44 protein-coding genes, 3 rRNA genes, 2 pseudogenes and 1 other annotated feature (2 of these 50 running past the window's edge) are annotated in these 57,671 nt (G+C 45.2%); of the genes and pseudogenes, 10 read left to right on the forward strand and 39 right to left on the reverse strand.

The genetic code is table 11. From position 1 onward, the window contains the following. The 4 genes from rfbD to BMW45_RS03880 all read right to left on the reverse strand — a co-directional run. Positions 1 to 732, reverse strand: partial view of a dTDP-4-dehydrorhamnose reductase gene (gene rfbD, locus BMW45_RS03865; protein ID WP_092240685.1) — the 5' portion only. Its footprint begins 117 nt before the window's first position; only the first 732 of its 849 coding nucleotides appear in the window; the start codon lies at positions 730 to 732; the stop codon falls past the left edge of the window. Between the two features lie 66 nt (positions 733 to 798). Continuing rightward, entirely contained in the window at positions 799 to 1,821 is a 1,023-nt protein-coding gene (rfbB, locus tag BMW45_RS03870; RefSeq protein WP_092240687.1) for a dTDP-glucose 4,6-dehydratase, read from the reverse strand. A gap of 66 nt (positions 1,822 to 1,887) precedes the next feature. Next, on the reverse strand, positions 1,888 to 2,778 hold the full coding sequence (gene rfbA / locus BMW45_RS03875) for a glucose-1-phosphate thymidylyltransferase RfbA (protein ID WP_092240689.1): 891 nt from the start codon (positions 2,776 to 2,778) through the stop codon (positions 1,888 to 1,890). A gap of 84 nt (positions 2,779 to 2,862) precedes the next feature. Continuing rightward, positions 2,863 to 4,050, reverse strand: coding sequence for a MerR family transcriptional regulator (locus BMW45_RS03880; RefSeq protein ID WP_092240691.1), 1,188 nt, complete (start codon positions 4,048 to 4,050; stop codon positions 2,863 to 2,865). 506 nt (positions 4,051 to 4,556) lie between these two features. Here BMW45_RS03880 and BMW45_RS29055 point away from each other — a divergent pair. Both BMW45_RS29055 and BMW45_RS03885 read left to right on the forward strand, forming a co-directional pair. Continuing rightward, positions 4,557 to 4,607: pseudogene (locus BMW45_RS29055) on the forward strand (helix-turn-helix domain-containing protein); the annotation flags it as partial. Next, positions 4,608 to 4,820: an XRE family transcriptional regulator gene (locus tag BMW45_RS03885; RefSeq protein WP_242882892.1), complete on the forward strand. Its 213-nt coding sequence runs from the start codon at positions 4,608 to 4,610 to the stop codon at positions 4,818 to 4,820. Between the two features lie 48 nt (positions 4,821 to 4,868). Here BMW45_RS03885 and BMW45_RS28815 read toward each other — a convergent pair. The 6 genes and pseudogenes from BMW45_RS28815 to BMW45_RS03915 all read right to left on the reverse strand — a co-directional run. After that, positions 4,869 to 6,010, reverse strand: a pseudogene (locus BMW45_RS28815) (IS256 family transposase); the annotation flags it as partial. A gap of 109 nt (positions 6,011 to 6,119) precedes the next feature. Further along, positions 6,120 to 6,611 (reverse strand): GNAT family N-acetyltransferase, encoded by a 492-nt coding sequence (locus BMW45_RS03895; protein ID WP_092240693.1) that lies wholly within the window; start codon positions 6,609 to 6,611, stop codon positions 6,120 to 6,122. A 51-nt stretch (positions 6,612 to 6,662) separates the two neighbouring features. Further along, positions 6,663 to 7,373 carry a ComF family protein gene (locus BMW45_RS03900; protein ID WP_092240695.1) on the reverse strand — a complete coding sequence of 237 codons (711 nt, stop codon included), beginning with the start codon at positions 7,371 to 7,373 and terminating at the stop codon, positions 6,663 to 6,665. A 376-nt stretch (positions 7,374 to 7,749) separates the two neighbouring features. Then, positions 7,750 to 9,975: an SF1B family DNA helicase RecD2 gene (recD2, locus tag BMW45_RS03905; RefSeq protein ID WP_092240697.1), complete on the reverse strand. Its 2,226-nt coding sequence runs from the start codon at positions 9,973 to 9,975 to the stop codon at positions 7,750 to 7,752. Between the two features lie 228 nt (positions 9,976 to 10,203). Further along, the gene (gene mreB / locus BMW45_RS03910) at positions 10,204 to 11,214 is read right to left on the reverse strand and encodes a rod shape-determining protein (protein ID WP_092240699.1); all 1,011 of its coding nucleotides are present in this window, start codon (positions 11,212 to 11,214) and stop codon (positions 10,204 to 10,206) included. Positions 11,215 to 11,874: 660 nt separating this feature from the next. Next, entirely contained in the window at positions 11,875 to 13,431 is a 1,557-nt protein-coding gene (locus BMW45_RS03915) for an ABC-F family ATP-binding cassette domain-containing protein (RefSeq protein WP_092240701.1), read from the reverse strand. Between the two features lie 177 nt (positions 13,432 to 13,608). Here BMW45_RS03915 and BMW45_RS03920 point away from each other — a divergent pair, with 177 nt between their 5' ends. Then, positions 13,609 to 14,496 carry a putative ABC transporter permease gene (locus BMW45_RS03920; protein ID WP_092240703.1) on the forward strand — a complete coding sequence of 296 codons (888 nt, stop codon included), beginning with the start codon at positions 13,609 to 13,611 and terminating at the stop codon, positions 14,494 to 14,496. A gap of 66 nt (positions 14,497 to 14,562) precedes the next feature. Here BMW45_RS03920 and BMW45_RS03925 read toward each other — a convergent pair whose 3' ends face one another. The 7 genes from BMW45_RS03925 to BMW45_RS03955 form a co-directional block, all read right to left on the reverse strand. Further along, positions 14,563 to 16,299, reverse strand: coding sequence for a phospho-sugar mutase (locus BMW45_RS03925; protein ID WP_092240705.1), 1,737 nt, complete (start codon positions 16,297 to 16,299; stop codon positions 14,563 to 14,565). Between the two features lie 115 nt (positions 16,300 to 16,414). Then, entirely contained in the window at positions 16,415 to 17,395 is a 981-nt protein-coding gene (locus tag BMW45_RS03930; RefSeq protein ID WP_092240707.1) for a protein kinase family protein, read from the reverse strand. 93 nt (positions 17,396 to 17,488) lie between these two features. Continuing rightward, on the reverse strand, positions 17,489 to 18,706 hold the full coding sequence (locus tag BMW45_RS03935; RefSeq protein WP_092246146.1) for a CCA tRNA nucleotidyltransferase: 1,218 nt from the start codon (positions 18,704 to 18,706) through the stop codon (positions 17,489 to 17,491). Positions 18,707 to 18,744: 38 nt separating this feature from the next. Beyond that, on the reverse strand, positions 18,745 to 20,178 hold the full coding sequence (gene proS / locus BMW45_RS03940) for a proline--tRNA ligase (protein WP_092240709.1): 1,434 nt from the start codon (positions 20,176 to 20,178) through the stop codon (positions 18,745 to 18,747). 53 nt (positions 20,179 to 20,231) lie between these two features. Then, positions 20,232 to 20,440: a binding site (T-box leader), on the reverse strand. A gap of 92 nt (positions 20,441 to 20,532) precedes the next feature. After that, positions 20,533 to 21,636 (reverse strand): AI-2E family transporter, encoded by a 1,104-nt coding sequence (locus BMW45_RS03945; RefSeq protein WP_092240711.1) that lies wholly within the window; start codon positions 21,634 to 21,636, stop codon positions 20,533 to 20,535. A gap of 100 nt (positions 21,637 to 21,736) precedes the next feature. Then, complete coding sequence (locus tag BMW45_RS03950) at positions 21,737 to 22,438, reverse strand: RluA family pseudouridine synthase (protein WP_092240713.1); 702 nt, start codon at positions 22,436 to 22,438, stop codon at positions 21,737 to 21,739. A 9-nt stretch (positions 22,439 to 22,447) separates the two neighbouring features. Beyond that, on the reverse strand, positions 22,448 to 23,185 hold the full coding sequence (locus BMW45_RS03955; RefSeq protein WP_092240715.1) for a nitroreductase family protein: 738 nt from the start codon (positions 23,183 to 23,185) through the stop codon (positions 22,448 to 22,450). Positions 23,186 to 23,389: 204 nt separating this feature from the next. Here BMW45_RS03955 and trhA point away from each other — a divergent pair, with 204 nt between their 5' ends. Next, complete coding sequence (gene trhA, locus BMW45_RS03960) at positions 23,390 to 24,037, forward strand: PAQR family membrane homeostasis protein TrhA (RefSeq protein ID WP_025231129.1); 648 nt, start codon at positions 23,390 to 23,392, stop codon at positions 24,035 to 24,037. A 49-nt stretch (positions 24,038 to 24,086) separates the two neighbouring features. On the opposite strand, the gene BMW45_RS03965 is transcribed toward trhA, so the two are convergent. The 14 genes from BMW45_RS03965 to BMW45_RS04030 form a co-directional block, all read right to left on the reverse strand. Next, positions 24,087 to 24,332, reverse strand: a complete 246-nt coding sequence (locus BMW45_RS03965; RefSeq protein WP_025231128.1) for a GIY-YIG nuclease family protein — start codon at positions 24,330 to 24,332, stop codon at positions 24,087 to 24,089. Positions 24,333 to 24,625: 293 nt separating this feature from the next. Continuing rightward, a complete protein-coding gene (locus BMW45_RS03970; RefSeq protein WP_029701426.1) occupies positions 24,626 to 26,197 on the reverse strand; it encodes a DUF3794 and LysM peptidoglycan-binding domain-containing protein in 1,572 nt (523 codons plus the stop codon). Positions 26,198 to 26,318: 121 nt separating this feature from the next. Then, positions 26,319 to 27,017, reverse strand: coding sequence for a serine O-acetyltransferase (cysE, locus tag BMW45_RS03975; RefSeq protein ID WP_092240717.1), 699 nt, complete (start codon positions 27,015 to 27,017; stop codon positions 26,319 to 26,321). A gap of 149 nt (positions 27,018 to 27,166) precedes the next feature. Next, positions 27,167 to 27,550 (reverse strand): protease complex subunit PrcB family protein, encoded by a 384-nt coding sequence (locus BMW45_RS03980; protein WP_242883089.1) that lies wholly within the window; start codon positions 27,548 to 27,550, stop codon positions 27,167 to 27,169. 114 nt (positions 27,551 to 27,664) lie between these two features. Then, positions 27,665 to 28,525 (reverse strand): AraC family transcriptional regulator, encoded by an 861-nt coding sequence (locus BMW45_RS03985; RefSeq protein WP_166433270.1) that lies wholly within the window; start codon positions 28,523 to 28,525, stop codon positions 27,665 to 27,667. Between the two features lie 86 nt (positions 28,526 to 28,611). Next, positions 28,612 to 29,493 carry an N-carbamoylputrescine amidase gene (gene aguB / locus BMW45_RS03990; RefSeq protein ID WP_092240725.1) on the reverse strand — a complete coding sequence of 294 codons (882 nt, stop codon included), beginning with the start codon at positions 29,491 to 29,493 and terminating at the stop codon, positions 28,612 to 28,614. Between the two features lie 95 nt (positions 29,494 to 29,588). Further along, positions 29,589 to 30,683, reverse strand: a complete 1,095-nt coding sequence (gene aguA, locus BMW45_RS03995; RefSeq protein WP_092240727.1) for an agmatine deiminase — start codon at positions 30,681 to 30,683, stop codon at positions 29,589 to 29,591. A 41-nt stretch (positions 30,684 to 30,724) separates the two neighbouring features. Next, on the reverse strand, positions 30,725 to 31,846 hold the full coding sequence (nspC, locus tag BMW45_RS04000) for a carboxynorspermidine decarboxylase (protein WP_092240730.1): 1,122 nt from the start codon (positions 31,844 to 31,846) through the stop codon (positions 30,725 to 30,727). A gap of 6 nt (positions 31,847 to 31,852) precedes the next feature. Then, positions 31,853 to 33,121: a saccharopine dehydrogenase family protein gene (locus tag BMW45_RS04005; RefSeq protein ID WP_092240732.1), complete on the reverse strand. Its 1,269-nt coding sequence runs from the start codon at positions 33,119 to 33,121 to the stop codon at positions 31,853 to 31,855. Continuing rightward, positions 33,118 to 33,975, reverse strand: a complete 858-nt coding sequence (speE, locus tag BMW45_RS04010) for a polyamine aminopropyltransferase (protein ID WP_025231119.1) — start codon at positions 33,973 to 33,975, stop codon at positions 33,118 to 33,120. The genes BMW45_RS04005 and speE overlap by 4 nt, the downstream gene beginning before the upstream one ends. A gap of 6 nt (positions 33,976 to 33,981) precedes the next feature. Beyond that, positions 33,982 to 35,454, reverse strand: a complete 1,473-nt coding sequence (locus BMW45_RS04015) for an aminotransferase class I/II-fold pyridoxal phosphate-dependent enzyme (protein ID WP_092240734.1) — start codon at positions 35,452 to 35,454, stop codon at positions 33,982 to 33,984. Positions 35,455 to 35,987: 533 nt separating this feature from the next. Continuing rightward, positions 35,988 to 36,260, reverse strand: a complete 273-nt coding sequence (gene spoIIID / locus BMW45_RS04020; RefSeq protein ID WP_013271108.1) for a sporulation transcriptional regulator SpoIIID — start codon at positions 36,258 to 36,260, stop codon at positions 35,988 to 35,990. A 375-nt stretch (positions 36,261 to 36,635) separates the two neighbouring features. After that, positions 36,636 to 38,795, reverse strand: coding sequence for a glycoside hydrolase family 3 C-terminal domain-containing protein (locus BMW45_RS04025; protein WP_092240736.1), 2,160 nt, complete (start codon positions 38,793 to 38,795; stop codon positions 36,636 to 36,638). Positions 38,796 to 39,007: 212 nt separating this feature from the next. Continuing rightward, a complete protein-coding gene (locus BMW45_RS04030) occupies positions 39,008 to 39,889 on the reverse strand; it encodes an AraC family transcriptional regulator (protein ID WP_025231116.1) in 882 nt (293 codons plus the stop codon). A 295-nt stretch (positions 39,890 to 40,184) separates the two neighbouring features. Between BMW45_RS04030 and BMW45_RS04035 the strand changes: the two genes are divergently transcribed. Continuing rightward, positions 40,185 to 41,222, forward strand: a complete 1,038-nt coding sequence (locus BMW45_RS04035) for an HD-GYP domain-containing protein (protein WP_166433271.1) — start codon at positions 40,185 to 40,187, stop codon at positions 41,220 to 41,222. Positions 41,223 to 41,285: 63 nt separating this feature from the next. On the opposite strand, the gene BMW45_RS04040 is transcribed toward BMW45_RS04035, so the two are convergent. The 6 genes from BMW45_RS04040 to BMW45_RS04065 all read right to left on the reverse strand — a co-directional run bounded on the left by BMW45_RS04040 (position 41,286) and on the right by BMW45_RS04065 (position 50,373). After that, positions 41,286 to 42,356: a Gfo/Idh/MocA family protein gene (locus BMW45_RS04040; RefSeq protein WP_092240740.1), complete on the reverse strand. Its 1,071-nt coding sequence runs from the start codon at positions 42,354 to 42,356 to the stop codon at positions 41,286 to 41,288. Between the two features lie 16 nt (positions 42,357 to 42,372). Beyond that, positions 42,373 to 42,870 carry a low molecular weight protein-tyrosine-phosphatase gene (locus BMW45_RS04045; RefSeq protein ID WP_092240742.1) on the reverse strand — a complete coding sequence of 166 codons (498 nt, stop codon included), beginning with the start codon at positions 42,868 to 42,870 and terminating at the stop codon, positions 42,373 to 42,375. Positions 42,871 to 43,234: 364 nt separating this feature from the next. Continuing rightward, positions 43,235 to 46,127: ribosomal RNA gene (locus BMW45_RS04050) — 23S ribosomal RNA — on the reverse strand. Positions 46,128 to 46,585: 458 nt separating this feature from the next. Continuing rightward, positions 46,586 to 46,703: ribosomal RNA gene (rrf, locus tag BMW45_RS04055) — 5S ribosomal RNA — on the reverse strand. Between the two features lie 96 nt (positions 46,704 to 46,799). Next, a 16S ribosomal RNA gene (locus BMW45_RS04060) occupies positions 46,800 to 48,331 on the reverse strand. The 16S, 23S and 5S rRNA genes sit together here, the layout of an rRNA operon. A 473-nt stretch (positions 48,332 to 48,804) precedes the next feature. After that, positions 48,805 to 50,373: a plasmid pRiA4b ORF-3 family protein gene (locus BMW45_RS04065; protein ID WP_092240744.1), complete on the reverse strand. Its 1,569-nt coding sequence runs from the start codon at positions 50,371 to 50,373 to the stop codon at positions 48,805 to 48,807. Between the two features lie 386 nt (positions 50,374 to 50,759). On the opposite strand from BMW45_RS04065, the gene BMW45_RS04075 reads away from it, so the two are divergent. The 5 genes from BMW45_RS04075 (at position 50,760) to phoU (ending at position 55,073) form a co-directional block, all read left to right on the forward strand. Continuing rightward, complete coding sequence (locus tag BMW45_RS04075) at positions 50,760 to 51,680, forward strand: phosphate ABC transporter substrate-binding protein (protein WP_054791657.1); 921 nt, start codon at positions 50,760 to 50,762, stop codon at positions 51,678 to 51,680. A 97-nt stretch (positions 51,681 to 51,777) separates the two neighbouring features. Continuing rightward, the gene (pstC, locus tag BMW45_RS04080; RefSeq protein ID WP_092240747.1) at positions 51,778 to 52,716 is read left to right on the forward strand and encodes a phosphate ABC transporter permease subunit PstC; all 939 of its coding nucleotides are present in this window, start codon (positions 51,778 to 51,780) and stop codon (positions 52,714 to 52,716) included. After that, the gene (gene pstA, locus BMW45_RS04085; RefSeq protein WP_092240749.1) at positions 52,706 to 53,614 is read left to right on the forward strand and encodes a phosphate ABC transporter permease PstA; all 909 of its coding nucleotides are present in this window, start codon (positions 52,706 to 52,708) and stop codon (positions 53,612 to 53,614) included. The genes pstC and pstA overlap by 11 nt, the downstream gene beginning before the upstream one ends. Beyond that, positions 53,611 to 54,375, forward strand: a complete 765-nt coding sequence (gene pstB, locus BMW45_RS04090) for a phosphate ABC transporter ATP-binding protein PstB (RefSeq protein WP_092240751.1) — start codon at positions 53,611 to 53,613, stop codon at positions 54,373 to 54,375. Before pstA ends, pstB begins: the two co-directional genes overlap by 4 nt. Positions 54,376 to 54,410: 35 nt before the next feature. Continuing rightward, positions 54,411 to 55,073: a phosphate signaling complex protein PhoU gene (phoU, locus tag BMW45_RS04095; RefSeq protein ID WP_092240753.1), complete on the forward strand. Its 663-nt coding sequence runs from the start codon at positions 54,411 to 54,413 to the stop codon at positions 55,071 to 55,073. A 192-nt stretch (positions 55,074 to 55,265) separates the two neighbouring features. On the opposite strand, the gene nagA is transcribed toward phoU, so the two are convergent. Next, positions 55,266 to 56,405, reverse strand: a complete 1,140-nt coding sequence (gene nagA, locus BMW45_RS04100; RefSeq protein ID WP_092246150.1) for an N-acetylglucosamine-6-phosphate deacetylase — start codon at positions 56,403 to 56,405, stop codon at positions 55,266 to 55,268. A gap of 154 nt (positions 56,406 to 56,559) precedes the next feature. Then, positions 56,560 to 57,671: the end of a sensor histidine kinase gene (locus BMW45_RS04105; RefSeq protein WP_092240755.1), read on the reverse strand. Its footprint extends 1,153 nt past the window's final position; only the last 1,112 of its 2,265 coding nucleotides appear in the window; its start codon lies beyond the right edge, outside the window; the stop codon is at positions 56,560 to 56,562.

Consider the following 57,671-nt stretch of genomic DNA (forward strand, 5'->3'; position numbering starts at 1 on the left):
TGCCTTTGCCGGATACTGATCCGAGCCGACAGGCTCCACTTTTACATCCATACCTGCCTGTCTAAAGATTTCACAGGCAAACTCATACCATGTGCACTCTCCTTCGTTGGTAGCATGATAACGGCCGTATTTCTCCGTTTCTATCATGTCTACCAAAAGGCGGGCCAGATCATAAGTATAGGTAGGAGAACCTGTCTGGTCAGCTACCACCGTTAATTTATCATGAGTCTTTCCCAGGTTCAGCATGGTCTTAATAAAATTCTTTCCATTCACTCCAAATACCCAGGCAATTCTTACGATAAAATATTTAGCGAGGTTTTCTTCTACTGCCAGTTCTCCTTCATATTTCGTCTTGCCGTAAACATTTAGCGGCGCCCTCTCGTCATCAGGCTCCCAGGGACGGGTTCCCTGGCCATTAAACACATAATCCGTGCTGATATACATCATCTTAATATCCAGTTCCCGGCACACCCCGGCAATGTACTCCGTTCCCTTTGCATTAACATTCCGGCACAACTCCTCATTATCTTCCGCCGCATCCACAGCCGTATAGGCGGCACAGTGGATGACCGCATCAGGAGCGGCTGCCTTAATAACCCGGTTTACGCTGTCCTTATCCGTGATGTCCATCTCATCGATGTCCACACCGACCGCCTCATGCCCCCGTTTATTCAGTTCATTTACTACATCAAATCCAAGCTGGCCCTTTACGCCAGTAACAAATACTTTCATAGATGCCTCTTTTCTAAACGGAAATTTGGTTTACCTGACGGCTCCCAATGGATAGATTTCCGGAAATTATAAACGCTTACCGTACATATTATCAAAATAATTCTGATATTCTCCATTGATGATATGCTTCCACCAGTCCTCATTGTCTAAGTACCACTGGATGGTCTGACGGATTCCGGTATCAAAGTTATATTTAGGCTTCCAGCCAAGCTCGGTTTCCAGCTTCTTCGGGTCAATGGCATAACGTCTGTCATGGCCAGGACGGTCTGTTACGAACTTGATTAAGCTCTCCGGTTTATCAAGAGCCTTAAGAATGGTCTTAACCACTTCTAAGTTGGTGCGCTCGTTGTGTCCGCCTACATTGTAGACCTCGCCTGCTTTTCCCTTGTGAATGATCAGATCAATGGCTTCGCAGTGATCGGAAACATGGAGCCAGTCTCTTACATTTTCCCCTGTTCCATATACCGGAAGCTCTTCGTCTGCCAGGGCACGACTGATAATAAGAGGAATCAGCTTTTCCGGGAAATGATACGGTCCATAGTTATTGGAGCATCTGGAAATAGTCACCGGAAGACCGAACGTCCTCTGGTATGCCTGAACAAAAAGGTCTGCGCTGGCTTTTGAGGAGGAATAAGGGCTTGAGGTATGAAGCGGTGTTTCCTCTGTGAAGAATAAGTCCGGGCGGTCAAGAGGCAGATCACCGTATACTTCATCAGTAGAAACCTGATGATAACGCTTGATTCCATAAGTGCGGCAGGCATCAAGAAGGGTCGTGGTTCCCATTACATTCGTTCTTACAAATGCCTCCGGGTCTGTAATGGAACGGTCCACATGGCTCTCTGCCGCAAAGTTTACCACTACATCAGGTTTTTCCTTCTCAAAGAGGTCAAAAACAAAACTTCTGTCTGCTATATCCCCTTTTACAAATTTATAATTTGGCTTATCCTCAACAGACTTCAATGTCTCTAAATTTCCTGCATAGGTCAAAAGGTCCAGATTGATGATCTGATAATCCGGGTACTTATTCACCATGTGATGTACAAAATTTCCACCGATAAAACCGGCTCCTCCGGTAACGATAATTTTCATTTATATGCTCCTCCTTTTTAATGGCACAGCGCAGCCTAAAGCCGTCGCCAGGTAAATCAAATTTCCTTAACCGTGTAACTTGTCAATGTATTTACCGGCAAGGACATCCATCAGATATTGTCCGTACTGGTTCTTTTTCAAAGGCTCAATGTTCTCCAACAGCTGATCCTTTGTGATCCAATGATTTAAATAAGCGATTTCCTCCAGACATGCGATCTTCCTGTGCTGGTGTGTCTCCATGGTGCGTACAAAATCCGTGGCATCTGCCAGAGATTCATGAGTCCCTGTATCAAGCCAGGTAAAGCCCTGGCCTAAAAGCTCCACATCAAGCTTTCCTTCTTCCAGGTAAATGCGGTTTAAATCAGTGATTTCCAGTTCACCCCTGGCCGATGGCTTCAAATTCTTTGCATATTCCACAACCTTATTATCATAGAAATAAAGTCCGGTCACACAGTAATTGCTCTTTGGCTTTGCAGGCTTTTCTTCAATGGATATTGCCTTTCCGTCAGAATCGAATTCCACGATTCCAAATCGCTCCGGATCATCTACATAATAGCCGAATACAGTAGCTCCATCCTTTTTGTTAGCCGCATTTAACAGGCGTTTGTTAAGTCCGTGTCCTGCGAAAATATTATCCCCAAGGATCATGGCCACGCTGTCGTCTCCAATGAATTTCTCTCCAATGATAAATGCCTGTGCAAGACCATCTGGGGAAGGCTGGACCGCATAAGATAAGCGGATGCCAAATTGTCCTCCATCTCCTAAAAGTGCTTCAAAACGCGGCGTGTCATCAGGCGTTGAGATGATCAGGATATCCCTGATACCTGCGTTCATTAGAACAGACAGGGGATAATATATCATCGGCTTGTCATAAATAGGCAGTAACTGTTTGGAAGTTACCATGGTCAGCGGGTAAAGTCTGGTGCCGGAGCCTCCGGCAAGTATAATTCCCTTCATTTCTTTCTCCTCCGTATCTATTTGTGATACCATCATACAGGGTGACGTAAGGTTACTGTCAAGTCCTTTTCCATTAATATTTCTTTACTTTCTGCAGATAAATGCCCCGGCCCGTTTTGTAATATGGATAAAACCCTTTTTTTCCATCTTTTTCTTCAAAAATTCCCGGAATTCCTCATAACGGTCACTTAAATATTCTTGTTGGTTTCCATGACAGGAAAGTATATACTCCATAAGAGCGCCTGGGTCACTGACTTCCAGATAATCCATATACTCCCTCTTTTCCACAGAATGAAAATTACCTTTCAAGATCTCTTCCCCATTCTCAAGCCCAAAGACATCATACAGATTCACTTCGGATAGAGTAATTCTGGAATCGAATTCTTTAACCAACTGGCTGATCTCCTTCATATGATCCGAGCCGTAAGTGCTGCAGTAAAAAACGCCCTCAGGTTTTAGGACTCTCTGCACCTGATCCAATGCCCCCTCTAAATTCGTTAAGTAAAACAGTACATGATTGGCGGTCACAATATGATAGCTACTATCAGGCTTTGGTATCTGACGGCAGTCAAACACTTCAAAGGAGAAGGAGCCGGGAACGTTTTTTAAACTTTCTTCCACATCCCGGATCATCCCTTCTGAAAGGTCAGACAGGCAGATCTTCGTATCCGCTGGCAGCCTGTTCCAGTTTGCACGCCACAATTCCCCATTGCCGCACCCCAGCTCCAGAACACTTTTTCCATCCAAAGGTTCCATTAGATCATACAGCCACTGAAACCACCCAGTAGGATTCTTAGTATACTTTTTGTGAAGCCCGATCCGAATGTTTATGTTTGCCGCATCCTTATACTGCTCCACAAGGGACCGTTCCATATTGGTAATATGGATTAAGTGAAGAATTTTATTCCAGTCCACAGACTGATTATCCGTCACCAGTTTTGACGTTTCCGTTATGGTCTGCTCCACAAGCCTTAAGTGTTCGATCCTCTTTCTGATCAGATTTAATTGAAGCCGAAGAGAACCTTCCACATAATCATTGTCATTGTCATTGATGGTAATGGAGCGGATTTCATCTAAGGAAAAGCCCAGGTACTTTAAGGAAAGAATTTTTTGAAGCTTAGCAAAATCAGAATCCGTATAGAGCCGGTATCCTCCCTCACTCATTCCGGAAGGTTTTAATAGTCCCTGCTTATCGTAATACCGGACGGTGCGAATGGAAACATTGGCCTTTTTGGCGAACTGGCCTGAGGTATAATATGGGTTCACCGGCATGCCACCTCCTTTTTCCTGAATTATCATATATGTATTATATAGGGTGACGTATGGTCATGGTCAAGGGGATTTTTAAAGATCGTGTAAAAATACTCAAAACCTGTCCAATTCTTACTGCTGCAGTTGATTACAAATAACTAAAAAATGTGTGCAAGTCTTATGCTTTGACCTTCACAAGTTCTTTCCTAATTCCAGCCATTAGGATTCTCCATAGTTTCCGTAATAAGCGTCATGCTCCATATCTTCCTTATTTAATAATACCCCAAAATACGGCATTCATTTTTTCCAGCTGCTCCTAAACTCTTTGCAGCATTTAATAACTTATCACAGTGCTTTCCACGACAATGATCGCACCATCCACATATTTTACAATCAAAGCCGAATCGATTTGGCTCCCAAGAGGTGGAGCATCGACAATTATGTAGTCATAATTATCCCGCTGTAGGTCAAAGAATACGAATCGGCGAATTCTAATCGGTTGGACTAAAGAAGAACTTGCAGAAAAAATTGGTCGTGCTTATAAATATTGTCAGGATATTGAGCGAGGAACGTGCGGGATGTCTGTTGAGACTATGTTAAGCATCGCATCAAGTTTGAGTGTTTCTTTAGATTATCTGATTTACGGAACAACGGAATCAGAAAAAGAAACCGACGCACTTATGGGCGAACAGCAGGCCGTTATTAGCCTCCTTGGGCAATGTAGTGATCAGAAACGACGTTATGCGCTGGATTTGTTAAAATTATTTATGAAAGCCAGTGATAATAGATAAAGATAAAAAGGAACATATTGCAGTCCCCGCTTTTACAGGTGAAGTGCAAATGTCCATAATTGCCAGATACAACAGCTTGAATATGGCATCGTCTGTTGGAAATATCGTTTTTGATTTTGTTACCTTTCTCAGCTGACGATTGAAGTTTTCTATCGAGTTTGTAGTATAGATAATTCGACGTATCTCTGGGGGATACTTGAAATAGGTGGATATCTCGAGCCAGTTGTTTCTCCAAGATGCAATTGAACTAGGATATTTATTCCCCCACTTTTCTTCTAAAATGTCTAATTTCTGAAGTGCGATTTCCTCTGTTGATGCTTGATATACTTCTTTTAAGTCTGCCACAAAGGGTTTGATGTCTTTATACGATATGAATTTAGTGGAATAACGAATTTGATGGATAATACACCTTGGAATTTCTGTTTGTGGGTATACTGCATGAATGGCATCACCAAATCCGGTAAGGCCATCTACAGAAACAATCAGGATATCCTCTACTCCCCGGTTTTTAATTTCTGTCAGAACTCCAAGCCAGTATTTTGCACTTTCATTTCCTCCGACCCACATACCCAGAACTTCCTTTGAGCCGTTTAAGCGAATTCCGATAGCAATATAGACTGCTTTTTTGACAGTTGCATTATCCTGCCTTACATAATAGTGAATGGCATCCATGAACACAACCGCATATTTTCTATCAAGGGGACGATTTTTCCACTCTTTTGCCAGGGACAGAATGCGGTCTGTCATCTTAGATATCATTTCAGCAGAGGCTTCTACTCCATAAACACTGTGCAGATGAGTTGAGATATCTCTTGTGGACATTCCTTCGCATACATGGAAAGTACTTGATCCTCAATATTGGAAATATCTGTTTGATTCTTTTTTACAATCTGTGGCTCAAAATCACCTTTTCTATCTCTCGGAATATCCAGAGAGATTTCTACCATGGAAGAAACTACGTTTTTCCTGCTGTAGCCGTTTCGACTGTTGTCCGTTTCTTTTGCCGAATAGTCATACTTAGAGTATCCGAGCTCTGTATCCAGTTCCGCCTCCAGCATACCTTGCAAGGTATCACCAAGCAGGTCTTTTAGCATCTCCTGGACATCCTGTGCAGTTTTGGGCTGATAATGCTGTAAGAGCCCATTGATGAATGCTTTTCGTTCCGGTGAAAGTTTTCTTTGTCTTGCCATAAAAATATCCTCCTGGATTAATATTTATTTTAATATTAATCCAAGAGGATTTCTCTTAGTTTACACAATTTTTTTACAGTCTCCCTTTTTATATCTGATTGCATAATTTCTAAACCAGCATCTGATAATTCTCAATATCCAATATTTTCCCAAGCTTTACTCCCACTTCCCTTATAGTCCCGCAATGAATAAATCCCAATCTCTCATGAAGCCGGATGCTCGCCTCATTCCCTCCTGTTATTACAGAAATAACCGTATGAATATCATCCCGTTCCTTAGCCATCTCAATGATTGTATAGGCTAATTCCCCGGCTATGCCTCTGCGACGGTAGTCCCTATCAATATATACGGACAGTTCTACTGTGGCTGCATAAGCTTCTTTTGGACGGTAAGAGGAAAGGCTGGCATACCCCACTGCTTTACCATCTTCTTCTGCCACGATCAATGGATGATTCCCCACGTTATGTTCCCGAAACCAGACCAGCCGCTCCTCCATTGTTTTAGGATTCAAATCAAATGTAGCCAGTCCACGTTCCACTTCATAATTATAAATCTTTAAAAGCTCCGGCATATCCTTTTCTTCTGCGGTTCTGATCACCATATTATTTCCTCCTGGGTATGATTGGACTTAACAAATGTATCATACATCAAACTACTGCCCTCGTCCAATACAAATTGCAAGAAAATAAACCCTTTTTATTCCAGCCTTTTTCAGAGCTCGTGTACAGGCTTCTATGGTGCTCCCCGTGGTATAAATATCATCCACTAAAATGACTCCCTTAACCCCTTCTATCATATTTCCCGCTGAAAATGCCTCCTCCAGATTCTTAAGCCTTCCCGCAGGATCAAGCCCCTTTTGGGGCATGGTTTTTTTATTTCTTACCAGCATTGAGGGACAAACAGCGAGTCCTAGATGTTCTTCGATCCTACGGGCCAAAATCTCTGCTTGATTAAATCCCCTCTCCTTTTTCCTGGAAGGATGGACGGGAACAGGAACAAGGACGTTTGCCTCCATGCGCCGGATCAGTTTCCCATACCGAGCATAGATCGCTTCCCCATAAAAATCCAGGTATTCCCGCTTATTCTTATATTTTATTTTCGCCATTGAGCTTCCGGCAGTTTCATCATAATTCAAAAGGGCCCTGCCATACTCAAAGGTACGCTTATGCCTGACACAGTCAAAGCAGTACTCCATATCAGGACTTATGACCTCCTTTCCACATTTTTTACAGACTGGATTCTTGACAAATGATAGTTTTTTCACACATTCCGGGCAGATCAGCCCGCCTTTTGGCATAACGATTTCGTCACAGACTGGGCATCGTCTGGGAAATAGTAGATCAACAAAATATAAAGGGTACATATTATAAGATTCTCCTTAAAAATAATAGAATTAAAGATTGAATTAAAGAAAAGAATTAAAGAAAAGAATTAAAAAGTAGAATTAAGCTAGAAATTAAATAAAAATGAAAACAGTAATTAAAATAGAAATCGAAAACAGTAATTGAAAACAGTAATTTGAAACTGAAATTAAGAACAGAAAGACAGAAATTAAAAACAGAATTACAGAATTTAAAAACAGAAATTTAAAAAAATAAAAGATCATAAGATAGACGCCTCGCACAAAGCCTGTCTACCCAAAAAATTTACGCAAGTGGCAGGCCGAACAAACATGCATACATATTCCCCCGGCAGCCACTGCAATAAAGAGAAAAACACGCATAGCATCTTTCTCTCATTTAATTTAACTTACTGATTTCGCAGATCCGGTCCTTTAATCCCGAATATCTCCTCTGCTCCATTTCATTATTCACCATATCTCCGAAAATTTCCGGCATTCCCACCAGGCAGACACAAGATTTAGCACGGGTCACTGCGGTGTAAATCAGATTCCTGGTCATCAACATCCTTGGACCGGAAAAAACGGGAATGACCACTGCCGGGTATTCGCTTCCCTGAGACTTGTGAATGGTAATGGCATAGGCAAGCTCCAGTTCCTCCAGCTGCTTAAAGCTGTAGTCCACCATGCGCCCTTCGTCGAATTCCACGGTTACCAGCTCTGCAAAGGCATTGATTTCCCGGACAATTCCCATATCCCCATTGTAAACGCCGGTACCCTTGTCCATGGGAATCCCGTATTTGTTGCGGACCTCCCACTCAATGTTATAATTATTCTTGATCTGCATGACCTTATCACCTACCCGGTAAGTGACTCCGGCCGTTTCCTTTTCAGCTTTTCCATCTCCTGGGGGATTTAAATATTCCTGTAAAATGGTATTTAACCGTTCCACACCGATGGCACCTTTTCTCATTGGCGTCATGATCTGAATATCATAGGTCTTAGCATGAACATAACCGGGCAGTTTGTCCTGAACCAAGGTGATCATGGCATTGATGATCGCATTGGGGGCCTCTCTCTTTATGAAGAGAAAATCATTGCTCTTTTTCCCCAACGGGACCTGCTCTCCCCTGTTGATCTTATGGGCATTGACCACAATATCGCTTTGGGTTGCCTGACGGAAAATCTTAGTGAGCATAACTACGTTAAAGCTTCCGGAATCAATCATATCCCGAAGTACGTTACCAGGGCCAACGCTGGGGAGCTGATTTACATCTCCTACAAGGATCAGCCTTGTCCCCGGATTAATTGCCTTTAGCAGAGACTGCATCAAATGGATATCCACCATGGAGGTCTCATCAATGATCACCGCGTCGGCATCCAGAGGATTTTCCTCATTTCTTTCAAAATGCATCCCCAGAGACCGGTCATCTCCCGGGACCCCAGTCAGCTCCAGGAGCCGGTGGATGGTCCTCGCCTCATATCCAGTGGCTTCCGTCATCCTCTTTGCAGCCCTGCCGGTAGGAGCCGCAAGGAGAATTTCCATCTCCTGGCTTTCAAAGAACCGTATGATGGTGTTGATGGTAGTCGTCTTACCTGTACCCGGACCACCGGTGATGATAAGAAGTCCGCTGTTTACTGCTTCCACCACTGCCTGAACCTGTTTTTCGTCCAGCTCAATCTGCTCTTCCTTTTGAAGCTTAAGAAGCTGGGTCTGGATCTCCTCTTCTGGCATCCGCCCCCTGATATTTAAGTCATGAAGCATCTTTGCCACATTTAGTTCCATGTAATAATATAGGGAAGCGTAAACAATCCGTTTTCCTTCCAACTCCCGGATGACAAGCCGTTTATCCAGCTGCATATCCATCAGATGCTTTTCTATAAAAGAAGGCTCTATTTTAAGAAGCTCCGAGGCCTGGGACAAAAGATCTTCCTCTGGCAGATAGGTATGACCGTTTGCCGTAGCCTGTAAGAGGATGTACAACACGCCGCATTTGATGCGGAAATCCGAATCCGTGAAAATTCCTGCTTTTCTGGCAATTTCATCTGCCATTTTGAATCCTACACCAGGAATATCATCCGCCAGCTGGTAAGGGTTTTCCTTTAACACACTGTAAAGCCTGGGACCATACTCTTGATAGATCTTTACCGCCAGATTCATGGTAATTCCATACTCCTGAAGGAACATCATGGCCTGGCGCATCTCCTTTTTCTCCTCTACCTGCTGAGAGATAGACATCGCCATCTTTTCGCTGACTCCCTTTACTTCGGAAAGCCGTTCCGGCTCCTCTTCCATGATACGGAATGTATCAGCTTTAAAGCGGCGGACGATCCGGGAGGCCAGAGCTGCTCCGATACCCTTGATGGCTCCTGATCCCAGGTACCGTTCCATAGCCGCGGTATCCTCCGGGGCCTTGATCTCATAGCTCTCTACGGTCATCTGCTCTCCATAAACCGGATGCTCAGTCATGGAGCCTACAGCTTCAATCATTTCTCCTTCGCTTATGTAATGGAAACTTCCCACAAGGGTATACTCTTCACCAGCCTCCACGAGACTTAGTACCGTGTAGCCGTTGTCCTCGTTCCTGTATTTAATTTTCTCTACAAATCCGCAGACTGTTGCCATGGCTCCTCCCGTAGACGATAAGAAACTCGCTTTGCGGGTTTCTTATCGTTATCGCGTCATTCGCCGAATGAAGATGCAAGCATCTTCTCCCGACTCGTTGTACGCACAAATACAAGCGGACTGCCGCAAAACCAGCCCCACCGGAATCTTGCGATGCCGCCAGGGTCGTTCTAAAGCAGTCCTGTCAACCATAGGCAGGACCGATATCTCTATCAGCCTGTCTTTTGGTTAAAATTCTGTTTTATTATTTCCGCCATGCATGTATTCAATGAATTTACCTGTTCCAATGGCTACTGCAGTCAGCGGATCCTCTGCGATCATGGTGTTGATACCCGTCTTTTCTTCGATCAGGGCATCCAGACCACTTAAGAGAGAGCCGCCTCCGGTAAGCACAATCCCCCGGTCAAAAATATCGGCTGCCAGTTCAGGTGGAGTACGCTCCAGTACGTTGTGAACCGCGTCTACGATCTGCATGGCCGGTTCTTTTAAGGCATCCAAAGTCTCGTCCGAAGTGACCACAATAGTTTTTGGCAGACCAGTAACAAGGTTACGCCCGCGAACCTCCATGGTTAAGACCTCCGGTCTTCTGTATGCGGCACCGATGTTAATCTTGATTTCCTCAGCCGTTCTCTCACCGATCAAAAGGTTATGTTTTTTGCGCATGTAACGGACAAGGGCTTCATCAAAATCATCTCCTGCAATCTTTATGGAGGTGCTCACTACCGTACCTCCAAGAGAAATAACTGCAATATCAGAGGTTCCTCCGCCTATATCAACGATCATATTGCCGCAGGCCTTTGCAATGTCGATTCCAGCACCAATCGCTGCTGCAACCGGCTCCTCTATGATTGCTACCTCTCTGGCCCCTGCCTGATAGGTGGCATCCTCTACCGCTTTTTTCTCCACCTCAGTGGCTCCGCTTGGAATGCACACACTGATTCTTGGTTTTCTCAGCGTTCTTTTACCAACCGCCTTGTTGATAAAGTATTTAAGCATCTTTTCTGTTACGGTATAATCAGAAATAACTCCTTGACGAAGAGGCCTTACTGCAACAATGTTGCCTGGCGTTCTTCCGATCATCAGTCTGGCTTCCTCTCCAATTGCTTTGATTTTATTAGTATCACGGTCAATGGCTACAACGGAAGGTTCCTTTAATACAACTCCCTTTCCCTTAATATAGACCAGTATGCTTGCTGTACCTAAATCAATTCCAATATCATTGGACATCATCATTATGATTCCTCCTGTTCGCTGAATCCTGTTCCCAGGGTTACTTTTATCTTCAAAATTATGCCTAATTCGTAAATGAAGTCACAGTCTCTATCTTATTATATACAATAACCCTAGGATTTTAAAGGTTTTTTTTAATTTTTATTATGTTTATTTTTTTTTAATATATGGTACACATTTTAGTCACATTTTCTACGTATAATAGTATTACGTTATCTGAAAGGATAACGGGCCTTTTGTTTCAAGTAACTTACTTGAAATCACAAAGCTTTTTCATACTCATACCGGACGGCGAGAGCCGTCCGGCCCCCCTAAAGAATTCATTTACCCGCTTCTTACTGGAAGCGGTTTTTTTATTTTAATTACGTTCCAATAGCTTCGATTTATTTTGGTTAGATTTATTTTGGTTAGGTTCTTTTTAGTTAGATTCTTTTTAACTCATCTGAGCCGAGAAACATTCTGCGAGGCCTAAGCGCATCTATATCTGTCAAAGTTCTGAAAATTTAGATTTTATCTTCGCATCTTACGGCATCATCAAGGACTGATAAACTTTCTAAAAAGTCAAAAGAGGACACCATCCAGTATCCTCTCCTACTGTCATTCTTCTCATTCAATCCAAATAATAATATGTTCCATCTAGCCCAACTTTTTTTCTTTATCAGGATAATATTAAGATAATTTAAGCGCCCATTCCCTGCAGTCCAGCACTCTCGTAGCAATTCCATCGTAGAATTCCGGTTCATGGCATATCAGGAGAATACTTCCCTTATACTCCTTTAAAGCTCTCTTAAGTTCTTCCTTTGCCTCCATATCCAGATGGTTGGTAGGCTCATCCAAAAGAAGTACATTGGTTTCCCGGTTAATGAGCTTGCATAATCTTACCTTTGCCTGCTCTCCGCCGCTAAGCACCCGCACCTGACTCTCAATGTGCTTAGTAGTCAGGCCGCATTTGGCAAGAGCCGACCGGACCTGGTACTGGGTATAGGAAGGAAACTCTTTCCAGATCTCTTCGATGCAGGTGGTGGTATTACCGGGAGTCATCTCCTGTTCAAAGTATCCAATGGAAAGGTAATCTCCAAGCTCCACACTTCCACCTAAGGACGGTATAAGCCCCAGAATGCTCTTTAACAGAGTGGTCTTTCCAATACCGTTTGCACCTACCAGCACCACCTTTTCCCCGCGCTCCATGGAAAGATTTAAAGGGCTTGACAAAGGCTCCTCATAACCTATAACCATATCCGTAGTCTCAATGATATATTTTCCGGCTGTACGGGCTTCCATAAAATGAAACTCCGGCTTTGGCTTATCTTTTGAAAGCTCAATGACATCCATCTTATCCAGCTTTTTTTGTCTGGACATGGCCATGTTCCTGGTGGACACCCGGGCCTTATTACGGGCTACAAAATCCTCCAGCTCCGAAATCTCCTGCTGCTGCCGCTTATAAGCCGCTTCTAATTGCGCCCGTTTCACCGCATACACTTCCTGAAACTTTTCATAGTCGCCCACATAACGATCCAGGTTTTGGTTCTCCATATTATAGATGATATTTACCACGCTGTTTAAGAATGGGATATCATGGGATATCAGGATAAATGCATTTTCATACTCCTGAAGATACCGTTTCAGCCATTCAATATGCTGTACGTCCAGATAATTCGTAGGCTCATCAAGGAGTAGGATATCCGGCTTCTCAAGTAAAAGCTTTCCTAAAAGAGTTTTAGTCCTCTGGCCTCCGCTTAATTCCGTCACGTCCTTATCCAGGCCCATGTCGCTTAATCCCAAGGCCCTGGCCACTTCCTCCACCTTTGAATCAATAATATAAAAGTCATGGGCCATGAGAAGGTCCTGAATGGTTCCAAGTTCCTCCATCATGGAGGCCATGGTTTCCTCATCTGCCTCTCCCATTTTGTCACAGATTTCATTCATCTGTTCTTCCATCTGAAACAGGAACGCAAAAGCGCCTTTTAATACATCCCGGATGGTCATCCCCTTATCCAGCACCGTATGCTGGTCCAGATAACCAACGCGGACCCGTTTCGCCCACTCCACCTTACCTTCATCCGGCTGTAATGTTCCGGTTATTATATTCATAAATGTGGATTTACCTTCCCCGTTGGCTCCGATCAGGCCGATATGCTCTCCCTTTAAAAGACGGAAGGATACATCCTGAAAGATGGCACGGTCCCCGAATCCATGGGTCAGATGTTCTACGTTTAATATGCTCATTGAAAAACTCCTTTATTATTACGGTTTACTTTGGCTTTTCGCCGGTTTTTCACTATTCTAAATACGAAACATCATAATTCTACATGACAGAAGCAATTAAGGCAAGCAAAGGTTGCAAAAAGAGTCAAAAACGTTTATGATAAACCCAAAAGAATTTTCCATGGAAGGGTTAAGTTTATGTATTTATATACTTGGTATCAATGGCTGCTGTTTTTCTTCATCTATTGCTTTATTGGCTGGATTATCGAATCCACTTATGTTTCCGTAAGAAGCCTTCATTTTGTAAACCGCGGTTTTCTCAGACTTCCCCTTCTTCCTCTCTACGGAAGCGGGGCTATTATCATGCTGTGGCTGTCCATTCCTGTCCAGGGCAACTTATTCCTGGTGTTTCTCTTTGGCATGCTGGGTGCCTCCGCTCTGGAATACGTAACCGGATATGTCATGGAGCGCCTGTTTAAGATGAAATATTGGGATTACAGCAACAATCCTTTTAATTTAAACGGTTATGTCTGTCTTCCCAACTCTATTGCCTGGGGATTTCTTACTCTTTTGCTGACGGAAGTTATTCACCGTCCCTTAGAATGGCTGGTCCTTCGCTTAAACGGGACAGCATCCATCAGCCTTGTGATTTTGGTTGGCATCCTTTTTGTCACTGATGCCATACGCTCCACCAAGGAAGCCTTAGACCTTGGCCGCATCCTGGAAACCATGACAAAGCTAAAGTCCGAGTTGGATGAGGTACAGGTGCAGATGGCCTTGTTAAAGGCAGAAACCGCCCAAAAGGTATCCGACATAAAAACCGAGACTATTATGAAGGCTGCCAGTTTAAAGGGAGAAACCATGGGAAAAATTTCCTCTTTGAAGGCTGAAACTGCCAGTGTTTTAAAAGAATCCGCCTTAATGGAACGCCTTCAGTCACTAACGGAAACCAAAGAGAAATTGACCGGACGACTGACCTCTTATCGAAAGGGAATCCTTCGCCGGAACCCTACCGCTTCATCCCGGCTGTTCGGTGAGGCCTTAAGGGAATTAAAAGAATATTCCAAAAAATATAAAAAATCATAATCTAAAAATCGAAGATAAAGACGGAGCCGGCTAAAAGCCAGGCTCCGTCTTTATTCTGTCAAAATCCTACATCATCTTATCTACCATAGCCATAACAGCCTCTCCAAGCTTTGCAGACCGCTCATCCGCATCCACCATAGAATCACCCTTAACGCCATAGTAAAATTTAATCTTGGGTTCCGTTCCCGAAGGCCTTACACACAGCCATGCATCCTCAGTCAGATCGTAATAAAGTACATCCGACTGGGGAAGTCCGGTTGGTCTGGTTTCTCCGGTATTCATATCCTTAACGGTATCAAGCTTATAATCCCTGGCAGAAAGAACGTGATATCCGCCAACTTCTGTTGGCGTTTCCCTGCGCATGGTCTCCATGATTGCCCGGATCTTTTCCTGTCCCTCAATGCCTTTTAAGCCGATGGCCTTCACCGCATCTTTATAATAGCCATATTTTTCATACATGGCAATCATGGCATCCCACAGGGTCATGCCCTTTGTCTTATAATAGGCTGCAGCCTCACACAAAGCGACCGTAGCGGAAATGGCATCTTTATCACGGGCATAGGTTCCGATCAGACAACCATAGCTTTCCTCCAGGCCAAACATGTAGGTTCCGTATCCGGTAGCTTCTTCCTTTAAAATCTGCTGGCCGATGTATTTAAAACCGGTTAAAACCTCAATAAGCTCACAGCTGTAAGCCTTCGCTACCGCATCCACCAGATTGGTGGTAACAATGGATTTGACTACCTGTCCATCTGCTGGGATCGCTCCTCTTTCCTTCTTCTGGCTAAGTACATACTCGCACAGAAGAGAACCGGACATGTTGCCGGTCAAGGGGATGTACCCGCCGGATTTCTCATCCTTTACATACACCCCAAGACGGTCAGCATCCGGGTCGGTTGCCAGAACCAGATCCGCATCCTTTTCCTTTGCAAGGGCAAGGCCTAGTAAAAAGGCTTCCTCTGCCTCCGGATTGGGGTAGCTGACCGTGGGGAAGTCACCATCTGGCAGCTCCTGTTCAGGAACCACATACACATGGGTAAAGCCGATTTCCTTTAACGCTCTTCTTGCTGGAAGATTGCCTGTACCATGAAGAGGAGAATAGACAATTTTAATATCATTCTGCATCTGATCAATGGCATCCTGGTTTACTACCTGAGCCTTTACGTGAGCAATATATTTATCATCCAGATCAGTTCCGATGATTTCATATTTTCCTGATTCCTTTGCAGCTTCCACAGTCGTCGTCTTAACCGTTGAAATATCCGTGATATTCAGGACTTCTGCAGTCACCCCTTTGTCATGAGGAGGAGTAAACTGAGCGCCATCCTCCCAGTATACCTTGTATCCATTATATTCCGGTGGGTTGTGGCTGGCCGTAATGTTGATACCGGCAATACAGCCTAACTCCCTTACAGCAAAAGAAAGCTCCGGTGTTGGACGCAATGATTCGAATTTATAGGCTTTGATCCCATTGGCTGCCAGCGTAAGTGCAGCTTCCTCTGCAAACTCCGGAGACATGTGCCTGGAGTCATATGCAATGGCCGCACCCTTATCGGCGCCGCCCTGGTTTATTATATAATTAGCAAGACCCTGGGTCGCTTTTCTTACTACATAGATATTCATCCGGTTGATTCCAGCGCCGATGATGCCTCTTAAGCCGGCGGTGCCAAATTCCAAATCCTGATAGAACCGCTCCTTAATCTCATTCTCATCGTCACCGATCCCCCGGAGTTCTTCCTTTGTCGCCTCGTCAAAATATGGATTTAAAAGCCATTCCTCATATATACTCCTGTAATCTTTCATAAGCAAAATACTCCTTTCCCTCCTTCACTGTTATGGATATTATAAATCATAACATGGTAAAAGAAAAGTGTATTTCCATTATTTTGTATCCAAACTGAATCAAGGGGAGTTTCATTCAATTTTGAATTCTTGACAGGAAAAGATTCCGCAGGGGCTGCTGAATCTCTAAATCCTTTAGCTTTTCAATATTCCGTGCGGGAATCCAGGCTTTATTGGCATTATAATAAAAGTTAATCTGCTTCCAGTATTTTTCAGGATATAAAAATAAATAGTATAAGCATATCCTGTCTGCATCCGAAAGAGGTAGAACCTTAGTATAAGTTTCCAGCATGGCCATACCAAGCTTCAAATTCCAGTCATGCTTTTCCATGGCTTTCCGCATGAAATGATACAGGTCCTCCATCTGCATGCCCTTATGCATGCGATTGAATTCCACGATGGCCACATCATGAAAACACATCAGGACGTGGTGCTGGTTTAAGTCCCCATGACACAAATACTCCTCACTGTCCCTCCGGTTTTCATAAAAGCCTGCCATCCCCTTACAGGCTTCCATGGCCTGTTCGAAAAATATATCATAATTCCCCATGACACATAATTCAAACTCAGACTTTTTTCGTTTATTCCGGATGAACGTGCGGGCGCGTACCAGCTCCCTGTTATGGCGTTCCATTTCCTCAGCCGGCTGCTGTACCAAAATGGACCCTAAATTCCATTCCTCTTTAAAATCAATCCGCCGCAGCACTTTATGTAAAGAAGCAATTTGTTCGATGGCACATAATACCTCTTTGCTATCCTTCAAATTGCATTCCCGATCCGCATACCAGTCTTTTACAATCCACCGGGAACCATCCTCGGCACTGGAGAGGAGTTCACCTTCTTTATTCCTGACGTAACGGTCCACTTTCAAGCGGCAGGATTCTTTCATCTGTGAAAATACCTGATCTTCAAATTCCAGGCGCTTTAAGGTTCCTTTATATTCCCGAAGCAGTTTAAGCCCCTGATTCGACTCACACAGCCAGGCGCCCCGGCCGCGTTTCACATCCAGAATTTCAAGCTCATACTGCGAAAGCACCTCTGTGTATTTCTCGTTCACAACCACCCCTCCAACTCTTAGCTTATCAGCTACTTCTAGGGTATGAAGAGGTAGAAAAAAATATGCAAAATACGGTAGAAAGTTATACGTGCCTTAGACTTGTTCCTTAATAAATTGTTCTGCTGATTTCATCAAATATTCCCTGTAATTGCATTCCGGCTTTTCAAGGACCAGCTGGAACAAACGGTTAAGCACCGTTCCCATCTCAGGCCCCGGCTTCATGCCTGCATCGATCAATTCCCTGCCGGTAACGGCCATGTCCTTCAGGCGGATACAATCCCCAGCCTTTAAGATTTCCTCCGAATACTGCTCCACCATTTTTAACCTTGTTTTATAGGATGCATGGCAGAATACCTTCTGAAAGTACAGCAGGTCCTTAAAAAGCTCGGGGGAAAGGGTGCTCATAACCTGCCGGATAACCGGCTTATGAGCCGGGATCTCCGTTTTCCATAGACTGACCAGGGTCTTTGTCTGATAGATGGTATCATTATCAAGCTTCAGTTCCTTAAGGATCCTTACTGCATCCTCAGGTTCCTCAAGCCTTAAAAAACCGGTCCAGCGCATGTGCTTTTCAGGTGGCAGTTCGGTAAGCCTCTCTGCGTCAAAAAGCTTCCTTCCCGCATCTTCAAAATGCTCTGAAATATAAGGGCCAATCCCGTTTTCATATACATCCTTAAGCCTACCGGGATGATCGGAAAGGAGGAGCTTTGTAAGCTCCACCTGGATCCGTTCCTTGCTGACCTTAGCCATGTTGGGGGCTATAACAGAAATTGCCGCCCTTGTCTTAGCTTCCATGTCAAAACCCAGCTGGGCAGAAAAACGGATGGCCCTAAGTATCCTTAAGGCATCTTCGTTAAACCTGTCAAGAGGGTTTCCCACGCAGCGGATGACCCGGCCCTCCAAATCCTTTACACCGTCAAATGCATCCACTAACCCCTCACGGTCGCTGTAAGCCATGGCATTGATGGTAAAATCCCGGCGTTTCAAATCCTCCAGCAGGTTTCCCGTAAATTCCACGGATTTGGGGTGGCGTCCATCCTCATACTCCCCGTCTATGCGGTATGTGGTCACTTCATAACCTTCATGGTCAATAAGTACCGTAACCGTACCGTGCTGGATTCCCGTATCAACCGTTCTATTAAAAATTTCCTTTACCTGTTCCGGCTTTGCTGAGGTTGTGATATCCCAGTCTTCCGGCGACCGGCCTAACAGGCTGTCTCTCACGCAGCCTCCCACCACATAGGCTTCAAAGCCGCTGGTATTCAGTTGTTCTATGATATTCCTCGCCGCCTCCGGAACCTGAATCTTTATCACCTTTTTTACCTCCTGATTTTCCTATCCTGCCGTTATTAATACGCTCTGCCCCAGTAAACCATCTTACCTGCAGGTTTTCCGCAGCATACACAGGTATCGGCAAGCGTTTCCTGCTTAAATGGCATACAGCGGGATGTTGCTCCTGTAATCTCCTTGATCTTATCCTCACATTCCTGGGAGCCGCACCACATGGCCTTTACAAAGCCCGGTTTTTCCTCCACAGTTTTAACAAAGGTATCCATATCCGTTGCCTCGTAGGTATGAACATCCCGGTGAATTCTGGCGCGTTCCAGCATATCCTTTTGGATTGTGTCCAGAAGCTCTCCTACCTTATTATTTATCTCATCTAAGGATACGGTAATCTTCTCATGGGTGTCACGGCGTACCAAAACCGCCTGGTTCTCTGAAATATCTCTTGGACCGATTTCCACTCGAACCGGAATACCACGCATCTCTGATTCGCTGAATTTCCAGCCCGGGCTCTTATCGGAATCGTCAACTTTTACTTTATAATTAGAAAGAACTTCTTTTAACTCATAAGCTTTATCGAGAACGCCCTCCTTCTGCTGCTGAACCGGAACGATGATCACCTGGATCGGAGCAATTCTGGGAGGAAGCACAAGGCCGCTGTCATCACCATGGACCATGATGATACCACCGATAAGTCTGGTGCTCAATCCCCATGAAGTCTGATGAACATACTGAAGTTTATTTTCCTTATCTGAATACTGAATATCAAAAGCTTTTGCAAACCCATCTCCAAAGTTATGGCTGGTTCCTGACTGAAGCGCCTTTCCATCGTGCATCAGGGCTTCGATGGTATAGGTTGCCTCTGCTCCGGCAAATTTTTCCTTATCAGTCTTTTGACCGCGTATAACAGGCATTGCAAGGATTTCTTCACAGAAATTTGCGTATATATTAAGCATCTGCTCCGTTCTTTCCTGCGCTTCATTGGCAGTCGCATGAGCCGTATGGCCTTCCTGCCATAGAAATTCTCTGGAGCGTAAGAACGGTCTGGTGGTCTTTTCCCAGCGCACCACGGAACACCACTGATTATAAAGCTTCGGTAAGTCACGGTAGGACTGGATTTCTCTGGAATAAAAATCACAGAAAAGGGTTTCGGAGGTAGGTCTGACACAAAGCCTTTCCTGCAGCGGCTCCAAACCTCCGTGGGTTACCCAGGCCACCTCAGGAGCGAATCCTTCTACATGGTCCTTTTCCTTTTCAAGAAGGCTTTCCGGAATAAACATAGGCATGTAAACATTTTCCACCCCTACTTCCTTAAACCTTCTGTCAAGCTCGCTCTGAATGTTTTCCCAGATGGCATACCCTGCCGGTTTGATGACCATGCAGCCCTTTACGCTGGAGTAATCAATTAACTCTGCTTTCTTTACAACATCCGTATACCACTGCGCAAAATCCACCTCCATGGATGTAATCGCTTCTACTAATTTCTTTTCCTTTGCCATAACAATTCTCCTTTCCTATCCTCATAAAAATAAAAAGAGCCATCCGTTCCCTAAAAAGGGACCGAACAGCTCGGCGGTGCCACCCAATTTAGCCATGGACAATGCCATGACTCACTTTTTTATCCGTTAACGCAGGAACTGCGCCGCAGTTTGCTGCGGGACTCCGAGGTAGGTTGGGTTATGAGAGGTATAAAGGCCTTTCAGCAAACGGCCTTCTCTCTGGGATACATCATCACCTACTGGTCCTCTTCAACGTCTTAGTTCTTCATTATAATAAAAGATTGTATGGTTGATTTTACGTTATTTGCAAATGTTTGTCAAGTGGGTCCAGACTTGTCTGCCAAAGTATTTCATTCATTCCTCCGGATCCAGCCTTTCCTTTCCATCATGACAGCACCAGCACTCATATACCTCCACAATATCTTCCACAATCAATAAACCGATAGGGCCAAGAATAAATCCCAAAAGCCCGAAGAGCTGAAGTCCTACATACATGGAAGCAAGGGTCTCCAAAGGCGTAAGACCAACTTGTCCTCCCATGATTTTAGCTTCCATGATCTCTCTTAGGAAATAGCAGATCACATATATGATGATCAGTCCGATTCCGTACTTCCAGTTTTTATTTATCATGGAAAACAGGGCCCAGGGAATGAGCACCGTCCCGGTCCCGAAAATCGGAAGCGCATCCAATAGCCCGATCCCGATCCCGAATAATATAAAGTAGGGATTTCCCAGCAAAAACAGTCCTGACGAACAAACCACCATGGTAAACATCATGATAGCCCCCTGAGTCTTTAACCAGGCACTTCCCACCGTTGTAAGCCGTCTTCCCAGCATGGCATATTCAAAGCGGAATATGGAATTGTCCCGTCTTTCCCGGATCTCATCCATTTCCTGAAGGGACAGGACCGTGGCAATAAGCAGTATGATGATAATAACGGTTGCCTGAACGATCCATTTCATAATGGTCATGGAGTTCACCATGAGAAAAGGCATAATCCTGCTTTTAATGGCAGTCTGCCCACCTGTGATAATATCCCTTACTATTTCTACTGCATATCCGTCAGGCAGCTTTAAAAAACGTTCTGCAAAGGAACAGTTATCCATGAGCCAAAGATCCACGCCTTCCAGGATTGCAGGAAGACTTTGAAGCAAAAGCCTGGCTTCCATAAGCAGCTTTCTTCCACCCACGTAAAGAAGAATCCCAAAAGCGATCATAAGAAGTATGATCTCTACTCCGCCAATAACCGCCAGGGGAATGGAAATCACCTTCCCCTTTACAATGAAGCGGGTCTTTTTCTCAACCCAAAGAGCAGAGGGCCGTAGGGAAAGGGCAAATACATAAGCAATCAAAAAGGGAATCACAAGGGGCAGCAGATATCGAAAACACAGATACACTGCCCCTGTAACTCCCAATATTAATAATGTTTTCTTCAGTTTCCTGCTCGGTTTCACCATGGACTCACCTGTTTCTGATTTGTACTTCTTTTGTACAATCACTATTATGAGCCGTCTGGTAAGAAAATATGCGAAATCTGATTAGTAAAAAATTCCTTCTTTATACAATTCCCGATAATGAAAACATCTCAAAGACTTCTCCCTTTGGTTTCACTGAAAAGCCCAGCCTTTTCTTTGTGACTGGATGGGAAAACGATAAGCTGTAAGCAAATAACGCCACGTTACCGACGGCAGTATTCTTTTGAACCATGGGATTATACTTCCGGTCGCCCCACAGGGGTGTGCCGTGTCCCGCCATCTGTACCCGGATCTGATGATGACGGCCGGTTTTTAATGTGATCTTTGTCAGGCAGCACTCTTCACTCCCGATGTTCTTGTTTTCCACAACCTGATAATGGAGCTCTGCGAGTTTTGCACCTTTTATCCCCTTATCCACAATTTTAGAACAATTGGTTTTACCGTCCTTCCACAAATAATCCACGTAAGCACCAAAGTTTTCCACAGGTTTTCCACAAACCACTGCATAATAAATTTTCTCCATTTGATGCTTAGAAACCTGACTGCTTAAGGACTCTGCAGCTCCTTTGGTCTTTGCATACACCATGACGCCTCCAACCGGCTTATCCAGCCTGTGGATAACTCCCACATAAGGCTCCCCTTGCTTTGGGGATAACGTGTTGATATGTTTCTTCACCTCACTGACCATATCCGGTTCAAAGGACCTTGCAGTTTGGGATTCAATTCCCACTGGTTTTTCTACCACCAGTATCTCTTCATCTTCGTACAGTATGTTAAGATCCATGTCTATGTCTTACTCCTCTTTCTTCCATGCAGCCATCATAGCTTCCACAGACCGGCTCATCTCTGCACTGAAATCAGAATTCCATTTGCGTTTGCAAAAAGCCTTTATCCATCGCTCAAAGTCCTCTTCCCTGCCCTGGGTCTTTTTAAGCTCCAGGGAAAATTCCTCCGGGCTTAAACGGCGGTAGGAATTCGTGGACACCACAGCCTCAGGCTTAAGCCGCTCCGGTTTTTCTCTCTCCTGCTGCTGCCTGGAGGGATATCCAAAGACCACCATAGCCGCCGGAACCGCATACTTTGGAAGGCCGAACAAATCCCTGTGGGTTTCATACTGCTCCATAATATCGCCAATGTAACAGGAGCCAATGCCCATGGATTCTGCCGCCACAACCGCATTCTGAGCGGCTATAAGGGCATCATCACAAGCCAGTAAAAGATCTCCAAGTCCAGGATGGCGGACCTCTTCTTCATAGTGACAGAACAGCTCGTACCACCTCTGATAATCTGCTACAAAAACCAGCACCAGAGGTGCCTTTGCAATAAATGGCTGGTTGTCACAGGTTACTGCCAGAGTTTCCTTTCGCTCCTGATCCGTCACATCAATAATGGAATACAGGGTCATGTTTCCTGCCGTAGGTGCCTGTAGGGCCGCCTCTATAATAGCCGCTTTTTTCTCCGGCTCAATGGCCCGGTCCTCATATACACGGACAGATTTTCTTTCCATAAGTTCTTTTATCGTCTGATTCATAGGGCGGAATACCTTCCTTTTTATAATTTTCATTTTATCTATTCATTATATTTTATTGTTCCAATTATAGCAAATCCCTTTTTATAATTTTATCTTAAAAAAACTATTGCATTTTTCCCGCGCAAAGTGTATAGTATATAAAAATGCAATACATAGTATTGATTACTACGTTAAAAGTTTTTGTATTCTACAAGGAGGATTTCCATGGAAATTAAAATTAAAGATCCGGTCAGTGCCCTCACACATTTTATCGCCATGATACTGGCACTTATTGCCGCAACCCCACTGCTTATTAAGGCTTCTTCCGACGGGGGGCTCCATCTTGCCGCCTTAACGGTTTTTATCATCAGTATGGTTTTTCTTTACGCAGCCAGCACCATCTACCATACTCTTGATATCTCACCCAAAATCAACCGTCTGCTGAAAAAAATAGATCATATGATGATTTTCATCCTGATAGCAGGAACGTATACGCCAATCTGCCTGATCGTTCTGGGAGATAAGACCGGCTGGAGTCTGCTTGCTCTGGTTTGGGGCATTGCCATTTCAGGAATTATCATAAAAGCCTGTTTTATTATGTGCCCCAAATGGTTTTCGTCAAGTCTCTACATTGCCATGGGCTGGGTTTGCGTTCTGGCATTTTCAAAGATTACGGCTACCCTTTCTTCTGCCGGTTTTCTCTGGCTGCTTGCCGGAGGCATCATTTATACCATAGGCGGCATTATCTATGCTCTTAAGCTTCCTCTTTTTAACGCGAAGCATAAAAGCTTTGGATCCCATGAGATCTTTCACCTATTCGTCATGGGCGGAAGCTTATGCCATTATATTTTGATGTACCATTTTGTTGCATAATACCGGAAAAACCGTCAGTCCCGCATACTCGCGGCCTTGACGGTTTTTCTTATACAATTTCACCCATCAGTTTTAGCTTGTCCTTCCTGGTAAGTTTTTTAATGGCGGCTTCCCTCCGCATGGCTTCTTCTTTTGTAGAAAACTCCTCCCAGTAAGCCAGGACCACAGGTCTGCGGGCTTTTGTATATTTGGCCCCTTTTCCCTGGTTATGGGCTATTAAACGTTTTTCTAAGTGGTTTGTCCAGCCGCAATACAGGGTATCATCTGCACATCTTAAAATATAGGTATAGTTCATGTTCTTTCTTCTCCGGTATCAGGAAATTCAGGGTATGTAAACGGTAATAACGCCTTGCAATACGTCACTACCGTCCAGGGTAACCTGTCATCTATCTTAAGCACCAGCTGGATGCGTTTTGGCGCCATCGATGGTTGAAGCTATAGCTCAGCTATAGTATATTATATAACAGGGCAAGCTGATATGTGAATAGTAATCTATATCATACCCTTTTTTAAAAAAATCATTCAGAGGCATAATCAATTATGCCAGGCAAAAGCGATCCCTTCTGCCTGGCACTTTATTGAATAAAATTATGCCAATTCCTTCACAAGAATCAGCCGGTCACCCGGTCTTACGGATTTATCCGTCAATCCATTGGTCGCTATAATGGTATCAATGGTTGTATGGAACTTTTTAGCGATATTCCAGAGGGAATCCTCAGGCTGCACAATATATCCCACGATTCCGGGAAGCTTCTGCAAGTTGTTTAAATCCATGGGCGATTCCAATGCGTTTGTGATGATCTGCTCGCGGATCGGCTGCAAGGCCAGTAAGTCAAGGGAAATGGTCGCCTTTACTTCAACGGTTCCTCCACCCATCATAACCGCACTAAGCTGCTCTAAGCCCGGATTCAGCTGGCAGACCGTCTGCTCATTGATCCCCGGTGCCTCAATCAGGAAATGGAATGGAATATCTTCCACGGTTGACTGGATCGGCTGGTCATCGTCAGAAGTCATATAAAGGATCCGAACCTCTAAAACACCTTCCACATGAAGTCCGTCCTCTTTGATTTCGGTGTCATCGATTTTAACAGTGCCTTCACTGTGGCATATCTGGAGGATCCGGTCCGCCTGATCCAGGCTGAGCTTTTCTACCACCTTGCATCTGCTCATATTTTTCGTCAGGATCTTATCAAAAAGAGCTTCCTCCGTCTGCAGCGTCAATTCCCTGTTGGTGGAATATATATCGCTGAGCAGCTCCATATTCTCTTCCTTGTAAAGCTTCATATCCAGCTCAAGAACAGAATCCATATCCATTTCCCGCATCTCACCGTCTGAATCCGGTTTTGCCTCAATATCCTTATGGATTATGTGGACTGTAACCAAAGGAACCATATCCTCAGTCATATCCGGAACAGCCAGTTCCCCTGAAAACGGAATGCTCTCCTCTACCCACTGGATGGGCGCGCCTTCCCCTTCTCCCTGGTAAATAACAAAGACTAACAGTTCCCCGTCAAGCATCATCTTTCCATCCATGGGCCTTAAGGAAACGCCTCTTAACTTCATTTCGGTCCATAAAACGTGATCAATGTTTGGCTTGTTTCCTGAAAGAGTAACCGTATCCTTGATGCGGAACGTATCCTTGTGACGTAGAGCAATGGATGCAACATCCAGATTGCGGCGAAGGGTTTCCACCATTGGCACATCTGTTACCGGGCCTCCCGTGTCCACTTCCACAGCAGCGTTTATATCGCTGGCAGTTTCCACCTTCACCTTAAGTGATACGATCGACTTTACGCTCAGCTTCCTGGAATTAATGAGCCCAGCGTTTAAATCCTCAAGCTCCCACCCCAGCTGGACGTAATCCTTCTCCTCCAGTCCGGGGACATTGATGGGTTCCTCAAAGTTAATGCTTCCTGAAAGGGTCTGAAGCCCTCCATCCACTCCTCGGAAGAGATTCATAAAATCCAGCTTGCCCCGGACCACGACCCGTTCTGTCTGAACCTTTACGGAATCAATGGTAATATCGCCGGAACTTAAAATAATCTGATCCACATCATCCATACTGTCTGGGACGATGAAGTCATCATCAAGAGTAATCTGGGACGCGGCATATCCTTTCCAACGATTCATATGTATGTTTTTCTTCACCAGCTCCAACATAAAAAAGCACCTGCCTTACCTTCTTTATTCCTTTAAGAAAGTTTATGCAGGTGCATGTTTCATTATACTTTTTTTGTTATCATTCCTGGACTTCCTCAAATACAAGAGAGTTTTAGCCCTTCTATTCCTCAATTTTCCCCTCCAAAGATGCCTCCGGCTGATCGGAGTGCTCTTTTTCCTGATAGGAAGACAGCTCTGTCTGCAGTTTAGATAGCGTTTCTTCCAATTCCCTGACCCGCTCTTCCATCTTGCAGTAATGATCCATGGTCACCAGATTGCTTTCCTTCTTGGGAAGGGGCACACCATCGATCTTAATCGGGCGGGCGGGAATTCCGACCGCTGTTACGTTGCTCTCCAAAGGCTTTAAAAGCACGGCATTTGCCGCTATGGTACAATTATCTCCTACGTCAAAGGAGCCCAGAATCTTAGCCCCTGCTCCCACGGTCACATTATTACCAAGGGTGGGATGGCGCTTTCCCTTATTAAGTCCCACGCCGCCTAAAGTCACTCCCTGGTATATTGTACAATTATCTCCTACCACCGTAGTTTCTCCGATCACCACTCCGCTGCCATGGTCAATTAAAATCCCATGCCCCAGCTGCGCGCCGGGATGAATCTCGATCAGTGTAAAAAATCTTGCCAGCTGGGAAATAAACCTGGCTATAAAAAACATCTTGTGCTGGTAAAACCAGTGGGCAAAACGATGCCAGATCAAAGCATGAACTCCCTGATAGAGCAAAAGCACTTCAAGCTTGCTTCTGGCCGCCGGATCCCGCTCTTTTACTGCCGTAACATCAAGCCATATATCCTTTAATATCATATTACCCTTCCTTCTCCTTACTACCTTCTCTTATTTGAAGTAGTATATCATATGACAGCTTAAGAAAAAAGGGGAATTTACGTTTTATCTGCCACAAAAACAGCCGTTCCGCTTTTGCCATCTGCGGAACGGCTATTTCAACTTCTTTTCTACTGAAACACTACCGGAAGCTCTGACATCTCCGTTTTAATGACGATGAAGGGATAAGAGGGTTCCGTCCCCATATTCTCTCCCTTTTCCGGGCCGATCAGTTCCGTATCCAGGACAATGGAATTATCTGTCAGATAAAGATCATTGACTGCGATGCTATATCCCCCACCAGCCTGCTTTCCGAAACCAACCACTATGTAAAGGTTCTGATCATCGCTGTAGGTCAGCTTAAAAGGTGACTGCTGCTTCTCAGCAATGATCTGACTAAGTTCCTGCGGAATATCTGCATCAGCTACCACGGTAAATTCCAGATCCCGCACCTTATCACCACTATCCTTGTTTAAAGTACACCCGCTTAAGGTACGTACCACCAGTACCCACATGGCCAGGCCGAAAAAAATAATCCATCTTCTGCTAAACAGTCTCTTCATAGCACACTCCCCAACTTATTAATTATTACTATATATATGGGGAAGAAACGGATTTTATGAAGGGATTTACTCTTTTTTACGGACTGGGATCCAAATTTCGCTCCTATATTCCTCTGAAGTGATATCTCCCTCGGGATACCATTCCAGCTGTGGTCCGTCTATCATCTCATAACCGGCTGACGGAAACCACTCCGTAAAGATCCGTTTCCAAATATTCTGCTGTCCTTCCGGCAACCTGCCCACACATTCAAAAATCACATATTGGCCGGCTGGTACCACCAATTCAGCCATATCTTCCGGTATCTCCTTATTTGATCCGGTCGCAATGTAATAATCGAAACCCTTATCATCAGGATTAGCACACACACCCATGAAAAGCAGATCCTTGTTGTCATTAAATTTCAGTATTTTCTCGCACCAGCCCTGGCTGGAGAACTCATTCCAGAATTTCGGGATCCTTTTTAAATTCTCTCCATTGTCCAGGGACATTCTTTCCTTAATTCCTACCAGCCGGAATTCTCCCAACTCTTTTACGTAATAATTCATAGCCTCCACTCCTTTTATGGTTATTTCAAAGGAGATGCGGGGATAAGCTTTGATCTTCCTTCCGGATTTTCTCACCTCGCTGGGATTCATACCGTGCACAGCATAAAATGCCCTGGCAAAGGAAACCGGCGACTCGTATCCATACGTTAAGGCAACGTCAATGACTTTTTCCTCTGTGGTCAGAAGCTCCATAGCAGCCTGGGAGAGCCGCCGTCTTCTGATGTAGTCCGCAAGGGATACATCTGCCATAAAAGAAAACATCCGCTGGAAATTAAAGCTGGAACAGCAGGCACGTCTTGCCACTTCCTCCAGATGAATCTCTCCGCTTAAATTATCTTCAATATAGTTCAGAGCCCCGTTCATTTTATCCAGCCAATCCACTCTCTTACCTCCCGCTCTCTTTGATAGCTTCAGCATAATATAGTTTTAGAATATTATCGCAACTTTTCCTGCACAAAAAGGTGAGTTTAAGATTTTCCTGTGATTTTCCCGTACATTTCCGGCCTGCGGTCGCGGAAAAGCCCCCAGTTTCTCCTGTCAGTCATCATCTGATCCAGATCAAAGGAAGCGCATATGACCCCTTCTTCCTCCCGGCCCATAGAAGCTATGACAGCCCCGGTATTATCCGTAATAAAGGAGGAGCCATAAAATTTAAGAGAGGAGCTTTGATTTCCATTTGACGTACAGGGAACAACGGATTCCACTCCGATCCGGTTAGCCGCTATGACCGGAATGATATTGGAAGCAGCGTGTCCCTGCATGCAGCGCCTCCAGTGCTCCATGCTGTCGCATTCCAGGATAGGTTCGCTTCCAATGGCAGTAGGATATAAGATCAGCTCCGCTCCCTGTAAGCCTAAGCACCTTGCTGTCTCCGGAAACCACTGATCCCAGCAGATCCCTACGCCGATTTTCCCGTACATGGTGTTAAATACCTGAAAGCCGATGTCCCCGGGAGTGAAATAAAATTTTTCCTGGTAGTAATGATCATCGGGAATATGGGTCTTCCGGTATATTCCAAGTTTTGTCCCATCTCCGTCAAGAACTGCCACTGAATTAAACATGGTATTTCCTGACCGCTCATAAAAGCTGATGGGAAGCACCACCTGAAGCTCAGCCGCAATCCCGGTAAAATGCTTAACCGCCTGGTTCTCCTCTGCCGGTTCTGCATATTCATAAAAGTCATACCGTCTCTCCTGGCAGAAGTATTGCCGTTCAAACAGCTCCGGAAGGAGAATGACCTTTGCCCCTTCCCCTGCTGCCTGCCTTACCAGTCTTTCCGCATTTGCAATATTCTTTTTAACGTCATCGCAGCACCTCATCTGAACTGCCGCTACTGTTATCTCTCTCATGAAATTCTCCTTCCGGTATGGTTTCTATCGTGGGGACGCCCGACATGAATAATCCGGCGGAGCCCGGTCCGCCGGTCTATGAATGCACGGCTGGACTACAGCGGAATTTGTTGTGTAATGCAGTGAATATTTCCGCCTCCTACAATAATATCTCTTGCATACACCGGATAGATTCTTCTCTCAGGGAAGCACTCCTCTAATATCCTTACTGCCTTTAAATCATGAACATCCCCAAACTGGGGAACAATCACCCCTCCATTGGATATATAAAAATTTACATAGCTGGCAGCCAGGCGCTCTCCGGCCTCCCTCTCATCCTCTCCAGGTTCGAAGGAAAAGCCTGAAAGCTCCTCTTTCGTAATGCAGACCGGTTCCTTAGGTATGGGAAGCTTATGAATCTTAAAATGCCTTCCTGCTGCATCTTTTTCCTGTTCCAGCATCCTTAAATCAGCCAGGGACATGTCATACTGAGGATCATCCTCATCATCCGTCCAGGCTAACACCACTTCCCCCGGCCGGACAAATGCACAGACATTATCCACGTGCTCATTGGTTTCATCCTGATAGATGCCTGCTTTTAACCAGATGACCTTAGAAGCCCCCAGATAATTTTTCAGCTGTTCTTCAATCTGAAGCTTGGAAAGAGAGGGATTCCGTCCGGCGCTTAGAAGACAGGCTTCCGTCACCAAAAGCGTACCTTCCCCGTCCGAATGAATGGAACCTCCCTCCAGTACGAAATGCCCTGCATCGTAAACCGGATAGCCAAAATGCTCACAGAAACACCCTGCAAGAAGGTCATCCTTTTGCCAGTCCGGATACAGCCCGTCAAAAGTTCCTCCCCAGGCATTAAACTGCCAGTCGATGCCCCTGACCTTACGTTCCTTATTGATCACAAACGTAGGCCCCACATCTCTTGCCCATGCGTCGTCAGATTCCATTACAACCACCTGGATCCGGTCCGACAGCATTTCTCTGGCACATTCCTTCACATCAGGCTCCGCCAGCACGATCACCTGCTCGCTGTCTGCAATGGCCTCCGCAATTTCGGCAAAGGCTTTTCTTGCCTTCCCGGCCCCAAAGGGCCAGGAGCCGGGCCGCTTGGGCCAGATCATGATACAGCCCCGATGAGGCTCAAATTCTCCCGGCATGTAAAATCCGTCTGCCATTGGGAGGCTTTTTAATTTTTCCATAGTATGTCTCCTAATGAATCATGGGGATATGCTTGTAACCCCTAGGCCAGCCTGTTCTTAAAATCCTCATAGCCGAACCGTTTTATGATACGACATTCTCCCTCTTGATCTATGATAGCGATGTCAGGAAGGGGCATCCCGTTAAAGGTGTTGTTCTTCACCATGGAATAGATGGCCATATCCATAAAATACAGCTTATCTCCAGGCTTTATTTCCCTGTCAAAGGAATAGTCACCGATCACGTCCCCTGCCAGACAGGTGCAGGAAGAAAGCCGGTAGGTAAAAGCCTTTTCTCCCGGTTCTCCGCTGTCCTTTAAAGGCGGCCGGTACGGCATCTCCAGCACATCAGGCATATGGCAGGCTGCGGAAGCATCAAGAATCAAAGTCTTTATCCCGTTTTCCACCACATCCATAACCTCTGTCACCAGATATCCGGCATTAAGTGCCACTGCCTCTCCAGGTTCCAGATAAATCTGAAGACCATACTTTTCCTGCATTCTCTTAATGCAGGCTTCCAGCAGCCCGATATCGTAATCCTCTCTGGTAATATGATGTCCTCCGCCCATGTTAAGCCAGGAGAGTCCGGATAAATACTTCCCGAACTTTTCCTCCACGGCATCCAGGGTCTTTTTTAAATCATCTGAATTCTGCTCACATAAAGTGTGGAAATGGAGCCCTGATATCCAGGGCAGCCACTCCTCCTTAAAATTGTCAATGGATACGCCAAGCCTTGATCCGGGCGCACAGGGGTCATAAATTTCATGGTCTTCCTGGGTGGAGCACTGAGGATTGATCCTGATACCGGCACTTACCCCCTCTAAAGCATTTTTATACTTCTCCAGCTGGGAAAACGAGTTAAATACAATGTGATCGCAGATCTTCACCAGCTCTTTAAAGTCCTCTTCCTTATACGCGGGGGCAAAAACGTGGTTTTCAAGCCCCATCTCCTCTTTGCCCAGCCTGGCTTCATAAAGCCCGCTTGCCGTAGTTCCGTCAAGATATTTACCGATAAGAGGGTACTCCGCAAAGCAGGAAAATGCCTTCTGTGCCAACAGGATCCTGCACCCAGTTTTTTCTTTTACCTGGCTTAGGATTTTTAAATTTTTCTCCAGTCTTCCCTCGTCGATCACATAACAGGGGGTTTTAAGCTCCTCGATCCTCATTTTTTCCTATCTCCATACCGTAACAGTTTCCGGGTCCTCACATACCACCCACGGAAGCCCCCATTTGTTTAAAGCCTCCATATAGGGATCCGGGTCAAACTCTTCCACATTAAATACTCCCGGCTTCTTCCACTGGCCGGTTAACACCATCAGGCTTCCGATCATGGCCGGAACTCCGGTGGTATAGGAAATCGCCTGGGATTCCACCTCTTTATAGCATTCCTCATGATCGCATACGTTGTAGATGTAAATGGTCTTTTCCTTTCCATCCTTTACACCCGTAAAGATACATCCGATATTGGTCTTTCCTTTGGTTCTGGGACCAAGGGAAGCCGGATCCGGAAGCAGGGCTTTTAAAAACTGAATGGGCACGATCTCCTGTCCGTTGAACTCCACAGGAGAGGTGGAAAGCATACCTACGTTTTCCAGGCACTTCATATGAGTTAAATAGCTCTGTCCAAAGGTCATGAAGAAACGGATCCTCTTTACCCCAGGAATGTTCTTTGCCAGGGATTCGATCTCCTCATGGTGAAGCAGGTACATGTCCTTTTCCCCAACCTCAGGGAAATTATATTTGGATTTAATCTCCATTGGCTCTGTCTCGATCCAGCGGCCATCCTCCCAATAGGAACCGTTAGAGGATACTTCCCTTAAATTGATTTCAGGGTTAAAGTTGGTTGCGAAGGGATAACCATGATCTCCTCCGTTACAGTCTAAAATATCAATGGTATGAATTTCGTCAAAATAGTGCTTTAAGGCATAAGCAGAAAACACACTGGTAACTCCAGGATCGAACCCGCTTCCAAGCAATGCGGTAATGCCTGCATTCTCAAAGCGCTCCTTGTAATCCCACTGCCAGGAATAATCAAAAAGGGCGGTAAAGCCAAGCTCTTCACAACGCTTCTCATAGATCGCTCTCCACTCCGGATCATTTGTATTCTCAGACTCATAGTTAGCGGTATCAATGTAATCAACCCCTGCTGCAAGACATGCATCCATAATGGTTAAATCCTGATAGGGCAGAGCCACATTTAATACGGCATCCGGCTTATAATCCTTTATGAGGGCAATTACCTCTTCCACGTGATCCGCATCAACCTTAGCTGTCTCAATTCTTGTTTTTGTTGTCCCCGCAAGCGTATCCTTTAAGGCATCACATTTCTCCTTTGTCCTGCTTGCGATACAAATGTCAGTAAACACCTCACTGTTCTGACAGCATTTCCGGATTGCCACAGAGGCAACCCCTCCACAACCGATAATCAATAATCTGCTCATTCCTTTTCCTCCTCTTTCAGTAAATCTTCCACGTATTTAGGCAGCATGAAAGCGCCTGTATGAAGATTTGTTGTATAGTACCAGGTTTCAATTTTTAATTGATTCCATAGTTCTGGCTTAAAATCATTGATGGGATGATACTTTTTCGAAGCAAACCCAAACAGCCAATAGCCCGACGGGCAGGTGGGAATATGGGCCTGATAAACACGGCTTATGGGGAAGGAACGGAATACCTTCCGGTGCATGCTCCTGCACGCTGCCTCATCCTCATCATAAAAAGGACTTCCATGCTGGTAGACCATGATGCCATCGCTTCGCAGCGCCTTATAGCAGCTGCCGTAAAATTCCTTTGTAAAAAGCCCCTCCGTATGTCCGAAAGGATCCGTGGAATCATTGATGATAAGGTCATATTCCTCTTTTTTGCTTCTTAAGAAACGGAGCCCGTCATCATAATATACCTTGACCCTGGGATCAGAAAGCCCGCAGGATACTTCTGGAAAGATATCACGGCATACATCTACAAACAGTTTATCCGTCTCAACCACATCAATGGACTGAATAAACGGGTACTGTAAAAGTTCCTTGGCCACCCCTCCGTCGCCTCCGCCGATGATCAGCACATCCTTCACATTTGGATGGACTGCCATGGGAACATGGGTAACCATTTCATCGTAAATAAACTCATCTTTTTCTGAAAAAACAATGTCTCCATCCAAAGACACAAACTTTCCAAATTCCTGGGATTCGAACACGTCAATTCTCTGGTATTCACTTTCACCGGAAAAAAGCTGTTTATCGATCCGCACCGAAAGCTTCACATTGGAAGTGTGAAATTTTGAAAACCATATCTCCATCGTTTCCTACCTCTCTCCTTCTTTAACCTGCTCCTTTAATACCATCAGCCGTTCTACTGCCGGATCCTCGGTTCCCTGCATGGAACAGCCCATTTCCCTGGCGTAAATGATGTACTCCACGATCTCTTCCGTAATCATCTCTCCCGGCGCCAGGATAGGAATACCCGGAGGATAGCACATGACGAACTCCCCGCTTATCCTTCCTGCTGATTCCCCTACCGGTACGGATACCTTTTGGGAATAAAATGCTTTCTGAGGTGATACTGCCACTTTAGGGGCAATGTATTCTCCTGAGAGCATTCCCGTCCGGTCCTTTTTGTAAAGGCGCTCAATATCTGCCAGTGCTCCTACCAGACGTTCAATATCCTGAATCCGGTCGCCGATGGAAATGTAGGCAAGGAGGTTGCAGATATCCCCGAATTCGATCTGGATATCATATTCATCCCGGAGGAGATCGTAGACCTCAATTCCTGCCAGCCCATTTCCCAGGGTATAAACAGAAAGCTTAGTCACATCGTAATCAAAAATGCTGGTTCCATTGATCAGATCCCTTCCATAAGCATAGTAACCACCGATGGAATTGATCTCTCCCCTGGCATATTCCGCCATTTCCACCACCTTTGCAAAGGATTCCTCTCCCCGCAGAGCAAGGTTCCTTCTTGATATGTCAAGGCTTGACAAAAGCAGGTAAGAGGCGCTGGTGGTCTGGGTTAAGTTTATGATCTGACGCACGTAATCCCCGTTCACTCCTTTGTTTAAAAGGAGAAGGGAGCTTTGTGTCAGACTTCCTCCTGACTTGTGCATGGAGACCGCCGACATATCCGCGCCCGCTTCCATGGCGGAAACCGGAAGACCCTTTCCAAAATAGAGATGGGTGCCATGGGCTTCATCAGCCAGAACCTTCATCCCGTGGGCATGGGCCAGCCGGACAATGGAGCGGATATCAGAACAGATTCCATAATAGGTGGGATTGTTAACAAATACCGCGACTGCATCGGGATTTTCCATAATTGCCTTTTCCACCTGGCCAATCTCCATGCCAAGGGAAATGCCCAGCATGCTGTTCACCTCCGGGTTTACATAAATAGGAACCGCCCCGCACAATACCAGAGCATTTAGGGCGCTTCTATGGACATTTCTTGGAAGAATGATCTTATCCCCTGCTTTGCAGACAGACAGGATCATGCTCTGTACAGCCGATGTGGTTCCTCCCACCATCAAAAATGCATCTGCTGCCCCAAAAGCTTCTGCTGTCAGCCGTTCCGCGTCCCGGATCACTGACACCGGATGGCATAGATTATCAAGAGGCTTCATGGAATTTACATCAAGTCCGACGCACCGTTCCCCCAAAAGGCGGGCAAGCTCCGGATTTCCCCTTCCCCGTTTATGGCCCGGCACATCAAAGGGTACTACCCTCTTTTTTTGAAATGTTTCAAGAGCTTCGCAAATAGGCGCCCTCATCTGATCTTCTTTGTTCATATGGCTCTTACCTCTCCTTGTCACGGGAATGTTACTCCCTCTTTTGTCGCTGAAACGTAAGTATCGCCTAATTGGCGCAGATTTTTCACAGCAAAAAGGCAGGTGATTATTCATCACCTGCCTGCAATTTCATGAATGATAGTTCAAGTAAGGGCATTTTGCCCGTCTTTATTCATGACAATTATCGTTTTCGAGTCTACATAGCAAATATGTTGTCCCTGCTATTATTGATCGTTTCACAAGTGATGTGCATTCGCACGGATTATAAAGTAATCAACTTATAAAATTTGAGCTTTTAACTCAATCAATAATGTGGTTTCCCACGCTCGGCAGCTGACCCGCCTGTCCGTCTGGGCTTAACTTCTTACGAAGTGGTCAATATTTGTATGAAAACGATAATGTCTCTTCATATCGGGGTAAAGAATAACATATTTTACAGCTTCATGTCAATAAAAAATTTAACATTTTTTGAAAACAGCCGCTGATGGGAATCTTTATTATTCCCATCAGCGGCTGTTCTTCACTTTTTCTTATCAATTCTTTTTGCTGCACATCTGAAGGCGATGCTGGTATTTCTCTTTGGTGGCAAGGCCGCCTCTTATATGACGCTCGGATTTGTTAATATCAAGGATTACCCTGGCCCGGGCTGCCAGGGACGGATTAATGTGTTCCAAACGGTCCGTAACATCTTTATGTACCGTAGATTTGGAAATCCCAAATTTCTTCGCTGTCTGCCTCACGGTCGCATGATAGTCTATGATGTAGTTGGCGATCGCAACCGCGCGTTCTTCAATATATTCCTTCAAGAAAATCCCCCTGCTAGGACGTTTTTACATACTTATGCAGGAGTAGTAGCAAGTATGAATGGTTATCCCCTCTGATTACAGATGAAATTTTTTAAGACCTTTAATCCGTTTTTTCAGGCGTGCCGCTTTGCAGTATTTCATAAAATTCTTCCAGCACCAAATAATTTTTTAAGGAATTTTACCACGGTTTTCCCTACGCAGCGGAAATGCTTCGGTTCATTTTTTTATATTATTTCTGTCATTTGTAATCCAAAAGCGCTGTCTCAGACTTTTTAAGCCTGCAGACAGCGCTATACAATATTTCATGAAAATCTTCCAAATTCCTTCATTTTGTAACAGCCATATGTACCCCGGATTTGGATTTTCAGCTGTTTTTTATATGCAGCATTTTTCCAGGACGGTACGCTGATCTATGGATACGGTCATGCATACCGGTGCTTTCCCTGTAAGCTCCTGGCTTCGTTTATCAGGCTGCTGGGTTCCCACATACACGTTGTACGTTCCTGCTTCCATTACCAGGTCTCCTTGTTCATCCCTTAAGGCAAAGGCTTTGTCGGAAAGCGTCACCTGCAATTCTCTTTCCTCCCCTGGTTCCAGCTCTGCCTTAAAAAGTGCCTTAAGCTGAGCATTGGGTGTCTGAGGCGCACAGGATTTCACATATACCTGCAGGGTTTCTGCTCCCTTCTTATGCCCCTCATTCTTTAATACCGCTTTTACGGTTAAGGTATCTCCTGCCCCTATCCGGTCATGGCTTAAGGACACATCCCTTACGGAAAAATCCGTGTAGGAAAGTCCATAGCCAAAGGGATAGAGAGCTTCCTGCTCCATATATCGGTAGGTCCTGCCCTTCATGGAATAATCTGTAAAGGCCGGAAGCTCCTCTGTACTCCTGTAAAAGGTAACGGGAAGCTTTCCTTCCGGCGCATAATCACCGAACAGCACGGCAGCCAGAGCACGGCCTCCCTGAGCTCCCGGGTACCATCCTTCCAAGATGGCAGGAATATGGGCATCTGACCAGGACACATCAAGGGCGCTTCCGGATAAAAGTACTAAAACCACAGGCTTCCCGCTCTTATAAATCTCCTCCAGCACTTGTTTCTGTAATCCTGGAAGGGACAAATTGGGCTTATCACCGCTGGCATATTCATTCCCTTCGTCACCCTCTTCTCCTTCCAGACTGGAATCCAGACCCATGCAGGCGATGATCACATCACTGGCTTCACACACTCCACGAACCTCTGATAACCGGTCGTTCTCCTGACCCAGGCCGCTCACCCTCGGTTTACATAAATGGCATCCTTCTGAGACCATAACACGGACGTCTTCACCAACGTAATCCTGTATTCCTTCGGAAATCGTATAATACCTGGAAGCGGTACCCTCATAATTTCCTATCAGTGCCTTTCGGTTATCGCTGTTGGGTCCGATGATTCCAATGGTTTTCAGACTGCTCTTATTAAGAGGAAGCATATTCCCCTCATTTTTGAGTAAAACAAAGGTTTTTCTGGAAGCTTTAAAATTCAGCTCCTTATGCTCTCTGGTATCATTGTCCTCATAAGTAATTTTATTGTATTCCACAGCTTCCGGCTCTTCAAACAGTCCAAGCTTCAGTCTGGTCATCATCAGATTCTCAACTGCTTCATTTAAACGTTCCTCAGACACTAACCCCCGGTTCACTGCCTCCGTCAGATATAAAAACAGGCTTCCGCAATTTAGATCACACCCGTTTTCCATTGCCATGGCAACAGATTCCAGAGCAGAACCTGTAACTCCGTGATGTTCATGAAAATCTTTTACTGCCCAGCAATCTGAGGTTACATGCCCTTCAAATCCCCAGTCCGTCCTCAAAATATCCTTAAGCAGGGTCTTGCTTCCGCAGCAGGGTTCCCCATTGGTCCGGTTATAGGCTCCCATAACTGCCTCTACCTTTCCTTCCTTTACACAGGCCTCAAACGCCGGCAAATAGGTTTCAAACATATCTTGCTTTGTCACTTCAGCATTAAAGGAATGTCGCTCATCCTCCGGACCTGAGTGGACTGCAAAATGTTTGGCGCAGGCTGCGGTCTTCAAATAATCTTCGTCATCTCCCTGCAGCCCCTCAATAAAACGAACTCCCATACGTGAAGTCAGATATGGATCCTCTCCGTATGTCTCATGTCCTCTTCCCCAGCGGGGATCTCTAAAAATATTGACATTAGGAGCCCAAAACGTAAGTCCTTTATAAATATCCGTATCTCCGTACTTCTGCTGCATATGAAACTTTGCCCTTGCCTCTGTGGAAACTGCATCGGCCACTTCATAAAGCAGCTCCTCATCAAAGCTTGCTGCCAGTCCAATGGCCTGGGGAAACACCGTAGCAACACCGGCCCTGGCCACACCATGAAGTCCCTCATTCCACCAGTTATAACCCTTTATTCCCAGTCTTGGAATAGCCGCCGCACTGTGTACGGTCTGTGAAACCTTCTCCTCCAGAGTCATTTTTGAAACTAATTCTTTTGCTTTTTTTCGGTATTCCTTCCGCTTATCCTCATTCATGGAATTCACCTAATCCTTTCTTTTTAATCTTATATCCTGACATTTCCTTGCCTTTTTTTCCATGATTCCATCATAGCATTTCAAAGCAGATCAGGCATCCCACTTCTTGCTTCCAATGGCGCATATATTGCTTTTTCTACAAAAAATCCTCTCACAGAAATACCCATAAACCCGGTATTCCCATAAGAGGAACTGTAAATTTCTCTTTGTTCTTATTCTTCTGATTCATACATCTGCTGTCTGATCTTCCTGTAATCGCTTGGTGAACAGCGCTTTATCATTTTAAAAGTGCGGTTAAAAGCGCTCATGGATGAAAAGCCGGAACCCATAGCAACATCCGTAATGCTCATTTCCCTGGTATTATACAAAAGCTCCTCTGCTCTTTTCACTCGTTTGGAGTTTAAATATTCATAAAAAGTCATATTCATATACTGTTTAAAGATCCGGGTAAAGTGATATTTGGAAAATCCGCTGATCCTGGCCACTTCCCCCAATGTCAGATTTTCCATGAAGTGCTGGTTGATATAGGTGCTGGCATTCATAACAGCTTCAAAATATTCCTGCTGCCTCATGGTATGGATCTGCCTGCCGGCTCCATTAAGGCATACTTTATTTCGCCCTAATTCCACATAGATTTCAATAAGGGCCGCATAAATGGAGGCTTCCCGGAATCCGCTGTTTCCCTGATATTCCTCTATGATCTTATCAAGCTTCTTCTTAATAGACCCATGAAGGGAATCTCTGTCCTTCTTTTTTAAGTATATGACCGGAGGGATTATGTGCAGAAGGGTCTCCATCTCCTTTAAATGGTAAAGAAGGGCCGCATCAAACTGCAGAATATAGCGTTCTCCCAGAGAGGGTGCCCTTAATGAATGAATCACACCGGAGTGGATCAGAATGATATCTTCTGTTTCAAGGGGAAAATGTTCCTCCCCTACGATCACCTCGTATCCCCCCTTTGTCGGCATGATCATTTCAATTCCTCCATGCCAATGCTCCGGATAATCCTCAAAATTTTTATTATGATAAAGCCGAAGTCCCAGTGAGCATTCATAATGAATGGTCTCATGAATTCCATTTAAAATTTCTATCATAAAATACCCCTTCTCTATGTCAATTCCTGAACCAATCCGAATTTTCTTGATTTGTAAAGATTAAAGAATATTTGCATAAAATATTGCCTGATTTTTCTCTGCCATACTAGTGTTTAAAATTAAAATTTCCATTGACGCATTGGTTAATTCACACTATAATTTAATGTGTCATTGTGCATATATTTCCAACTTTAACATAAAAAGGTATTTTACGGAACAGAAAGAAGAGACTGCGTTTTGGTCTGTTGAGGTGAAAGAATTGATTTATCTTCCTATAGAGAAATTGACTGAAGGTATGGAATTAGCCCGAAACATCCCGGGAATAAACCCAATGCTTCCTTTTGCGGTAACCGGCTGCAAGTTGAGTGAACGTATGATTGGCCGCATGAAAACCATCGGAGTACAAGGGGCTTATATCTGCACAGCGATTACGCAAGGCATTGAACCGGAAGATTTTGTGGAACCGGAGTTAAAGACCAAAATGCTGACAAGCATCCGCGATGTCTTTGACCAGAGTTTAAAAAAATTTACCTTTCAGTCCAGCAGACAGGTTTACGAGGAGATTGCTAAAGTGGCCGAGTCCGTTGTTATGAATGTTTTAAACAAGGACAAGTATCTCTTTCAGATGATAGATATCAGGGATTATGATGGGTATACCTATTCCCATAGCCTTTATGTAGGTATTTTAAGCGTTTTATTGGGAAAGTACATCGGACTTTCCATTTCCAATTTAAATGACCTGGCACTTTGCGGCCTTCTTCATGACATTGGGAAAACAGATATTCCAATTGATATTACCAACAAACCGGGTCCCTTAACCAATGAAGAATTTGAAATCATGAAGCAGCATCCCAGCCTTTCCTATAAAAAGCTGGGCGACCACATCGTGATCTCCCAAGCAGTTCTGCAGGGGGTTCAGACCCATCACGAAAAGTTTGACGGAACCGGATATCCTTTTGGTCTTTCAGGTAAGGATATCCCCCTTTATGCCCGGATCCTGGCTATTGCGGATGTGTATGACGCTCTTAATTCCACCAGGCCGTACCGGAAAGCCTGGTCTCCCAGACGAATTTTTGACTATTTAACCAGCTGTTCCAACACTCATTTTGATCCGGAACTGCTGACAGCTTTCCTTCATTGTGTTTCCGCATACCCCATCGGTACCATTGTCCACCTTAGTGACGGAAGTTCAGCAGTTGTAAAGGATAACACGCCGGGATTTTCTCTGCGCCCCATTATCCGCTTCATCAGTCCTCCTCAAAAGGCAGGCATAGATGTGGACTTATCCTGCGAATTATTTAATCTCACTATCATTGATGATGATGAATGTTGAATCCTTATCGCCCATCAGCTAGGGACGGGCTTTTTAATCTATAGAAAAACCCGCCCCTTATCATCAGCTCCAAACCTGGGTTTTAGATTCCACCATCTGACCGCTTTTAAGGGCTTGCTCCATAAGTATTCTTACATAAGCATCCTGAAGCCCCTCTGAAAGAGGATAAACCTCCAAGCCTTCCTCAATAAACCGCCTCATTCCAAGCATAAGGGTTCCTATGGCCGTTTCATCCTGTGGAAGTCCATTTGCTTTACCTAACTCATAAAACGGATTCCTGTAAAGCAATTCCTGTCCCATGTAAATTTCTTTGATTCCATTTCCTGTTTCAAAAGATTCTTTTATAATCTGATATTCCCTGGACCGGCTGTCTTCTCCTACACAGCGAAGCGTCCAGTCAGCCAGTTCCCCTCTCGCTCCCTGAACATTTAAATGGCGGCTTCTGATTCTGGAATGATACTGTATGCCATTAAAATCATAAAAAGCTGTTTTTCCCCCTTCAAATTCAAAGGTCAGCCTGACTCGTTCTCTATCACTCCTCCTGCCGTCTTCAATAAATCCTTGCCTGGAATCCGTTTCCACTATCGGATACACATATTTCTTTCCATACACTTTCATGTTCTCCAAACCGGTTCCTAATAGCCGCCGGATTAAGCTGGCTCCATGGTAGTCATGAACTGCGGAGATATTAACCATATACGGATCACCAAGATATCCCCGTTTTGCGATCTCAATAGCCGCATGAAAGACCGGATATTCAAAATACTGCTCTGCCACCTGTATCCTGGCTCCTTCCTGGGTATGAAGGCGCCAAAGCTCCTGTAAATCTTCTAATTCCATGGCAGCCGGTGTCTCACAAAGCACCGGATATCCTTTCAGCGCCCATTCCCTTGTCACCTGAAATATAGCATCCTTGTTTACAGCAACCACAACAAAATCCAGGTTTTCTGACCGGCATTCCTCTGGGCTTGTCACAGCCTTTATTCCGGTTTCTTTCTGCAGCCACTGCGCCTTTTCTTTTGACCGGCAAAGGAATGCTGCCAGATGAAAGCAATCCGGATAGGCTTTGGCTATCCTGGCATAGAACAGGGACCTCCAGCCGGAGCCTATTACGACAAATCTAAGTGGTTTCATAAATAATTCCCCCTTGTTATCTGTAATTCCCTTCCATTTCCTGCTCCAAAATGAAGGTCAGAAGTGCTTTGCATCCTTCATACACATCATCATAGGTACGGTCAAAATCCCCGGTATACCACGGGTCCGCTATATCCCTTGGACAAGGGGAATAGTCCAAAAGGCGCTTTACCTTTCCTTCCGGATCCCCACCCAGAATTCTAAGCATATTAGTCACATTCCGCTGTTCCATTCCAATGAGGTAGTCGTATTTGTCATAATCCTTCCTGGATAACTGCACCGCATATTTTCCATCTGAGGATATTCCATATTCCCTAAGCTTTTCTTTTGTTCCACGGTGGACCGGATTCCCGATCTCTTCCGTACTTGTGGCTGCTGATGCTACATAGAAGCGATTGCCTAAGTGCTCCTTTTCTATCATATCCTTCATAACAAACTCCGCCATGGGAGATCTACATATATTCCCATGACACACAAATAAGAGGTTGATGGTATTCTGGTATTGGTTAGTCATACGTCGTATCTCCGTTTTATTTTAATAGTTAAAGTTTACTATAAATTTATGCTTTGAACAAGTATTGCTTTTTAATCCTGTTCTTAATCCACCTTTTTAGCCAGTCTGCCATCTTGTATAATTAATACAGGCAGTTCCTACTGCTGGGCGGTCTATCTCCGAAACGGGGGTATATAACATGATCTCTTCATCTCATACAACTCCTTAATTCTTTAAAGGTTTATAAAACAAAAAAAACGCAAACCCATACCTGGATTTACGCATTAATTCTGTTCTATGCACTATAACCTGCTGCATATACCCTCAAAACCACACATTGTTACATATCTATTTTCATCCGTTCTTTCCTCTTACCTAAACCAACCTGGTTAAGCCCTCGACCTATTAGTGACAGTCAGCTGCACATGTTGCCATGCTTCCACCTCTGCCCTATCTACCTCGTCGTCTTCAAGGGGTCTTACTCTTGCGATGGGATATCTCATCTTGAGGGGGGCTTCACGCTTAGATGCCTTCAGCGTTTATCCCTTCCCGACTTGGCTACTCTGCCATGGCTTTGATAGCCAACAGATACACCAGAGGTCAGTCCATCCCGGTCCTCTCGTACTAAGGACAGCTCCTCTCAAATATCCTACGCCCACGCCGGATAGGGACCGAACTGTCTCACGACGTTCTGAACCCAGCTCGCGTACCGCTTTAATGGGCGAACAGCCCAACCCTTGGGACCTACTACAGCCCCAGGATGCGATGAGCCGACATCGAGGTGCCAAACCACTCCGTCGATGTGAACTCTTGGGAGTGATAAGCCTGTTATCCCCAGGGTAGCTTTTATCCGTTGAGCGATGGCAATCCCACTTTATACCACCGGATCACTAAGTCCTAGTTTCCTACCTGCTCCACCCGTCGGTGTCGCAGTCAAGCTCCCTTATGCCTTTGCACTCTTCGAATGGTTTCCGTCCATTCTGAGGGAACCTTTGAGCGCCTCCGATACCCTTTCGGAGGCGACCGCCCCAGTCAAACTCCCCGCCTGACATTGTCCCCCAGCCAGGTCATGGCTGCAGGTTAGAAATCCAATACCGCAAGGGTGGTATCCCAACATCGGCTCTGATAAGACTGGCGTCCTATCTTCACTGCCTCCCACCTATCCTGTACATGCAGTACCGAATCCCAGTATCAAGCTGGAGTAAAGCTCCATGGGGTCTTTCCGTCCTGGCGCAGGTAACCAGCATCTTCACTGGTACTTCAATTTCACCGGGTGCATTGTTGAGACAGCGCTCAAATCATTACGCCTTTCGTGCGGGTCGGAACTTACCCGACAAGGAATTTCGCTACCTTAGGACCGTTATAGTTACGGCCGCCGTTTACTGGGGCTTAAATTCAGAGCTTCGCGTTGCCGCTAACCCCTCCTCGTAACCTTCCAGCACCGGGCAGGCGTCAGCCCATATACCTCACCTTTCGGTTTTGCATAGACCTGTGTTTTTGCTAAACAGTTGCTTGAGCCTATTCTCTGCGGCCTGGTTTCCCAGGCACCCCTTATCCCGAAGTTACGGGGTCATTTTGCCGAGTTCCTTAACAATGCTTCTCCCGCCGGCCTTAGGATTCTCTCCTCATCCACCTGTGTCGGTTTACGGTACGGGCACATATTACACAATAGCGGCTTTTCTTGACAGCCCCTACGAAGACTTCCCTACTTATGTTCGGTACGCGTCACACCTTCCTGTTGCTGGGTGGATTTGCCATTCCAGCCAGTCCAGTGCTTGCCCCGGTCTTTTCATTCCCGGGTTCTTCTTCGGTTCTGTGTCCCCACAGTTCTGATAATATGCGGTACAGGAATTTCAACCTGTTGTCCATCGACTACGTCTTTCGACCTCGCCTTAGGCCCCGACTTACCCAGAGCAGATCAGCTTTACTCTGGAAACCTTAGATATTCGGCCTGGAGGATTCTCACCTCCATCTCGCTACTCATTCCGGCATTCTCTCTTCTTAACACTCCACATCTCCTTACGGTAATGCTTCTGTGCGTTAAGAATGCTCCTCTACCAATGTATATAAATATACATTCCACAGCTTCGGTGTCGTGTTTTAGCCCCGGACATTTTCGGCGCAGGACCTCTCGACTAGTGAGCTATTACGCACTCTTTGAATGTGTGGCTGCTTCTAAGCCAACATCCTAGTTGTCTGTGAAATCCCACATCCTTTTCCACTTAACACGCACTTTGGGACCTTAGCTGGTGGTCTGGGCTCTTTCCCTTTTGACTACCCAACTTATCTCGTGCAGTCTGACTCCCGTACATCATCTGGCCGGCATTCGGAGTTTGATATTCTTTGGTAAGCTTTGACGCCCCCTAGGAAATTCAGTGCTCTACCTCCGGCAGACTAATACGAGGCTAGCCCTAAAGCTATTTCGAGGAGAACCAGCTATCTCCGGGTTCGATTGGAATTTCTCCCCTACCCACACCTCATCGCCACCCTTTTCAACGGATGTGCGTTCGGTCCTCCATTTCCTTTTACGGAAACTTCAACCTGGACATGGGTAGATCACCCGGTTTCGGGTCTACCTTTACTGACTTATGCGCCCTATTAAGACTTGGTTTCCCTTCGGCTCCACACCTTAAGTGCTTAACCTTGCCAGTAACGGTAACTCGCCGGACCGTTCTACAAAAAGTACGCGGTTCCACTTTAAACGTGGTTCCACAGCTTGTAAACACAGGGTTTCAGGTTCTCTTTCACTCCCCTCCCGGGGTCCTTTTCACCTTTCCTTCACAGTACTATGCGCTATCGGTCACTAAGTAGTATTTAGCCTTGGGGGGTGGTCCCCCCGAATTCCCACAAGGTTTCTCGTGTCTCGTGGTACTTTGGATCCTGCTCGCTGACTATTGCTTTCCCATACAAGGCTTTCACTTTCTATGGCCGGTCTTTCCAGGACCGTTCTGGTAACAAATCGTCTCACTTATTGCAGTCCATAACCCCAGTATGCACGCATACTGGTTTAGGCTCCTTCCATTTCGCTCGCCGCTACTTTGGAAATCGAGTTTTCTTTCTTTTCCTCCGGGTACTTAGATGTTTCAGTTCCCCGGGTTCCCGACGTATGGCTATGTATTCACCATACGACAACTGAGGTTTGCTCAGCTGGGTTTCCCCATTCAGATATCTCCGGATCAAAGGATATTTGCTCCTCCCCGAAGCTTTTCGCAGCTTATCACGTCTTTCATCGGCTCTTAGTGCCAAGGCATCCACCCTGCGCTCTTATTAGCTTAACCAATTCGATGTTCACCTGCGGGTGCGGGCTACTTATCTAAGATACATAGCGTTGTATCTCTGGTCTTAGGTTTGTTATTTCACCGTACGTTACGGCTACTTTAACGAGTTTTGTTTGGTTACATCGTTAGATGTAACACCTCGGATGTCTTGATATTGTCTTTATAATAAAGACTCTATCTAGATATATTTCAATATGTGGTTTTCAAGGTACATGCACGATGTCATCAAAAGCAATAAATGCTTTCTCTTGGCATCATCTGACTGAAGTTTATCAGTCATTCGCTTGCTCGATGGACTCGAACCCACGAATCACTGGTAAAAACCAGCTATATAAAACAGCACTGCCCTGCTGAATCAGGTTAACACATTCTTTAACACAGGCTTCGCTTTTCCCTCCGCCCATTGGAACATGTCCGTTCTATATAAAACACTCGCTAGAGTGAATTTTTTTAAAGTAATCTGGCACCCACCTGCTCTCCCATGCCGTCTCCAGCATAGTACCATCGGCCGCTTAAGTCTTAACCATCGTGTTCGGGATGGGAACGGGTGTCTCCCCTAAGCGCATCGGCACCAGAAATCTTTTGTCTTTCTTGGTGTTTCTATATTCATTTTTATTTCTTTGAAAACCAAAGACTCAACAGTATATAAAACCCTTACTTCTTCTTCCTTAGAAAGGAGGTGATCCAGCCGCACCTTCCGATACGGCTACCTTGTTACGACTTCACCCCAGTTATCAGTCCCGCCTTCGGCAGCTCCCTCCTTACGGTTGGGTCACTGACTTCGGGCGTTACCAACTCCCATGGTGTGACGGGCGGTGTGTACAAGACCCGGGAACGTATTCACCGCGGCATTCTGATCCGCGATTACTAGCGATTCCAGCTTCATGTAGTCGAGTTGCAGACTACAATCCGAACTGAGACGTTATTTTTGGGGTTTGCTCCAGATCGCTCCTTTGCTTCCCTTTGTTTACGCCATTGTAGCACGTGTGTAGCCCAAATCATAAGGGGCATGATGATTTGACGTCATCCCCACCTTCCTCCAGGTTATCCCTGGCAGTCTCCCCAGAGTGCCCACCATAACGTGCTGGCTACTAAGGATAAGGGTTGCGCTCGTTGCGGGACTTAACCCAACATCTCACGACACGAGCTGACGACAACCATGCACCACCTGTCTAGAATGCCCCGTAGGGAAGGGATCGTTACATCCCGGTCATTCCGATGTCAAGACTTGGTAAGGTTCTTCGCGTTGCTTCGAATTAAACCACATGCTCCACCGCTTGTGCGGGTCCCCGTCAATTCCTTTGAGTTTCATTCTTGCGAACGTACTCCCCAGGTGGAATACTTATTGCGTTAGCGACGGCACCGAAGAGCTTTGCTCCCCAACACCTAGTATTCATCGTTTACGGCGTGGACTACCAGGGTATCTAATCCTGTTTGCTCCCCACGCTTTCGAGCCTCAACGTCAGTTACAGTCCAGTAAGCCGCCTTCGCCACTGGTGTTCCTCCTAATATCTACGCATTTCACCGCTACACTAGGAATTCCACTTACCTCTCCTGCACTCTAGCACCACAGTTTCCAAAGCAGTCCCGGGGTTGAGCCCCGGGCTTTCACTCCAGACTTGCAGTGCCGTCTACGCTCCCTTTACACCCAGTAAATCCGGATAACGCTTGCCCCCTACGTATTACCGCGGCTGCTGGCACGTAGTTAGCCGGGGCTTCTTAGTCAGGTACCGTCATTTTCTTCCCTGCTGATAGAGCTTTACATACCGAAATACTTCTTCACTCACGCGGCGTCGCTGGATCAGGGTTTCCCCCATTGTCCAATATTCCCCACTGCTGCCTCCCGTAGGAGTTTGGGCCGTGTCTCAGTCCCAATGTGGCCGGTCACCCTCTCAGGTCGGCTACTGATCGTCGGCTTGGTGGGCCGTTACCTCACCAACTACCTAATCAGACGCGGGTCCATCTCATACCACCGGAGTTTTTCACACCGTACCATGCGGCACTGTGTGCTTATGCGGTATTAGCAGTCGTTTCCGACTGTTATCCCCCTGTATGAGGCAGGTTACCCACGCGTTACTCACCCGTCCGCCGCTAAGTCAATTTCAATTCCATCCGAAAACTTCCTTGAAATCGCTTCGCTCGACTTGCATGTGTTAAGCACGCCGCCAGCGTTCATCCTGAGCCAGGATCGAACTCTCAAATTAAAGGTGTTCAATCCGGGGTCAAAATCAACTAACTAGCTAATTTATTTCCCGTTTTACTTGTTGTTTGGTTCGTATACAATTGCTTGTATTCGTTCTGAAATTTTCTCATTCAAAGCCATCAAACATGACTTGTTTTATTAGAATTTTCAGGGTTTTACATACTGTTCAATCTTCTGTTTTCAAAGTGCTTTATTTCGTGTCGCTGTCTCAGCAGCAACTTTTAAAGTTTATCATGTTCGGTTGTTTTTGTCAACCATTTTTTTCATTTTCTTCAAAACTTTTTCATCGCTCATCGATGTGTTTTAGAAGAAGTTTTTGCCGCCGTTTTCAGCGGCGAGTTATATCATACCAAAGCATTTGACAAAAGTCAACAATTATTTTGTTTTTCTGGAAAAACATGATTTTCAAGACATTTGATATAATTAAAACGGGGTTCGCCCCTCAGAAATAGGCGGAACCCCTGGCTCGGATATTTAGCTTTTTTTCCCGCAGCATTTCTTATATTTTTTTCCGCTTCCACAGGAACAAGGATCATTGGGATAGATTTTCGGAGGGTTCTTTCGCTGGGCAGATGCTGTCTCCAGACCCTTCATTACCATTTCATAGGGCTTATGGCCTCTGTTTAACACCATCCTGGTATGGTTCCATACATCTGTAATAATGCTTGTGAACCTTTCCAAGTGCTCTTCTGATTCAAAAATGATCCCGGTAGTCTCTATTCCATCTACAACCTCCTGAAGCTGTCCGCCCATACTGATCTCCGCCTGCACCTGACGCAGTAAATATGGAATCCTTTCATCCGGAACGTTCATTTCATCTGTTAAGAATTTGCTCAGCAGACCTAATTCTCCAGTCATTAAAAAGCCCTCATGATCCGCCATAAAACGGATTTCCATCTGGGTAGGGATATAATAAGGAACCTTTTTCTGCATCTGCTGAAATTCTTCAACGCCATTCTGCTCTGCCAGCGCCCCATCCACAAAGTTTCCGTCAATGAATCTTACCGAAGGACGGTATGATTGGAGAAGTTCATAGGCATGTAACAGATCTTCCAAGGAAAGCTTCTTATCTTCATATTTATTAAAGGTTTCCAACAGAACCTGTGGCGGAGTGACTGCATACAGGGAATTTGCCGCGCAGAGACAGTCTCCGATTTTACTGAGGCGCTCACGCTCTTCCTTAAATTCTGGTGTATTTACCGATTCATATGCTTTTAATACCTCTTCTGCAACCATAAAACGATTGTCAGGTCCTGCAGTTACATAGCCTCCTGCATATAGAAAGTCCATTTCTTCCATTTCAAAAGATGGTACCTGAAAATCATCTGATGCCAACTGTTCAAATAAATTTATTTCTGAATTACGGGCGCAAAGAAAATAGCTACTCATTACCTTCGGATCCAGAATGTGAGCGATCGTACGTTCCACAAGTTCTTCCTTTTTTAATTTAGAAAGCCCGTTCATACCATGTCTTTTTGCAATCTCAAGGATGCTGCCTTTATCATAACAATCATAAACTTCTGCTATATGAACTTCCTCCGATGCAGCATCAGAACCCTGGTTCAGACATTTATTGACAGCAGACATGTCATATTCTTTCAGATCTTTTGAACCCGATTCCAGAAGTTCATAATACCCGGCGATGCCTCCGCAGTTTTCCGGAACGCAGTCTCCTTTGAATTTTATAACCTGTCCCCAGCTTTCCTTATAATCAGAATCTGCATCTTCTACCTGAATGTTTAATTCCCAGTTTTTGTCGATGCCATAGGTATATGTAAATTTGCTGGTACCAGACACCAGGCTGTCAATGGTTTCATCACTTAAAAGGTATTGAAATTTGGGGGACCAATTCTCTTTACCCGGAACTACCCGAACCCCTTCAGAACGGAATTCAAATTCATACAGGTGCTCATCGGACCAGCAGAATGCTGTCTGAATCATCTGGTGCAGCTTTACAAAGGTTATCCCTTGCGGTACCAGAACCCTTCTCCAAATCGGCGGCTTGCTGCCTTTGATCGTGACTTTCAGTTGATATGCTCCCATGAAAACGCCCTCCTGTCTCGTATCCTTTGTATCCGTTCTTAAATTACGGAATATTTTTTATATTTCTACTATAAAATAAGCGCACGTTCCAATTTACCATATTTCCTCCCATTCTGTCCAGTCCATCCCGTTAATTTTTGTAAACGAAAGGCTGTTTTGTGTAATTATGACAGCTTTTTCAATACTGTCTTTGCTTCTTATCCATAATAAAGGAATTTCATTCTCCCATTCTGCAAATACTATTAATAAGAAAAAAGAGCGCTGGAATGCTTTACACAACATTTACATTTTCTATACTAAAATATGATATCAGAAAAGTTTTACGGCTGATATACTCCATGATGTAAGCGAAAGCAATTTTAAAGAGAAAAGAGGAGAAAGTAAATATGAAAAAAAATATTATTAAGACTCTTGCATTAGCTGGAATGGCAGTTCTTACAATGGGAACTTTAGCTGGCTGCGGCAGCAATAATGCTGAGACACAGGCTCCTGATACCAAAACCGAGGCTGGCACTACAAGTGGGACAACCGCTAATGAGACAACCGCTAAAGAAGATACGGCTTCTAATTTAAAGGGTTCTATCAGCATGGTTGGTTCTACCTCTATGGAGAAATTCGCAACCGCTTTAAGTGAAGTTTTTATGGAAAAATATCCGAGCGTTACCGTACAGGCCGAATTTGTAGGTTCTGGCGCAGGAATCGAAGCAGTTACCAATGGTTCTGCGGATATCGGTAACTCTTCCCGTAATTTAAAGGATGAAGAAAAAGCAAAAGGTGTTGCTGAAAATATCGTTGCAATCGACGGTATCGCCGTTGTCTCTGATCCGGCCAATACCGTTGACAATTTAACAAAAGACCAGCTGATCAACATTTACAACGGAACAACTACCAACTGGAAGGAATTAGGCGGAGCCGATCAGCCAATCGTTGTGATTGGACGTGAGGCAGGTTCCGGTACAAGAACTGCTTTTGAAGAACTGTTAAAGCTGGAAGACGCATGCAAATACAGCAATGAGCTGGACAGCACCGGCGCAGTCATGGCAAAGGCCGCTTCCACTCCAGGCTCCATTGGCTATGTTTCCTTAGACGTTCTTGATGATTCCGTTAAGACCATGAAGCTGGAAAGTATAGATCCAACTCCAGAAAACATCAAGGCAGGTTCCTACTTCTTAAGCCGTCCATTCGTTATGGCTACCAAAGGAGAGATATCTGAGCAGAGCGATCTGGTGAAGGCATTGTTTGACTATATCTATTCTGATGAAGGAAAAGATTTAGTAAAAGCCGTTGGATTAATCCCAGCAAACTAATTGAAAAGAAATTCTTCTTATACTGCATAACGATAATATTTACAGGGGACGCAGCCGGATGATTATGCTACGTCCCCGTTTTGAAAGGAGCTGTTATATGCGACCAAAGTCTTATTCCATATTTGGTGGCCACGGAAGTAAATCAGGTGTTGAGCATGCTGCAGAAGTAATCTTTACTGTCTGTGGCTTCTTTGCCGTTTTGGCTGTGGCTTCTATCACTCTGTACATGATCATAAGCGGTACGCCGGCACTTTTTAAGGTGGGAATTCTGGATATTCTGTTCGGAACCATCTGGATGCCGGCAGCCGCTTCACCAAGCTTTGGTATCCTTTATGTCATTCTGACCTCTATCATAGGAACTGCTCTGGCAATCCTGATCGGCGTTCCCATTGGCGTTATGACTGCTGTTTTCCTGGCTGAAGTAGCCCCTGAAAGGCTAACCAAAATCGTGCGCCCGGCAGTAGAGCTGTTAGCCGGTATTCCTTCTGTTATTTATGGTTTGCTTGGTATCTTGATTTTAAACCCTTTAATGTATAAAATAGAGTCAAAAATATTTGCAGGATCCACCACCCACCAGTTTACCGGAGGCGCGAATCTGATCTCCGCTGTTTTAGTGCTGGCCTTAATGATTCTTCCTACGGTTATCAACATCAGCGAATCAGCGCTCCGTGCTGTTCCGCAGCACCTTAGGAGTGCCTCTCTGGCTCTTGGAGCTACCAAGATCCAGACGATTTTTAGTGCGGTCCTTCCGGCAGCAAAGTCCGGTATCATTACCGCAATTGTCCTTGGAACAGGCCGGGCCATCGGTGAAGCAATGGCCATCAGCCTGGTGTCCGGAAGTTCGGTAAATATACCTCTTCCCTTTAATTCGGTCCGTTTCCTTACTACTGCGATCGTATCAGAGATGTCTTATTCCGCCGGGCTCCACAAACAGGTGCTTTTTACCATAGGTCTTGTCCTGTTTGCTTTTATCATGCTCATTAACATTAGCCTTAACAATCTGTTAAAGAAAGGAGAGGAAAGCCATGACAAATGATATTGTTATTCCTGTTCAAAAAGAATCTGCAGTAACACATAGCATTTATAACCGAAAAAACCGGATCTCCGATTCTTTCTTAACGGTTCTTATTTACTTATGCGCTTCCATCTCCATTATGGTCCTGATCGGAATCATGGGCTATGTGTTTGTTCGCGGTGTTCCCGAAATCAGCCTGGAATTTCTGACCACTGTACCAAGTACCATTAAAGGAACCTTTGGTATCGTCGGAAATATTGTTAACACCTTATATGTCGTTGTCATTACCCTGTTAATCGCCACTCCCCTGGGCGTTGGTGCAGCCATTTACCTAAATGAATATGCAAAGGGCGGAAGGGCGGTACGAATCATCGAATTCACCACAGAAACCCTGGCAGGTATCCCCTCCATTATCTTCGGACTCTTTGGTTATGTATTTTTCGGGAACACCCTGGGCCTTGGCTATTCCATCCTCACCGGTGCATTAACCTTATCCATCATGGTTCTTCCCCTTATTACAAGAACCACTCAGGAAGCCTTAAAAACCGTTCCGGAAAGCTACCGCTCTGGTGCCCTGGGCATCGGTGCAACCAAATGGTACATGATCCGGACTATCCTGCTTCCCAGCGCCATGCCAGGCATTGTGACAGGAATCATCCTGGCCATCGGCCGTATCGTGGGAGAGTCCGCTGCCCTTCTCTTTACGGCAGGAAGCGGCTACCTCCTTCCAAAGGACTTCTTCGGGAAAATATTTGAATCGGGCGGTACCCTGACAATTCAGTTGTACTTATGCATGCAAAAGGCCAAATACGGCCAGGCCTTCGGAATTGCCGTTGTCCTTCTGGTCATCGTACTGGCAATAAACGGACTTGCAAAATATCTGTCTCATAAATTCAATACGGAGGTCAAAGAATCGTGAATACCAATACAGTAAAAATTTCAACCAACCATTTAAATCTATATTACGGAACCAATCACGCTCTAAAGGATGTAAGCTTAAATCTCTTCACAAATAAAATTACGGCCTTTATCGGCCCTTCCGGATGTGGAAAATCTACCTTCTTAAAAACATTAAACCGAATGAACGACCTGGTTCCGAGCGTAAAAATAGAAGGGGAGGTTCTTTTAGATGAAGAAAACATCTATGATCCGCGGGTCGACACCACTCTTTTACGCAAAAAAATCGGCATGGTATTTCAGCAGCCAAACCCGTTTCCAATGAGTATCTATGACAATGTAGCCTACGGTCCAAGAATCCATGGTATAAAGAATAAATCTGAACTTGACGATATAGTGGAAAGAAGCTTAAAAGGGGCCGCTCTCTGGGATGAGGTGTCTGATCGTTTAAAAAAATCAGCCCTAGGACTATCCGGCGGCCAGCAGCAGCGCCTTTGCATCGCCCGCGCCCTGGCAGTAGAGCCGGAGGTACTGCTTATGGATGAGCCCACCTCGGCCTTAGACCCTATCTCAACTCTGAAAATCGAAGACCTGATGGATGAGCTGAAAGAAAAGTATACGGTTGCAATCGTTACCCACAACATGCAGCAGGCAACCCGAATCGCAGATAATACCGCCTTTTTCCTTGTAGGAGAGGTGGTGGAATACGCTCCCACAACCGAGCTGTTTACTGCCCCTAAGGATAAAAGAACCGAAGACTATATCACAGGACGCTTCGGCTGATTCATTTTATATAGAACAATAAAGGAGAACAAACAATGACAACGAGAGTTAATTATGAGCATGAGTTAAGCCTCTTAAACCATGACATAAAAGAAATGGGGCGAATGGTTGAAACCTCCATCGAACAGTGCTTTGTGGCATTTGAAGACCAGGATTTTGAAAAAGCGGAGGATATCATAAAAGGAGACCGTACCATCAACGACCTAGAGCGTTCCATCGAGGCCCGCTGTCTCTCCATCATCTTACGCCAGCAGCCTGTTGCCGGAGACTTAAGAGTAGTTTCCAGCGCCCTAAAGGTAGTTACGGACTTAGAGCGTATCGGCGATCACGCTTCCGACATCGCCGAACTCATCCTACGCATAAAAGGCGAACACGTTTACCATGTAGTCCGCCACATCCCATCCATGGCTTCCGCCGCCCGCGAAATGGTCCGCTGCTCCATCGAAGCCTTTATCAACCAGGATTTAGAGACTGCAAAGCAGATCGAGAAGCAGGATGATGTGGTTGATGAATTATTCGATAAGGTGAAGAATGATGTAGTTGATTTGTTAAAGCATTCCAATGAGCATATCGATCAGTGCATTGATTTGTTAATGGTTGCGAAATATTTAGAGCGCATTGGGGATCACGCCGTAAATGTTTGTGAATGGACAGAGTTTTCAAAAACCGGAGCTTTGAAAAATGTACGGATATTGTAAAGCTACGAGCAGTGCGTCCTTAAAAACGAAAGAGCCCATAAGAATGCTTGCATTCTTATGGGCTCTTTTGATTTTGAGGACATAGGGCGACAGCCGTCAAGCGAGAAGGAGCGCAGCGGATTCGAGCTTGAGCACTGCGGACCAGCGGCCCACACAATCAAACCCAATCTTTCCCCCCCCAATCTCCTCATCCTACAACATCGCTTCACCTCGACAATAAGTCTGAACCACATCATAGTCATCCCGAAGAACAACAAAATCCGCATCATAACCCGCAACGAGTCTACCCTTCCTATCATCAACGCCCAGACACTTAGCCGGATTAATCGTACAGGAATTCAGTGCCGAATCAAAAGGCACCATAGCCTCTTCCACCAGAATCTTTAACCCCATATTCGACTTAAGCGTACTACCAGAGATCGTATCCGTCCCTTTCAAATAAGCAAGGCCGTTCTCCCTAATCTCAATGCTATGCCCTCCCAGCTGAAAATCCATTCCAACAGGGCAATGCTTTGGACAAAGAGAATCCGTAATCATAATCGCATGATCCCTTCCCTTTATCGCATAATAATTATTAAGCGCCGCCAAATGAGAATGGCACCCATCACAAATGATTTCGCCATAAATATCCCTCACCCTGAACGCAGCTCCTACCAGCCCCGGATTCCTGTGATGATAAGGTGTCATGCCATTATACACATGAGTCATAGAAGTCGCCCCATTTGCGATCCCCATAAGCGCCTGCTCATAGGTAGCGGACGAATGTCCCATGCTGACCACCACTCCGGTATCCTTACAATACCTTGTCAGGGTGAATCCCTCATCATGCTCCGGTGCAAGCGTAATATATTTAATCAAACCCTTAGCCGCTTCCTGATACTCTTTAAACTGCTCAACAGAAGCAGTAGCGATTGCCTCCGGCGGCTGGGCTCCCTTATACTTCATATCCAGATAAGGCCCTTCAAAATGAATTCCAAGAATCTCTGCCCCTTCATATCCGCCTTCCACAACAGCTGCCACATTTGTAACTGCCTTTGTCAGCACATCCGGCATCTGGGTCACAGTAGTCGGAAGGATAGAAGTCACTCCCTCCTCCGGTATCCGTCTCATCCATTCCCGCAATCCTTCCGGTTCTCCATCGTTGGTATCATAACCATAAGCTCCATGGGTATGAATATCAATAAATCCCGGAACAATCCTGTCATCCCCGTAATCCTGATCTGCCGCCATCTCACCATAATCAAGGACTGCCTTGATTTTTTCATCTTCCACCTGAAGCTGTGCCGGGATGAACTGTCCAGCGATCCAGACCCGTCTGCTCTGTATTATCATAACCGTAACCTCTCTTTCCTGATTTTCTCCCCAGCTTACGAACGTATTAATAAACTCACCCGCCGTTACACTGGTACGTTTATCTATAGTATAAACAGTTCCTCCCCTGTTTTCAAGAAGTTTAGGAATAGTTTCCTCCTTTTGCATGCATCAACTAATCCTGAGAAATCGGCCACCGTATAATCACCCGGAATAAATCTGCCTCCACTTCAATTTGAAGCCTGCCGTTTTGCAGCTCCACAAAGCTTTTCGCAATCGCCATTCCAAGACCAGAGCCCTCCGTATTCCTTGCCTGGTCTCCCCTGACAAACCGTTCGGTTATTTCATCCGGATTAAAAGTAAGCTCTGCAGCCGAAACATTCTTTAGTGTAGTGACCACATAACCTCCTTCCTTCTTCATATCGATATAAGCCCGGGTATGAGGCATTGCATATTTTATAATATTCGTTAATAAATTATCAAATATCCGATAAGTCTTCTGGCTATCCAAAGGCAAAACAATCTTTTCATCCGGCAGGTTCCACCTGAAATCAATGGTAGATTCCTCAATTTTATCACTAAGTTCCAGGCTCACCTCCTTTAACAGACTGACAATATCCACATCCTCTAAATTCAGCGTTACATTATTACTGTTCGCCTTACTGATTTCAAACAAGTCCTCAATAAGCGCTTTCAAACGCATCGACTTCTGTTCCAGTATGTCAATATAAGCCTTCCTCTGCTCCGGCGTCACATGATCATCCCGCAGCAAGTTTACATAAGTAATAATAGCCGTCAAAGGCGTTTTCAGATCATGTGACATATTGCTGATCAAATCAGTCTTAAGCTTCTGGCTTTTCACCTCTTCCCCCACAGCAACCTTAAACCCGCTTTGTATCTTCTGTATCTCCTTCTTAAAAGGCTCAAATACGCTTAGGTCTTCTTCTATGGCAACCTCTAAATTCCCCTCAGCAATCTGGTTTGTCGCCCTTAAAAGAATCTGATATTTGTCACTTAAATCCTTATAATATTTCCTCATCACAATAAACAAAATAATCGAATAGAGGATCAAAGCGCCAATTCCAAAAAACCACAGACTGCAAAGAACAGAGAGAATAATAAAGTTCACACCCACAATCCGGAAAATAGTCCGGTCCGAACGTTCCTGCAGGTTGATATTCCCTACAAACAAATAAATTCTACGGCAAGTATTTTTCATCCATTGCCAAAACCAGCCGCACAAGGTCCGTTCGTAAAGGTAACGCTTCAGTCCGATGTGTATGACGT

The organism is Lacrimispora sphenoides (genome assembly GCF_900105215.1).
Lineage (GTDB): Bacteria > Bacillota > Clostridia > Lachnospirales > Lachnospiraceae > Lacrimispora > Lacrimispora sphenoides_A.

Bases quoted from the DNA above. Each gene is read 5' to 3' on its own strand.
- rfbB (WP_092240687.1), bottom strand. From the start codon at position 1,821: ATGAAAATTATCGTTACCGGAGGAGCCGGTTTTATCGGTGGAAATTTT.
- rfbA (WP_092240689.1), bottom strand. From the start codon at position 2,778: ATGAAGGGAATTATACTTGCCGGAGGCTCCGGCACCAGACTTTACCCG.
- BMW45_RS03880 (WP_092240691.1), bottom strand. From the start codon at position 4,050: ATGCCGGTGAACCCATATTATACCTCAGGCCAGTTCGCCAAAAAGGCC.
- BMW45_RS03885 (WP_242882892.1), top strand. From the start codon at position 4,608: ATGTCTGTTGAGACTATGTTAAGCATCGCATCAAGTTTGAGTGTTTCT.
- BMW45_RS03895 (WP_092240693.1), bottom strand. From the start codon at position 6,611: ATGGTGATCAGAACCGCAGAAGAAAAGGATATGCCGGAGCTTTTAAAG.
- BMW45_RS03900 (WP_092240695.1), bottom strand. From the start codon at position 7,373: ATGTACCCTTTATATTTTGTTGATCTACTATTTCCCAGACGATGCCCA.
- recD2 (WP_092240697.1), bottom strand. From the start codon at position 9,975: ATGGCAACAGTCTGCGGATTTGTAGAGAAAATTAAATACAGGAACGAG.
- BMW45_RS03915 (WP_092240701.1), bottom strand. From the start codon at position 13,431: ATGAGCATATTAAACGTAGAACATCTGACCCATGGATTCGGGGACCGT.
- BMW45_RS03920 (WP_092240703.1), top strand. From the start codon at position 13,609: ATGTATTTATATACTTGGTATCAATGGCTGCTGTTTTTCTTCATCTAT.
- BMW45_RS03925 (WP_092240705.1), bottom strand. From the start codon at position 16,299: ATGAAAGATTACAGGAGTATATATGAGGAATGGCTTTTAAATCCATAT.
- proS (WP_092240709.1), bottom strand. From the start codon at position 20,178: ATGGCAAAGGAAAAGAAATTAGTAGAAGCGATTACATCCATGGAGGTG.
- BMW45_RS03945 (WP_092240711.1), bottom strand. From the start codon at position 21,636: ATGGTGAAACCGAGCAGGAAACTGAAGAAAACATTATTAATATTGGGA.
- BMW45_RS03950 (WP_092240713.1), bottom strand. From the start codon at position 22,438: ATGGATCTTAACATACTGTACGAAGATGAAGAGATACTGGTGGTAGAA.
- BMW45_RS03955 (WP_092240715.1), bottom strand. From the start codon at position 23,185: ATGAATCAGACGATAAAAGAACTTATGGAAAGAAAATCTGTCCGTGTA.
- trhA (WP_025231129.1), top strand. From the start codon at position 23,390: ATGGAAATTAAAATTAAAGATCCGGTCAGTGCCCTCACACATTTTATC.
- BMW45_RS03965 (WP_025231128.1), bottom strand. From the start codon at position 24,332: ATGAACTATACCTATATTTTAAGATGTGCAGATGATACCCTGTATTGC.
- BMW45_RS03970 (WP_029701426.1), bottom strand. From the start codon at position 26,197: ATGTTGGAGCTGGTGAAGAAAAACATACATATGAATCGTTGGAAAGGA.
- cysE (WP_092240717.1), bottom strand. From the start codon at position 27,017: ATGATATTAAAGGATATATGGCTTGATGTTACGGCAGTAAAAGAGCGG.
- BMW45_RS03980 (WP_242883089.1), bottom strand. From the start codon at position 27,550: ATGTGGGTACTGGTGGTACGTACCTTAAGCGGGTGTACTTTAAACAAG.
- aguB (WP_092240725.1), bottom strand. From the start codon at position 29,493: ATGAGAGAGATAACAGTAGCGGCAGTTCAGATGAGGTGCTGCGATGAC.
- aguA (WP_092240727.1), bottom strand. From the start codon at position 30,683: ATGGAAAAATTAAAAAGCCTCCCAATGGCAGACGGATTTTACATGCCG.
- nspC (WP_092240730.1), bottom strand. From the start codon at position 31,846: ATGAGGATCGAGGAGCTTAAAACCCCCTGTTATGTGATCGACGAGGGA.
- BMW45_RS04005 (WP_092240732.1), bottom strand. From the start codon at position 33,121: ATGAGCAGATTATTGATTATCGGTTGTGGAGGGGTTGCCTCTGTGGCA.
- speE (WP_025231119.1), bottom strand. From the start codon at position 33,975: ATGGAGATATGGTTTTCAAAATTTCACACTTCCAATGTGAAGCTTTCG.
- BMW45_RS04015 (WP_092240734.1), bottom strand. From the start codon at position 35,454: ATGAACAAAGAAGATCAGATGAGGGCGCCTATTTGCGAAGCTCTTGAA.
- BMW45_RS04025 (WP_092240736.1), bottom strand. From the start codon at position 38,795: ATGAATGAGGATAAGCGGAAGGAATACCGAAAAAAAGCAAAAGAATTA.
- BMW45_RS04030 (WP_025231116.1), bottom strand. From the start codon at position 39,889: ATGATAGAAATTTTAAATGGAATTCATGAGACCATTCATTATGAATGC.
- BMW45_RS04035 (WP_166433271.1), top strand. From the start codon at position 40,185: ATGGAATTAGCCCGAAACATCCCGGGAATAAACCCAATGCTTCCTTTT.
- BMW45_RS04040 (WP_092240740.1), bottom strand. From the start codon at position 42,356: ATGAAACCACTTAGATTTGTCGTAATAGGCTCCGGCTGGAGGTCCCTG.
- BMW45_RS04045 (WP_092240742.1), bottom strand. From the start codon at position 42,870: ATGACTAACCAATACCAGAATACCATCAACCTCTTATTTGTGTGTCAT.
- BMW45_RS04065 (WP_092240744.1), bottom strand. From the start codon at position 50,373: ATGGGAGCATATCAACTGAAAGTCACGATCAAAGGCAGCAAGCCGCCG.
- BMW45_RS04075 (WP_054791657.1), top strand. From the start codon at position 50,760: ATGAAAAAAAATATTATTAAGACTCTTGCATTAGCTGGAATGGCAGTT.
- pstC (WP_092240747.1), top strand. From the start codon at position 51,778: ATGCGACCAAAGTCTTATTCCATATTTGGTGGCCACGGAAGTAAATCA.
- pstA (WP_092240749.1), top strand. From the start codon at position 52,706: ATGACAAATGATATTGTTATTCCTGTTCAAAAAGAATCTGCAGTAACA.
- phoU (WP_092240753.1), top strand. From the start codon at position 54,411: ATGACAACGAGAGTTAATTATGAGCATGAGTTAAGCCTCTTAAACCAT.
- nagA (WP_092246150.1), bottom strand. From the start codon at position 56,405: ATGATAATACAGAGCAGACGGGTCTGGATCGCTGGACAGTTCATCCCG.